Source organism: Bradyrhizobium sp. 87 (genome assembly GCF_023073015.1).
GTDB classification, from domain to species: Bacteria; Pseudomonadota; Alphaproteobacteria; order Rhizobiales; family Xanthobacteraceae; genus Bradyrhizobium; species Bradyrhizobium canariense_D.
On sequence record NZ_JADPIQ010000075.1, the window covers coordinates 166544 to 222802 of the forward strand.

Annotated in this window: 53 protein-coding genes and 2 pseudogenes (2 of these 55 only partly in view); 31 read left to right on the forward strand and 24 right to left on the reverse strand. The window is 64.7% G+C overall.

Annotation, left to right across the window (positions count from 1 at the left end; all coding sequences use genetic code 11):
- Positions 1–430: the 5' portion of an adenylate kinase gene (locus IVB50_RS17420; protein ID WP_018457939.1), read on the reverse strand. 86 nt of this gene lie to the left of the window's left edge; 430 of the gene's 516 nt are visible here — the first part of the coding sequence; its start codon is at positions 428–430; its stop codon lies beyond the left edge, outside the window.
- A 178-nt stretch (positions 431–608) separates the two neighbouring features.
- Here IVB50_RS17420 and IVB50_RS17425 point away from each other — a divergent pair, with 178 nt between their 5' ends.
- The 3 genes and pseudogenes from IVB50_RS17425 (at position 609) to panE (ending at position 2929) form a co-directional block, all read left to right on the forward strand.
- A complete protein-coding gene (locus IVB50_RS17425) occupies positions 609–998 on the forward strand; it encodes a nuclear transport factor 2 family protein (protein WP_247296670.1) in 390 nt (129 codons plus the stop codon).
- Positions 999–1103: 105 nt separating this feature from the next.
- Positions 1104–1933, forward strand: a pseudogene (locus IVB50_RS17430) (helix-turn-helix transcriptional regulator).
- Between the two features lie 66 nt (positions 1934–1999).
- A complete protein-coding gene (gene panE, locus IVB50_RS17435; RefSeq protein WP_018457936.1) occupies positions 2000–2929 on the forward strand; it encodes a 2-dehydropantoate 2-reductase in 930 nt (309 codons plus the stop codon).
- Here panE and recG read toward each other — a convergent pair.
- Positions 2926–5034 (reverse strand): ATP-dependent DNA helicase RecG, encoded by a 2109-nt coding sequence (gene recG, locus IVB50_RS17440; RefSeq protein ID WP_247296674.1) that lies wholly within the window; start codon positions 5032–5034, stop codon positions 2926–2928. The genes panE and recG overlap by 4 nt on opposite strands.
- A 183-nt stretch (positions 5035–5217) precedes the next feature.
- On the opposite strand from recG, the gene IVB50_RS17445 reads away from it, so the two are divergent.
- The 3 genes from IVB50_RS17445 (at position 5218) to IVB50_RS17455 (ending at position 9470) form a co-directional block, all read left to right on the forward strand.
- Positions 5218–5508: a succinate dehydrogenase assembly factor 2 gene (locus tag IVB50_RS17445; RefSeq protein WP_018457934.1), complete on the forward strand. Its 291-nt coding sequence runs from the start codon at positions 5218–5220 to the stop codon at positions 5506–5508.
- Positions 5505–9023: a transcription-repair coupling factor gene (gene mfd / locus IVB50_RS17450; protein WP_247296677.1), complete on the forward strand. Its 3519-nt coding sequence runs from the start codon at positions 5505–5507 to the stop codon at positions 9021–9023. The genes IVB50_RS17445 and mfd overlap by 4 nt, the downstream gene beginning before the upstream one ends.
- Before the next feature lie 237 nt (positions 9024–9260).
- A complete protein-coding gene (locus tag IVB50_RS17455; protein WP_018457932.1) occupies positions 9261–9470 on the forward strand; it encodes a cold-shock protein in 210 nt (69 codons plus the stop codon).
- Between the two features lie 200 nt (positions 9471–9670).
- On the opposite strand, the gene IVB50_RS17460 is transcribed toward IVB50_RS17455, so the two are convergent.
- The 3 genes from IVB50_RS17460 to IVB50_RS17470 form a co-directional block, all read right to left on the reverse strand.
- Positions 9671–10897, reverse strand: coding sequence for a GGDEF domain-containing protein (locus IVB50_RS17460; protein WP_247296679.1), 1227 nt, complete (start codon positions 10895–10897; stop codon positions 9671–9673).
- A gap of 85 nt (positions 10898–10982) precedes the next feature.
- Positions 10983–12485 (reverse strand): AMP-binding protein, encoded by a 1503-nt coding sequence (locus IVB50_RS17465; protein ID WP_247296681.1) that lies wholly within the window; start codon positions 12483–12485, stop codon positions 10983–10985.
- Positions 12486–12489: 4 nt separating this feature from the next.
- A complete protein-coding gene (locus IVB50_RS17470; protein WP_247296683.1) occupies positions 12490–14358 on the reverse strand; it encodes an extracellular solute-binding protein in 1869 nt (622 codons plus the stop codon).
- A 260-nt stretch (positions 14359–14618) separates the two neighbouring features.
- On the opposite strand from IVB50_RS17470, the gene IVB50_RS17475 reads away from it, so the two are divergent.
- Positions 14619–15443 carry an invasion associated locus B family protein gene (locus IVB50_RS17475; RefSeq protein ID WP_018457928.1) on the forward strand — a complete coding sequence of 275 codons (825 nt, stop codon included), beginning with the start codon at positions 14619–14621 and terminating at the stop codon, positions 15441–15443.
- 77 nt (positions 15444–15520) lie between these two features.
- Here IVB50_RS17475 and hspQ read toward each other — a convergent pair whose 3' ends face one another.
- Complete coding sequence (hspQ, locus tag IVB50_RS17480) at positions 15521–15850, reverse strand: heat shock protein HspQ (protein WP_018457927.1); 330 nt, start codon at positions 15848–15850, stop codon at positions 15521–15523.
- Between the two features lie 106 nt (positions 15851–15956).
- Between hspQ and IVB50_RS17485 the strand changes: the two genes are divergently transcribed.
- Positions 15957–16910, forward strand: coding sequence for an AEC family transporter (locus IVB50_RS17485; RefSeq protein ID WP_204511255.1), 954 nt, complete (start codon positions 15957–15959; stop codon positions 16908–16910).
- A 7-nt stretch (positions 16911–16917) separates the two neighbouring features.
- Here the strand turns inward: IVB50_RS17485 and IVB50_RS17490 are convergent, their stop codons facing one another.
- Positions 16918–18102 carry a UbiH/UbiF family hydroxylase gene (locus IVB50_RS17490; RefSeq protein ID WP_018457925.1) on the reverse strand — a complete coding sequence of 395 codons (1185 nt, stop codon included), beginning with the start codon at positions 18100–18102 and terminating at the stop codon, positions 16918–16920.
- 87 nt (positions 18103–18189) lie between these two features.
- Between IVB50_RS17490 and pcsA the strand changes: the two genes are divergently transcribed.
- From pcsA to IVB50_RS17505, 3 genes are all read left to right on the forward strand, one after another.
- Complete coding sequence (pcsA, locus tag IVB50_RS17495; protein WP_085353096.1) at positions 18190–18957, forward strand: phosphatidylcholine synthase; 768 nt, start codon at positions 18190–18192, stop codon at positions 18955–18957.
- Positions 18954–19688, forward strand: coding sequence for a TerC family protein (locus IVB50_RS17500; protein WP_018457923.1), 735 nt, complete (start codon positions 18954–18956; stop codon positions 19686–19688). The genes pcsA and IVB50_RS17500 overlap by 4 nt, the downstream gene beginning before the upstream one ends.
- A 75-nt stretch (positions 19689–19763) precedes the next feature.
- Positions 19764–20738, forward strand: a complete 975-nt coding sequence (locus IVB50_RS17505) for a quinone oxidoreductase (RefSeq protein WP_018457922.1) — start codon at positions 19764–19766, stop codon at positions 20736–20738.
- Positions 20739–20860: 122 nt separating this feature from the next.
- On the opposite strand, the gene IVB50_RS17510 is transcribed toward IVB50_RS17505, so the two are convergent.
- Positions 20861–22057 carry an acetylornithine transaminase gene (locus IVB50_RS17510; protein ID WP_085384082.1) on the reverse strand — a complete coding sequence of 399 codons (1197 nt, stop codon included), beginning with the start codon at positions 22055–22057 and terminating at the stop codon, positions 20861–20863.
- Positions 22058–22460: 403 nt separating this feature from the next.
- Here IVB50_RS17510 and IVB50_RS17515 point away from each other — a divergent pair, with 403 nt between their 5' ends.
- The 3 genes from IVB50_RS17515 to IVB50_RS17525 all read left to right on the forward strand — a co-directional run bounded on the left by IVB50_RS17515 (position 22461) and on the right by IVB50_RS17525 (position 24317).
- On the forward strand, positions 22461–23408 hold the full coding sequence (locus IVB50_RS17515; protein WP_247296685.1) for a hypothetical protein: 948 nt from the start codon (positions 22461–22463) through the stop codon (positions 23406–23408).
- Positions 23409–23533: 125 nt separating this feature from the next.
- Positions 23534–23965, forward strand: a complete 432-nt coding sequence (locus IVB50_RS17520) for a MerR family transcriptional regulator (protein ID WP_018457919.1) — start codon at positions 23534–23536, stop codon at positions 23963–23965.
- Positions 23898–24317 (forward strand): carboxymuconolactone decarboxylase family protein, encoded by a 420-nt coding sequence (locus IVB50_RS17525; RefSeq protein ID WP_026233462.1) that lies wholly within the window; start codon positions 23898–23900, stop codon positions 24315–24317. Before IVB50_RS17520 ends, IVB50_RS17525 begins: the two co-directional genes overlap by 68 nt.
- A 90-nt stretch (positions 24318–24407) precedes the next feature.
- Here IVB50_RS17525 and rimO read toward each other — a convergent pair whose 3' ends face one another.
- Positions 24408–25733: a 30S ribosomal protein S12 methylthiotransferase RimO gene (gene rimO / locus IVB50_RS17530; RefSeq protein WP_018457917.1), complete on the reverse strand. Its 1326-nt coding sequence runs from the start codon at positions 25731–25733 to the stop codon at positions 24408–24410.
- Between the two features lie 111 nt (positions 25734–25844).
- Here rimO and IVB50_RS17535 point away from each other — a divergent pair, with 111 nt between their 5' ends.
- The 5 genes from IVB50_RS17535 (at position 25845) to IVB50_RS17555 (ending at position 31665) form a co-directional block, all read left to right on the forward strand.
- Entirely contained in the window at positions 25845–26435 is a 591-nt protein-coding gene (locus IVB50_RS17535; RefSeq protein ID WP_007590901.1) for an ANTAR domain-containing protein, read from the forward strand.
- Positions 26432–27595 carry a CmpA/NrtA family ABC transporter substrate-binding protein gene (locus IVB50_RS17540; RefSeq protein ID WP_018457916.1) on the forward strand — a complete coding sequence of 388 codons (1164 nt, stop codon included), beginning with the start codon at positions 26432–26434 and terminating at the stop codon, positions 27593–27595. Before IVB50_RS17535 ends, IVB50_RS17540 begins: the two co-directional genes overlap by 4 nt.
- Before the next feature lie 331 nt (positions 27596–27926).
- Positions 27927–29708, forward strand: a complete 1782-nt coding sequence (locus tag IVB50_RS17545) for a NirA family protein (RefSeq protein WP_018457915.1) — start codon at positions 27927–27929, stop codon at positions 29706–29708.
- Complete coding sequence (locus IVB50_RS17550; protein ID WP_247296687.1) at positions 29705–31312, forward strand: sulfite reductase subunit alpha; 1608 nt, start codon at positions 29705–29707, stop codon at positions 31310–31312. The genes IVB50_RS17545 and IVB50_RS17550 overlap by 4 nt, the downstream gene beginning before the upstream one ends.
- 200 nt (positions 31313–31512) lie before the next feature.
- The gene (locus IVB50_RS17555) at positions 31513–31665 is read left to right on the forward strand and encodes a hypothetical protein (protein ID WP_247296689.1); all 153 of its coding nucleotides are present in this window, start codon (positions 31513–31515) and stop codon (positions 31663–31665) included.
- Here the strand turns inward: IVB50_RS17555 and IVB50_RS17560 are convergent, their stop codons facing one another.
- From IVB50_RS17560 to pxpB, 3 genes are read right to left on the reverse strand one after another with little or no spacing between them, the layout of a single operon-like run.
- Complete coding sequence (locus IVB50_RS17560) at positions 31666–32436, reverse strand: 5-oxoprolinase subunit PxpA (protein WP_018457913.1); 771 nt, start codon at positions 32434–32436, stop codon at positions 31666–31668.
- A 32-nt stretch (positions 32437–32468) separates the two neighbouring features.
- The gene (locus IVB50_RS17565) at positions 32469–33506 is read right to left on the reverse strand and encodes a biotin-dependent carboxyltransferase family protein (protein WP_018457912.1); all 1038 of its coding nucleotides are present in this window, start codon (positions 33504–33506) and stop codon (positions 32469–32471) included.
- Positions 33503–34234, reverse strand: a complete 732-nt coding sequence (gene pxpB, locus IVB50_RS17570) for a 5-oxoprolinase subunit PxpB (RefSeq protein WP_085353084.1) — start codon at positions 34232–34234, stop codon at positions 33503–33505. Before pxpB ends, IVB50_RS17565 begins: the two co-directional genes overlap by 4 nt.
- Positions 34235–34478: 244 nt before the next feature.
- Between pxpB and IVB50_RS17575 the strand changes: the two genes are divergently transcribed.
- Positions 34479–35177 carry a ribonuclease activity regulator RraA gene (locus tag IVB50_RS17575; protein WP_018457910.1) on the forward strand — a complete coding sequence of 233 codons (699 nt, stop codon included), beginning with the start codon at positions 34479–34481 and terminating at the stop codon, positions 35175–35177.
- Between the two features lie 25 nt (positions 35178–35202).
- A complete protein-coding gene (locus IVB50_RS17580; RefSeq protein ID WP_018457909.1) occupies positions 35203–35607 on the forward strand; it encodes a cupin domain-containing protein in 405 nt (134 codons plus the stop codon).
- Positions 35608–35750: 143 nt separating this feature from the next.
- Here IVB50_RS17580 and IVB50_RS17585 read toward each other — a convergent pair whose 3' ends face one another.
- The 3 genes from IVB50_RS17585 to IVB50_RS17595 form a co-directional block, all read right to left on the reverse strand.
- Complete coding sequence (locus tag IVB50_RS17585; RefSeq protein WP_007590916.1) at positions 35751–36101, reverse strand: hypothetical protein; 351 nt, start codon at positions 36099–36101, stop codon at positions 35751–35753.
- A gap of 177 nt (positions 36102–36278) precedes the next feature.
- On the reverse strand, positions 36279–37142 hold the full coding sequence (locus IVB50_RS17590) for a DUF2147 domain-containing protein (protein WP_204511250.1): 864 nt from the start codon (positions 37140–37142) through the stop codon (positions 36279–36281).
- 172 nt (positions 37143–37314) lie between these two features.
- Entirely contained in the window at positions 37315–38097 is a 783-nt protein-coding gene (locus IVB50_RS17595; protein ID WP_018457907.1) for a transporter substrate-binding domain-containing protein, read from the reverse strand.
- 138 nt (positions 38098–38235) lie between these two features.
- Between IVB50_RS17595 and IVB50_RS17600 the strand changes: the two genes are divergently transcribed.
- Positions 38236–38733 carry a DUF1993 domain-containing protein gene (locus IVB50_RS17600; RefSeq protein WP_018457906.1) on the forward strand — a complete coding sequence of 166 codons (498 nt, stop codon included), beginning with the start codon at positions 38236–38238 and terminating at the stop codon, positions 38731–38733.
- A 33-nt stretch (positions 38734–38766) separates the two neighbouring features.
- On the opposite strand, the gene IVB50_RS17605 is transcribed toward IVB50_RS17600, so the two are convergent.
- The 6 genes from IVB50_RS17605 to IVB50_RS17630 form a co-directional block, all read right to left on the reverse strand.
- Positions 38767–39264 carry a hypothetical protein gene (locus tag IVB50_RS17605; protein WP_085385225.1) on the reverse strand — a complete coding sequence of 166 codons (498 nt, stop codon included), beginning with the start codon at positions 39262–39264 and terminating at the stop codon, positions 38767–38769.
- Between the two features lie 187 nt (positions 39265–39451).
- Complete coding sequence (locus tag IVB50_RS17610) at positions 39452–40441, reverse strand: hydroxyacid dehydrogenase (protein WP_085353081.1); 990 nt, start codon at positions 40439–40441, stop codon at positions 39452–39454.
- Between the two features lie 33 nt (positions 40442–40474).
- Entirely contained in the window at positions 40475–41575 is a 1101-nt protein-coding gene (ugpC, locus tag IVB50_RS17615) for a sn-glycerol-3-phosphate ABC transporter ATP-binding protein UgpC (protein ID WP_018457903.1), read from the reverse strand.
- 6 nt (positions 41576–41581) lie between these two features.
- Complete coding sequence (locus IVB50_RS17620; protein WP_018457902.1) at positions 41582–42493, reverse strand: carbohydrate ABC transporter permease; 912 nt, start codon at positions 42491–42493, stop codon at positions 41582–41584.
- Positions 42493–43431, reverse strand: a complete 939-nt coding sequence (locus IVB50_RS17625) for a sugar ABC transporter permease (RefSeq protein WP_007590928.1) — start codon at positions 43429–43431, stop codon at positions 42493–42495. The genes IVB50_RS17620 and IVB50_RS17625 overlap by 1 nt, the downstream gene beginning before the upstream one ends.
- Positions 43432–43578: 147 nt before the next feature.
- Positions 43579–44919: an extracellular solute-binding protein gene (locus tag IVB50_RS17630; protein ID WP_247296691.1), complete on the reverse strand. Its 1341-nt coding sequence runs from the start codon at positions 44917–44919 to the stop codon at positions 43579–43581.
- Positions 44920–45402: 483 nt separating this feature from the next.
- On the opposite strand from IVB50_RS17630, the gene IVB50_RS17635 reads away from it, so the two are divergent.
- Both IVB50_RS17635 and IVB50_RS17640 read left to right on the forward strand, forming a co-directional pair.
- On the forward strand, positions 45403–46194 hold the full coding sequence (locus tag IVB50_RS17635) for a Spy/CpxP family protein refolding chaperone (RefSeq protein ID WP_018457899.1): 792 nt from the start codon (positions 45403–45405) through the stop codon (positions 46192–46194).
- Positions 46195–46305: 111 nt separating this feature from the next.
- Positions 46306–46683, forward strand: coding sequence for a response regulator (locus IVB50_RS17640; RefSeq protein ID WP_026233459.1), 378 nt, complete (start codon positions 46306–46308; stop codon positions 46681–46683).
- A gap of 62 nt (positions 46684–46745) precedes the next feature.
- Here IVB50_RS17640 and IVB50_RS17645 read toward each other — a convergent pair whose 3' ends face one another.
- The 3 genes from IVB50_RS17645 to glk all read right to left on the reverse strand — a co-directional run bounded on the left by IVB50_RS17645 (position 46746) and on the right by glk (position 48371).
- Positions 46746–46910 carry a hypothetical protein gene (locus IVB50_RS17645; RefSeq protein WP_162847220.1) on the reverse strand — a complete coding sequence of 55 codons (165 nt, stop codon included), beginning with the start codon at positions 46908–46910 and terminating at the stop codon, positions 46746–46748.
- A gap of 142 nt (positions 46911–47052) precedes the next feature.
- Positions 47053–47256, reverse strand: coding sequence for a hypothetical protein (locus IVB50_RS17650; RefSeq protein ID WP_018457896.1), 204 nt, complete (start codon positions 47254–47256; stop codon positions 47053–47055).
- A 143-nt stretch (positions 47257–47399) separates the two neighbouring features.
- Positions 47400–48371 carry a glucokinase gene (gene glk, locus IVB50_RS17655; protein ID WP_247296693.1) on the reverse strand — a complete coding sequence of 324 codons (972 nt, stop codon included), beginning with the start codon at positions 48369–48371 and terminating at the stop codon, positions 47400–47402.
- 254 nt (positions 48372–48625) lie between these two features.
- On the opposite strand from glk, the gene pncA reads away from it, so the two are divergent.
- The 7 genes and pseudogenes from pncA to ilvD all read left to right on the forward strand — a co-directional run.
- Positions 48626–49264 carry a bifunctional nicotinamidase/pyrazinamidase gene (pncA, locus tag IVB50_RS17660; protein WP_247296696.1) on the forward strand — a complete coding sequence of 213 codons (639 nt, stop codon included), beginning with the start codon at positions 48626–48628 and terminating at the stop codon, positions 49262–49264.
- 16 nt (positions 49265–49280) lie between these two features.
- Positions 49281–50396, forward strand: coding sequence for an alpha/beta fold hydrolase (locus IVB50_RS17665; protein WP_018457893.1), 1116 nt, complete (start codon positions 49281–49283; stop codon positions 50394–50396).
- A gap of 146 nt (positions 50397–50542) precedes the next feature.
- Positions 50543–52576 (forward strand): NAD(+) synthase, encoded by a 2034-nt coding sequence (locus IVB50_RS17670; RefSeq protein ID WP_247296698.1) that lies wholly within the window; start codon positions 50543–50545, stop codon positions 52574–52576.
- A 14-nt stretch (positions 52577–52590) separates the two neighbouring features.
- Positions 52591–52977 (forward strand): GrlR family regulatory protein, encoded by a 387-nt coding sequence (locus IVB50_RS17675; RefSeq protein WP_018457891.1) that lies wholly within the window; start codon positions 52591–52593, stop codon positions 52975–52977.
- A 92-nt stretch (positions 52978–53069) separates the two neighbouring features.
- Entirely contained in the window at positions 53070–54323 is a 1254-nt protein-coding gene (locus tag IVB50_RS17680) for a DUF1236 domain-containing protein (protein ID WP_247296700.1), read from the forward strand.
- Between the two features lie 362 nt (positions 54324–54685).
- Positions 54686–54772, forward strand: a pseudogene (locus IVB50_RS17685) (ABC transporter permease); the annotation flags it as partial.
- 245 nt (positions 54773–55017) lie between these two features.
- Positions 55018–56259, forward strand: the 5' portion of a protein-coding gene (ilvD, locus tag IVB50_RS17690; protein WP_247296702.1) for a dihydroxy-acid dehydratase. Its footprint extends 609 nt past the window's final position; 1242 of the gene's 1851 nt are visible here — the first part of the coding sequence; it begins with the start codon at positions 55018–55020; its stop codon lies off the right edge, out of view.

Here is a 56259-nt window from a genome sequence, read left to right on the forward strand (position 1 = left end):
TACGCTCGGCCTCGATGACAGGCGCGCGCTCGGTGTCGTAGCGCCACGCCTCGCGCATCAATTTCCAGTCGAACTGCTCGGGGCACCCCTCCGGGAGATCAGGCCGGGCCTTGTCGCGATCGAAGGCGGATCGCAGGAGAATGCGCCACTGGCAGAGCCAGCGCGGGCGGTCGATGACGACCAGCGTATCGGCGCGCGCGAGCGTGAGATCGAAGGCAAGTCCCGAGAAGCTGCCGTCGACAACCCATGCGTCGCCCGCGATCGCCTCAGTAACCCGTGCTCGGAAGTTCGGTTTGTCGGATGGCTTCCATCCCGGCCGCCAGTAGAGCACGTCGAGATGCACCACCGGCAGCGCGAGCTTTTGCCCGAGATTTCGGGAGAGGCTCGTCTTTCCGCTACCCTGACAGCCTACAACGATGATCCGGCGCATCGTCGTAGGGTTCCATAAAGTCGGGCGAAGGGAAAGAGGAGGCCTCCGAACGCGCCTTATTACCTGGCATGTAATTGAGCCCATCTGCAGCCTGGCTACTGTCCCGGTTCATTCACCCGACAGGAAGCATTCCATCAAGCCTCCTGTCGCGTGTGTGTCGGTGCATGAGGAGAGAGCTATGCAAGTCGTGTTTACGAAGAAGGAGCCGCCGCAATGGCTGCTCGACATGTGGCGGGAGATCGACAACAAGACCTTCGGACCAGGCTTCGACTGTTTTACGGAAGATGCCGTTTGCAACCTCGGCGTCGCCGATTGGAAGGGGCGCGAGGCGATCCGCGGCAATCTGAAGGCCTTCATCGACACCGGATTCACCGCGCTCCATCACGTCACCGAATATTGGGACGCGGGCTCGCTGAAGGTGTTTCGGGGTGTCGTGGACATGACACCCGATGATCCCTCAATGAAGACGGTTCATCCCACCATGACGCACTTCTTCTACATGGACGAGAGGAACGACACCAAGGTACGGCATTGGGTCGGTGCCGTGGGGCCGGTCGCCTTCGGTTGATCGCCAGAACCTGCTACCATCGGCGGTGGTGCCTCGGACAAGCCGACGTACCGCCGCCGATGCGCGTTGACGATGCCGCACATCGACAGGAAGGATCAGTCGGCCATGAAAGCGACGGCCAGTGCCCTCAAGACGCGCGCCAGTTCCGCGGGCGCGCTGCTGCGTCAATGGCGGGACATTCGCGGCAAGACGCAGCTCGACCTGTCCTTCGACGCCGGCGTCTCGCAGAAGCACATCAGCTTCGTCGAGAGCGGCCGCAGCGTTCCGAGCCGCCAGATGCTGCTCGACCTTGCGCAAGCCCTCGACGTGCCCTTGCGCGAACGCAACGAGCTGCTGCTGGCCGCCGGCTATGCGCCGTCCTATTCCGAGCCCGCGCTCGAGGCGCCCGGCATGACGAGCATCAACCGTGCCCTGCAACGCATGCTGCGTCAGCACGAGCCGTTTCCCGCCATCGTCATGGACCGGTACTGGAACGTGCTGATGACCAATGAGGCCGCGCCGCTTCTGTTCAATTGCTTCATCGACATGTCCGCACGGCCGGCGCCACGAAACCTGCTGCATCTTATGTTCGATCCGGAGGGCGTGCGCCCTTTTATCGCGAACTGCCGCAGACCGCACGCGGGCTGCTGGCGCGGGTGTATCGCGAGGCAGTCGGACACGTGGTTGACATCAGGACGAAGGCGTTGCTGGAGGAGCTGTCGCAATACCCCGGGGTGAAGCCGGAATGGCGTGCGCCGTCGGCATCCGATGCGATTCCGATGATCCCGTTGTCCTTCGTCAAGGACGGTGTGACGCTGGACTACTTCTCCCTGATCACGACGGTTGGAACGCCGCAGACGGTGACGGCGGAGGAGCTGCGGCTCGAGTGCATGTTCCCCGCCAACGAGGGGACCGAAGCCGAGCACGGCAGGTTCTTGCGCGCGCACGCCGGTTGAGGAGACGTCGCGAGGCTCATCTGTTATTGTTTCTGCGAAAGCGGTCACTCCGCAATGGGAGTTCGAATGAGAGTGCTTGTGATCGGCGCGGGAGCGCTCGGAGGCTACTACGGAGCGCGCCTGGTCCGAGCCGGCGGCGACGTGAACTTTCTGGTGCGGGCCGGGCGTGCGGAGCAATTGCGGCGGAATGGATTGCAGGTCGTGAGCCCGCAGGGCGATTTCGCCGTGCAGCCGAAGATCATCCTGGCCAACGACCTCAAGGAAACGTTCGACGTCGTGCTCGTCGGGGTGAAATCCTACTCGCTCGACGATGCGATGGCCCAGTTTGCCCCGGCCGTTGGCGCCCACACGATGATTTTGCCGATCCTCAACGGGCTGAAACATGTCGACGCCCTGACGGCGCGGTTCGGCGCCGCTCAGGTTCTCGGCGGGCTCGCGAACGTCAGTGCCGGGCTCGATGCGGATGGCCGCGTCGTTCAGTTCATGGCCAATCAGACCATCGTCTTCGGCGAAATCGGGGGGTCGTTGAGCGAGCGTGTGCTCGCCCTGGAGACGCTGCTGCACGTGCCCGGTATCGACGTGCGCGCCAGCGAAGCGATCATGCAGGACATGTGGGAGAAATTCGTCCAGCTCTCGACGCTCGCCGGCATCACCTGCCTGATGCGTGCAAGCATCGGAGACATTCTGGCCGTTCCGAACGGCGAGCAATCCATCTTCCGCCTGTTTGCCGAATGCTGCGCCGTCGCCACGGCCTCGGGTTTTGAGCCGCGAGCGCCTTTCATCGAGTTTGACCGGAAGCTGTTCACGACCCCGGATTCCCCGCTCAAGGCCTCGATGCTGCGTGATATCGAGCGCGGCTCGGTCACCGAGGCGGAGCATATCCTCGGCGATATGGCCAACCGGGCCCGTGCACTCGGCATCGACACGCCCCTGCTGGATCTCGCCCGGGCGCATGTGGCGGCTTATGAGATCGGGCGGCAACGAGCGGCCAGCTAACCCGCTCCGATCAGCGGGATCGCTTCATCCCGCTCATACAGATACAGCAGGCAGCGCAGTGCCTCGCCGCGCTCGCCCTTGAGTTTTGGATCGTCCTTCAGGATGCGCAGCGCCTCGTCGCGGGCCTGCGTGATGAGCTGGCCGTGCACCTCCGAGCGGGCGATGCGGTAGCCGGGCAGGCCGCTCTGGCGCACGCCGAGCACATCGCCTTCGCCGCGCAGCTTCAGATCTTCCTCGGCGATCCGAAAGCCGTCGGTGGTCTCGCGGATCACCTTCAGCCGTGCTTTCGACATCTCGCCGAGCGGCTCGGAGTAGAGCAGCAGACAGGTCGAGGCCTCCGAGCCGCGCCCGATGCGGCCGCGCAATTGATGAAGCTGGGCGAGGCCAAAGCGTTCGGCGTTCTCGATCACCATGATGGTTGCCGCCGGCACGTCGACACCGACCTCGACCACGGTGGTCGCGACCAGCAGACCGATCTCGTGGGCGGCGAACTGGCCCATGACGCGGTCCTTCTCGGTGCCCTTCATCTGGCCGTGGACGAGGCCGACACGGTCGCCGAAACGTTTTTGCAGGGTTTCGAAGCGCCTGGTCGCATTGGTCAGGTGCTCGGTACCCTCGGCCTCGGATTCCTCGACCAGCGGGCAGATCCAGTAGACCAGCTTGCCGGATTCGAGCGCGCGGCCGATGCTGTCGGTGACCTCGCCGAGGCGGCTCATCGATATGGTGCGAGTTTCGATCGGCTGGCGGCCGGCCGGCTTCTCCCTGAGCTCGCTGATGTCCATGTCGCCGAAAAAGGTCAGCACCAGCGTGCGCGGAATCGGCGTGGCGCTCAGCACCAGCACGTCGACGGCCTCGCCCTTTGACGTCAGCGCCAGCCGCTCGCGCACGCCAAAACGATGCTGCTCGTCGACGACGGCGAGGGCGAGATCGCTAAAGATCACGTCGTCCTGGATCAGCGCATGGGTGCCGACGAGCAGGTCGATCTCGCCGGCTTCGAGTTGTGCCAGCAGGTCACGCCGCTCCTTGCCCTTTTCGCGGCCGGTGAGGATCGCGACCCGCATGCCCGCGCGCTCGGCGAGCGGCGCGATGGTCTTGATATGCTGACGAGCCAGAATTTCGGTCGGCGCCATCAAGGCGGCCTGCTTGCCGACCTCAGTGACGGCAGCGGCGGCCAGCAGCGCGACCACGGTCTTGCCGGAGCCGACGTCGCCCTGGAGCAGGCGCAACATGCGCACCGGCTGTTGTAGATCATTGGCGATGGCGGCTGCTGCGTCGCGCTGGGAGGTTGTCAGCGCATAGGGCAGGGCATCGATGATTTTGTTGCGGAGGTGCCCGTCACCGGCGTTGCGCGCACCGGCCGGGCGTCGCAATTGGGCGCGGATCAGGGCAAGCGCAAGTTGCCCGGCCAGGAGTTCGTCGAAGGCGAGGCGCGACCAGAACGGCTGGTCGGGCAGAATGTCGGTGAGCTCGACCGGCTGGTGCACGCGGGTGAGCGCCTCGGCGATCGGTGGGAAGCCGCAGCGGCGCAGCACCTCCGGGCTGATCCATTCCGGCAGCGCCGGTAGCTTCTGCAGCGCCTGCGCGACCGCGCGGCGCAGCGAGCCGAGCGCAAGGCCTTCGGTCAAGGGATAGACGGGATCGATGCCGGAGAGTTTGGAAATCGCCTCCTCGTCCAGCACCCGGTCGGGATGCACGATCTGCGGGATGGCGTCGTACATCTGGAGCGTGCCGGAGACGAAGCGCTTCTCGCCGATCGGCAGCAGCTTCTCGACATAGCCGGGCTTTGCGCGGAAGAACGTCAGCACGACGTCGCCGGTGTCGTCGCTGGCGTAGACGAGGTAGGGCGCGCGCGCATTGCGCGGCGGGGGCGGGCGGTGGCGGTCGACCGTGACCTCCAGCGTCACCATGGTTCCCTGCACGGCGTCGCGGATCTTCGGCCGGGCGCGACGGTCGATCACCTGGCTGGGCAAATGCAGCAACAGATCGACCAGCCGCGGCGTCTCATTGCGGCTGAGCAGATATTGCAGCAGCTTGTCCTGCTTCGGACCGACGCCGGAGAGGCTGGTCACGGGGGCAAACAGCGGGTTGAGCAGGCTGGGGCGCATCAGGCGAATCTAGGACCGTTTTCGCTCGTCATGCCCGGCTTTATGCCCGGCATCCACGTGTTTTTTCGTGCCCCTGCGGGGCAGCGGGCCATGACAAATCGAGGGCTGACAGGGCCCGCCCGAGTGGCTATATCACCCCGGCCCGGCACGTCCGGGCTTTTGGCGTTTGACTGGAATTGAGACATGACGGGAACGACACGATCGAGCAACGGGCTGGACGACCGCCGCAAGCGGCTTCTGTTCCGCTGCTGGCACCGCGGCACGCGCGAGATGGACCTGATCCTCGGCCGGTTCGCGGATGCCGAGATCGGCAATCTGTCCGATGACGAGCTGACGCAGCTCGAGACCCTGCTCGAAGAGGCCGATCCCGACCTCTATGCCGCCATCACCGGCGACAAGGTGCTTGCCGCCGACGTCATTGGCCCGCTGTTTGCGCGCATCAAGGGGTTTCCGATCGCGGACCGCGACGTATGAAGCAGGGGATGAAATCGCCGGCCGAGCTGCTCACGCCCGGCCGCGCGCTCACGCTTGCCAATGTTGCCGAGGGTGCCGAGGGCCTCGTCATCTCTGATCTCGCGCGCGCCATCGCGGCGCGGCCGAAGAAGCCGGCTGTCAGCCTCACGGTGATCTGTCGCGACGGGCCGCGGATGCAGCAGCTCGAACGTGCTCTGCAATTCTTCGCGCCCGATTTGCCCGTGCTGACCTTCCCGGCCTGGGACTGCCAGCCCTATGACCGCGTCTCGCCGCATGGTGGCGTCCTCGCGCAGCGCCTGACGACGCTGGCGCGGCTGGCGTCACTGACCGGTAGCGACAAGCCGCTGATCGTGCTGACCACGGTGAACGCCGTGGTACAGCGCGTGCCGGCGCGCGAGCTCGTCGCGGCGCAGGCGCTGTCGGTCGCGCCCGGCAACGTCGTGCCGATGGATACCATCATCGCCTGGCTCGAGCACAACGGCTACAACCGCTCCTCGACCGTGCGCGAGCCCGGCGAATACGCGGTGCGCGGCGGCATTCTGGACCTGTTTCCGGCCGGCCTGGACCAGCCCGTCCGTTTCGATTTCTTCGGCGACAGCCTGGAATCGATCCGCACCTTCGATGCCGAGACCCAGCGCACGCTGCTCGACATGCGCGCGCTCGATCTCGTGCCGATCTCCGAATTCCAGCTCGTCACCGAGACCATCCGCCGCTTTCGCATGGGCTACGTCGCTGAGTTCGGCGCGCCCGAGCGCGACGATGCGCTCTACGAGGCCGTCAGCGAGGGCCGCCGCCATCCCGGCATGGAGCATTGGCTGCCGCTGTTCCAGGACCGGATGGACACGCTGTTCGACTATCTGCAAGGAGCTTGCGTCGCGATCGAGCCGCAGGCCGAGGACGCCATCCGCGAGCGTTTCAAGCAGATCCTCGATTATTACCAGGCCCGCCGCGATGCGATGGAGCATCCGGGCGGCGGCGCCATCTATAAGCCGCTGCCGCCTGACAGGCTCTATTTGACCGAGGAGGAATGGGGCAAGCGCGAGAGCGGGATGCCGTTGGTGCGGCTGACGCAGTTTTCGGTGCCTGCTGATGGTACCAGCGTGGTCGATGCCGGCGCACGCAAGGGACGAGACTTCGCCCCGGAGCGCAACGATAACAAGGTCAATGTCTTCGAAGCCGTCGTCGCACATGTGCATGGGCTACTGACAAACCGCAAGAAGGTGGTCATCGCGCTCTGGACGGAGGGCTCGCGCGACCGCATGACCTCGATGCTGCGCGATCACAAGCTCACCCCCGTGACCAGCGTCAACAGCTGGCGCACGGTGCAGGCGACCCCGCGCAACGAGACCATGCTGGCCGTGCTCGGCCTCGAAAGCGGATTCGAGACCGACGAGATCGCTGTCATCAGCGAGCAGGATATCCTTGGCGATCGCCTGGTCCGACCGCGCAAGGCGAGCCGCAAGCTCGACAATTTCATCTCGGAGGTGACGAGCCTCGCCGCCGGCGATATCGTGGTCCATGTCGATCACGGCATCGGCCGCTTCATCGGCCTGCAGACGCTGGACGTCGCCGGCGCGCCCCATGACTGCCTCGAGCTGCATTATGCCGCCGAGACCAAGCTGTTCCTGCCGGTCGAGAACATCGAGCTGCTGTCGCGCTATGGCTCCGACCAGACCACGGTCGAACTTGATCGTCTCGGCGGTTCGGGCTGGCAGACGCGCAAGGCCAAGCTCAAGAACCGCATCCGTGAGATCGCGGGCGAGCTGATCAAGATCGCCGCCGAGCGCCACCTCCATGAGGCGCCGAAGCTGCCGGTGCAGCCGGGCCTCTACGACGAGTTCTGCGCGCGCTTCCCCTATGACGAGACCGAGGATCAGCTTGGTGCGATCGAGTCCACGCTGAAGGACCTCGAGCTCGGCCGTCCCATGGACCGGCTGATCTGCGGCGACGTCGGCTTCGGCAAGACCGAGGTGGCGCTGCGCGCCGCCTTCGCGGTGGCGCTCGAAGGCAAGCAGGTCGCGGTCGTGGTGCCGACCACGCTGCTCGCCCGTCAGCATCACAAGACGTTCACCGACCGTTTCAAGGGTTTCCCGGTCCAGGTCGCCCAGGCCTCCCGGCTGGTGCCCGCCAAGCAGCTCAATCTGGTCAAGAAGGGCCTCGCCGACGGCTCGGTCGACATCGTCGTCGGCACCCATGCGCTGCTCAGCAAGTCGATCAAGTTCCGGGATCTCGGCCTGCTGATCGTCGACGAGGAGCAGCATTTCGGCGTGACCCACAAGGAGCGGCTGAAGCAGCTCCGCGCCGAGGTGCACGTGCTGACGCTGTCGGCCACGCCGATTCCACGCACACTTCAATTGGCGCTCACCGGCGTGCGCGAGCTCTCGATCATTGCCTCGCCCCCGGTCGACCGCCTCGCGGTCCGCACCTTCGTCGCCCCGCACGACCCCTTGATGATCCGCGAGGCGCTGCTGCGCGAGCGCTATCGCGGCGGCCAGGCGTTCTACGTGGTGCCGCGCATCGACGACCTCGCCGAGGTCAGGGATTTCCTCGACAAGAACGTGCCGGAGATGAAGGTTGCGGTTGCGCACGGGCAGATGCCGCCCGCCGTGATCGAGGATATCATGACGGCGTTCTACGACGGCAAGTTCGATATCCTGCTGTCGACCACGATCGTGGAATCCGGCCTCGACATCCCCAACGCCAACACGCTGATCGTGCATCGCGCCGACATGTTCGGCCTTGCCCAACTGTATCAGCTCCGCGGCCGCGTCGGCCGGTCCAAGCTGCGGGCCTATGCGCTGTTCACGCTGCCGGCGCAGCAGAAGATCACGGCGCAGGCCGAGCGCCGGCTCACCGTGCTGCAATCGCTGGAGACGCTGGGCGCGGGCTTCCAGCTCGCCTCGCACGATCTCGACATCCGCGGCGCGGGCAATATCCTGGGCGAGCAGCAGTCCGGCCATATCAAGGAGGTCGGCTTCGAGCTCTATCAATCGATGCTGGAGGAGGCGATCGTCAACCTCAAGGCTGGCGTGTCCGAGCCCGCGGCCGACCGCTGGTCGCCGACGATCACCATCGGCATGCCCGTGCTGATTCCGGAGGATTATGTCGGCGATCTCTCGGTGCGGCTGTCACTCTACCGCCGGCTCGCCGACCTCGACAGCGAGGAGGAGATCGAGAACTTCGGCGCCGAGATGCGCGACCGGTTCGGCGTGTTGCCGGACGAGGTGCGCTATTTGTTCAAGGTCGCCGCGATCAAGGCGTTCTGCCGCCAAGCCAATGTCGGCAAGATCGACGCCGGTCCGAAGGGCGCCGTCATCGCCTTCCGCGACAATTCCTTCGCCCATCCCGACCGGCTGGTGAGCTTCATCCGCAGCCACGGCCAGGCCGCGAAGGTGCGGCCCGACATGAAGGTGGTGTTCCTGCAGGACTGGGAGACGCCGGAAGAGCGTCTTGCCGGCACCACCGAGATCATGCGCCAGCTGGCGCAGCTCGCGCAGAGCAAGAAGGCGGCGTAGAGGTTTCCGGAGGCGGCGCGAAACGACGCGCCGCACTCGGATCCCCGAACAGCGACATATGATCACTTGCGCAATGATCGAACAGTTGCTAGGTTCAGTCTATCGAGTTTCGGCCGAACGACTTGGCCTCGCCGCTGAAAAGCGCGCCTGACTGACGACCCTCCCTCCAGATCTCGACGACACCCACCGCGCTTCTGAGCGCGGCTAAACGTTTATCTATCTTAAAGGACGATCCCCATGACGACGGGAACTGTGAAGTGGTTTAACAGCCAAAAGGGCTTCGGATTCATTCAGCCGGACGAGGGCAGCCAGGATGTCTTCGTTCACATCAGCGCCGTTGAACGCGCCGGCATGAATACCCTCAACGAAGGGCAGAAGGTTTCTTTTGAAATCGTTGCAGATCGCAAGACCGGCAAGTCTGCTGCTGAAGATCTGCGCGCCGCATAGGCTGCCGCAATCCCAATGACGTTGCTTTGACCACGGATGTACTGGCAGAGCTTCGGATTTTGACCCGCGACCGTTTACCGGCCGCGGGTTTTTTGCGCCAGCGGCCGGCCCTCGCGAATGAGAATGCGAACGGTGCGTTTCGCGTAAAGCTTCCACATGTGAGCAGTCGAGCTCCGACGGCAGCGAGCGCTCGCGGATGATTACGACGCCGCCCGCGATGCCTCGGCCGACAGCCGCCCAAGCAGCGACCTTGCCGTATCCGAGGGCGACAGCGAATCCACCGAAACGACGGGATCGCTGCGCATCTCGTGCTTGCCGTTCGACGTGTGCCGCATCACCGCGGAGAGGCGGCGGGCGATCATGTGGGCGGTGCGGAAGTCGGTCTCCGCGAACACGACGACGACCGAGCCGTCCTTCTGCGCCACGCCAAAATCCATCTGCCGCATCAGCCGGCTGAGAATGCGCGCGGCATCGAGCTGGGCTCGGGAATTGCCGGGATCGAAGGCGAAGCGTGCGACCGAGAGGCCGCCGCCGCGGGCCAGCGTCTGCTCGACCGCCTTGGCAAAATCACGCGCAAAAGCTTCCGCCGTGAGCAGGCCGCTGCGCGGGTCGAGCCAGCCGCCGGCATCGATCGAGCGCAGCGTACGGCTCAGCTGGGCTTCCATGGCGTGCTGGCGGATCAGGGGCAGCGCGTTGGCGGCGACCTTCGCCGACTCACCGGGGATCAGTTCAAGATTGGGTAGGTCGTAAGTCTGCGTCAACTGATGCGCAGTGACGACCACGGGCAGGCTGCGGAAGCGGGTGTCCTCGGCGAGCACCGTGAGAAAGGCATCGGTCACGCGGGGGGTAAAACCTTCAGCGAGCACGACGCCGTCGAGGTCGCGGGTGTTGAGATGCTTGGCCGCTGCCTCGATCGAGAGCGCCCCGATGACGCCGACGCGCTCGCCGAGCGCGACGGAAAGCGCGGGGTAAGCCGTGCCGCGGCCGATCAGAAGCACCGTGGCATCGCGAACGGGATCAGCCTCCGGCAGCGCGACTTTGACCTCGGGCAGCCGGCGCAGCACCGTGGCGTGAAGGGTACGAATCCGTAGAGCGGCGCGAAGCCGCGCGATCAGGCGTTCGGAATGGCCGGCGCGCGAGGAAGAGAAGGGCAGGACGTTGTGCGGGAGCGCGCCCGCCGCATCCAATGCCACGAAGGGAAGGTAAGGGGATTGCTCTGCGATCTTGCTGGCGAGCGGCGCCAGATGCGGCTCGTGCCCGGCATGCATCGCGGCGAGAACCGCGGCCGGCTGTACCTCTTCGACCGCGCGCGCAGCGCCGGCCCAGCCGGTGTCGATCACGGGAAAGAATCGCGCCTCGTCCAGCGCCGCAAGGAAGGTCGGCCGCTCGCCATTGGACACAAACAGGATCGGGCCGGCCTGGGACATCGAGAAACTCTGGTCACGCAACAGGTGCTGCGCAATCTAGTCCGGCCGCCTTAATGCAGCGTCAATGGAACGGTCGAAACTCCGCTTAGACCGGCCCGGAACGGTCGCGAAAAGCTTCGACCATCAGGGGGTTAAGCCCGAGTTCGCTGAGCGCCTCGCGGGCGCGGGCATTGTCCTGAGCCCGGCCCGCGAGCCGGTGACCGGAGAGCCGGTCAGGCAGCGCGGTCAGCAGGGCGCCCTGGCCGAGCCGGCGCGCCCATTCCTGCAGGTCGTTGGAGAGGAAGCGGTAGCCGCCGACGGCCATGATCCCGGAGGGCGGCGCGGTGATACAGATCGCGCCGCTGGGACGGTCGAGCCGCGCGGCGTAGCCGGTATCGACATAGTCGCGTGGCGGTTGCGCGATCAGGGTGTCGCCGACCGGCGGCGGCGGGGCGTAGGCCGCGATCGGCACCATCGGGCCGCGCAGCCCGAGCGTGCCCTTCGGCGTCAGCAGAATCTCGCCGGCGATCGACGAACCCGACTGCTCGCGCGGCGCGCCGTGCGGTCCCGGCATCACCGGCACCGGCATGCCGTCCTCGCCACGCCGGGCGCCGAACAATCCGGCCTCGCCGAACAGATAGACGTCCGTGAAAGGCGCATGCGGCGCAATCCATGCCTCGCTCGCCGACACCTGCTCGGGGGCGCGCCACAGGCCGATGACGTTGCGCAAGCTCGGCATCCGCGCCGCCAGCTCGGAATCGCCGAGCCGCTGGGCGAACTGTGCCGGTGCGATCAGCACGTCGCATTCGTGCGCATTGATCTGCTGCTCCAGCACGTCGTTCTCGAAGGGGTGATGCAGCGCCAGCGTGCCGCCGCACAGCAGCCACACCGCGAGCGAGGAGGCGAGCCCTGCGAACGACATCGGCGTGAACGCCGCCATCACGGTTGCGCCTTGCCTGATGTCGGCTTCCAGCGACATCGCGAGCCCCCCGGCGATCAGGCTGAAATGCGGCCGCGGCACCGGACGAAAGCCTTCCGCGGTGACGTCGAAGGAGATCATCGCCGCCTTGCGGCCATCCTGAATCACGGCGCGCGCTGTGCCGGGCGGACGGGCCTGCACGTCGTCGAGCGAGGCCATGCCTTCGGGCAGGTTGGTGCCGAAGCCGCAGACATGGCGAATCGAGAAGGCTTCCGCGGCCGCGTGCATGGCGAGATCGGCATAGCTGACGCCGTCGACCGTGCTCATGGTGACGATGGCGCGCGCCGCGGTACGATTGAGAGCGGCGGTCAGTTCGGCATGGCGCCAGAGCAGCGGCAGCACGGCGACGACAAGACCGGCGCGATGGGCGGCGAGAACGGTGAGCACGAACTCGACCGTATTCGGCAGTTGGATGGCGATGACGGAATTGGCCGGCAGGCCTGATTCGACGAAATAGGCGGACAGCGCCTCGATGGCGGTGTCAGCCTCGGCATAGCTCATCCGCCGCGGCTCGTGCCCGGTCACGCGGAACTTGTTCAGGGGGTCGAGCAGAGCGGTCGCGTGCGGCTGCCGCATCAGCGTGCGCTGAAACAGTGTGTCGAGCGTCGGCGATACGGCTGGCTGGTTCACGGCGTCACTTTGCTTGATGAGCTTGCGGCTGCCCCTTCGACCACCAGGTCTCCGGCAAATAGCCGGACAGCGAGGTGGCCTCTGGCCGTTCTATCCGATTCCAGCGCGCGATCCATTGCTCGGATACGTTAAACAGGGGGATTGTATAGAAACCGGAGATCAAAGCGCGGTCGAGCGCCCGCACCGCGGATACGAAATCCGTGTGTTCACGGGCTTCCAGCAGTGCGGCGATCATCGCATCGACCGCGGGATCCCGGGCCCCCATGTAGTTGCGGGTGCCCGGACTGTCGGCGGCAGCGCTCCCCCAGTAGAAATATTGCTCGTTGCCGGGCGACAGGGACTGGTCCCAGCGGTTCTGGATCATGTCGAATTCGTAGGCGAGCCGGCGCTGGTCGAACTGCACGGGATCGACCGATCGCACGCTGGGCTCGATGCCGGCGCGCCTGAGGTCGCGCTGAAAGGCAAGCGCGACGCGTTCCTGGTCGCGGGTCGTGACCAGGATCTCGAAGGTGAAGGGCGCCTTGGTCGCACGGTTGCGCAGCACGGTGCCGTCGAGATCGTAGCCGGCCTCCGACAACAGCTTCAGCGCCGCGCGCAGCGTGGTCCGGTCGCGGCCCGAACCGTCGGTCACCGGCAGGCGGTAGCTGCCGTCCATGATGTCAGGCGGGATCTGCGCGGCGAACGGCTTGAGCAACTCGCGCTCGCGCGCATCCGCAGGCTTGCCATACGCTGAGAGGTCCGAGCCGGCAAAATAGCCGGCGACGCGCGAGTAGAGGTTGAAGAAGTAGTTGCGGTTCACCAGCTCGAAATCGAACAGCAGCGTCAAGGCCTGGCGCACGCGGATGTCGGCGAATATGGGACGCCTCGTGTTGAACACCAGAAATTCGGAAGGTTGCGGCACGCCCGGCTTGAAGGTGTCGCGGATCACGTCGCCATTCTTCGCCGCGGGAAAGTCGTAGCCGTCGTGCCAGCGCAGCGGCTCGTGCTCGATGCGGAAATCATAGAGGCCGCGCTTGAAAGCTTCGAACTGGCCGTTGGCTTCGCGAAAATAGTCGAGCCTGATCTCCTCGAAATTGTAGAGCCCGCGATTGATGGCGAGGTCACGGCCCCAATAGTCGGGATTGCGGGTGAGCGTCACGCTGGCACCGGGCCTCACGGCGGTGACGCGATAGGGGCCGGAGCCGACCGGGCCCGACAGCGTCGTCTCCTCGAAAGCCGCGACGTCGACCGCATGTTTCGGCAGGATCGGCATCAGGCCGAGGATCAGCGGCAGTTCGCGGTCATTGGCTCCCGCAAGGTCGAAGCGGACGGTGAGGGGATCCGGCGCCTCGGCCCTTGCCACCTTGCCGTAATATTGCCGGTGGTTGGGGCGGCCGTGGTCGCGCAGCAACTGCCAGGAGAACAGCACGTCCTCGGCGCGGACCGGCTTGCCGTCGGAGAAGCGCGCGCGGGGATCGATGTGGAACGTGACAAAGCTGCGCTCGTCATCGGTCTCGACCGATCTGGCGAGCAGTCCGTAAAGCGTGAACGGCTCGTCATTGCCGCGCGCGAGCAGGCTCTCGACCACGTAGTTCCGGACCGGCTGCACGGCCAATCCCTTGACGATGAAGGGATTGAGGCTGTCGAAGGTGCCGAGAACGCCCCAGGTCAGCCGGCCGCCCTTGGGGGCGTCAGGGTTGACGTAAGGCATGTGGGTGAAACCGGCAGGCATCGCCGGCTTGCCGTGCATGGCGATGGCGTGGGCTTCCTCGGCCTCTGCGCCGCTGGCCGGAAGCCCCAAGGAAAACGGGAGCCCCAAGGCGAAAGCCAGGACACAGAGGCGGACGCAAAGACCTTCAGGACGGCCCTCGAGAAGGCACTGGAACATGAACATGTGGACACGTTGATTCGAGGACCGCAGGCCTGAATCCTATCACAGGGATTTTCCCGGGGGCGCACGCCGACGCGCGGTCAAAGGCGCTTGTCGGCATTGATCTTTTCGTCGGCCACGTTAAGAAGGCACGCAATCGCGCAAGAGCGCCGAGCCCGTCACTTATCTGCCTCATTTGACGGGGAGAGAGCCGCGCCCAACGCGGCCAGGCTCGGTGCGTCGAAGCGGTTCGGGCACTTCCCGTTCAGAAAGGGTTTTCCGCAATGAATTTCCGTTACTTGGCCGCGTCCGTCCGGCCGCGCGGGCGACTTCTCGCCTTGTTGACGGCGACGGCGTTGGCCGTCCCGTTTGCCGCCGAGGCCCAGGCTCCCGCGCCAGCTCCGGGCACGCCCGCGCCCAAGGCGACCCCGAAGGCCGCTCCGAAGGCTGCCCCCAAGGCTCCGGCGCCGGCCGCTCAGGCACCGGCCCAGCCGGCACCCGCCCAGGGCGCTCCGGCGCAGGGCGCTCCAGCGCAGCAGGGCGCGGCCCAGCCGGCCGATCAGCAAATCCAGCTGATCTACGCCCCCTGGACCAAGTTCTGCCTCAAGGGCCAGGACGCCAATGCCAAGCAGGTCTGCTTCACCGGCAAGGACGGCCGTATCGAGTCGGGCCAGCCGGTCATCGCGGCCGTCATCATCGAGCCAGAAGGCGAGCCGAAAAAGATCCTGCGCGTGACGCTGCCGCTCGGCATGCAGTTGGTGCACGGCACCCGCATCATCGTGGACAACAATCCGCCGTTGCAGAGCCCGTATGTGATCTGCTTCCAGAACGGCTGCATGTCCGACTACGAAGCCACGCCCGAGTTCATCAACAACATGAAGAAGGGCCAGAACCTCGTTGTTCAGGCGATCAATGCCAACGGCGCACCGCTGACGCTGCCGCTGCCGCTCGCCGGCGAATTCCAGAAGGCCTATGACGGCCCGCCGACCGATCCGAAGGTGTTCGAGGAAACCCAGAGGAAGCTGCAGGAAGAGCTCCAGAAGAAGGCTGAAGAGCTGCAGAAGAAGCAGCAGCAAGCGCCTGGCGCCGCTCCGGCCGGACAGAAGTAATCAGGGATCAATCCCGCACATGAAAAAGGCGCTCGGTTCGAGCGCCTTTTTTGCTGGCCAGTTGATGGCTTCGAAACTCAGTTCAGCGAAGGATTGCGCGGGCGATAGCCGGTCTTGTCCTTGACGAAGATCTCGGCGACCTGGGAATGCCGGACCGGCTCGCCGGAATCGTCCGGCACGAGATTCTGCTCGGAGACATAGGCGACGTATTCCGACTCCGAGTTCTCCGCGAGCAGGTGATAGAACGGCTGGTCCTTGTGGGGCCGCACCTCCTCGGGGATCGACAGCCACCACTCTTCGGTGTTGTTGAATTCCGGATCGATGTCGAAGATCACGCCCCGGAACGAGAAGATCCGGTGGCGCACGACCTGTCCGATCTGGAATTTGGCGGTCCGCGCTTTAATCATTCCCCGTCGATAGACCAGGATTGTGGCCGATGCTAGTGCCCTGATCTGGAATTAACCCGCGGTTGCGGGGCAGATAGGCCCCCAATCTTCAGAAAACACTTCATCAATGGTCGATATCCTCAATCTGGCTCTACCATATTTCGGCTTGATCTTCGTTGGATTCGCCTGTGGCAAGGTCAAATCCCTGCCGGAATCGGGCCTCGCCTGGATGAACTTCTTCCTGCTCTATGTGTCGCTGCCGGCGCTGCTGTTTGCGATCATGTCGAAGACGCCGTTTTCGGAATTGAACAACCCGCCGTTCCTGGTCGCGACCACCCTGTCGACCGTTGCGGCGTTCACACTCGCGCTGGTCGTCGGCAAGGTTTTGGGCGGGCTGACGCTGCGCGAGGCGACGCTCGCCGGGCTCTCCGGCGGCTACGGCAATATCGGCTACATGGGACCGGGGCTGGCGCTCGCCGTGCTCGGGCCGAAGGCCTCCGCGCCGACTGCGCTGATCTTCTGCTGCGACAGCATCTTCCTGTTCACGATCGTGCCGTTGCTGATCGAGCTCTCCGACCGCGATCATCCCTCGATCGTGCATGCCTTCGGCGTCGTGCTGAAGCAGATCGTGCTCAACCCGCTGATCATGTCGGCCTGCTTTGGCGCGGCCTTCGCATCGCTGCATATCGAGATGCCCGTCGCACTCGATCGCACCATCACCTTCCTCCAGAACGCAGCCGCTCCGACCGCGCTGTTCGTGCTCGGCGTGACCGTGGCGCTCCGCCCGTTCGATCGGGTCCCGTGGGAAGTGCCGGGCGTGATCGCGATCAAGCTCCTGATCCATCCGCTTGCAGCTTTCGGCCTGATGCTGGCGCTCGGCCCGTTTGCGCAGCCCTGGGCCGCGACCGCCGTGCTGATGGCCTCGCTGCCGCCGGCGCTAAACGTGTTCGTCATCGCCCGGCAGAACGACGCCTGGATCGAGTCTGCCTCCGTCGCGGTGCTGCTCGGGACGTTTGCGTCCGTGGTCACGCTGACCAGCGTGATGTGGGCGATCCAGACTGGCCGGCTGGCGTTTCCTTGAGCGGCGGTTACTTCCGCCAAGTCGGCGTGAGCCCCTCGCGCATCGCAAAACGCCGGAGCGGGCCGATCGCGCCGAGCAGGTGCATGCCGACCGCGCGGACGGGCTGGAGTGGCAGGAAATCGTTGAGCAGCGAGCGGTTGGCGATGTCGATCGCAAAGGTCCGGCTCAGGATGTCCGGACGCCGCGCCCGGTCATAACGCTTGAGCACGTCTGCTGCGCCGGGATCTTGGCCTGATGCGATGGCCTCGCCTGCAAGCCTCGCAATGTCGGCGGCATCGCGGAGGCCGAGATTGAGACCCTGGGCGCCGATCGGGGGAACCACATGGGCGGCTTCGCCGACCAGCGCAATGCGGTCGCCGCCGAAGGATTTGGGACGTTCGATCGCCAGCGGGAACAGATGGCGGCCCGGCTCCACCGTCATGCGCCCGAGGATCGAATGCGACTGCTTCTCGATCGCGGCGGACAATTCCTCATCGCTCAGGCCGCGAAGCCGCTCGGCGTCCGCAGGCGCCGAGACCCAGACGACGCTGGAACGATCGCCGGGCAGGGGCACGAACACGCAAGGACCATGCGGGGTGTGGAACTCGGTCGAGACGTTGCGGTGGGGCCGCGCGTGCCCGACGTTGAAAGTCAGTGCCGTCTGGGTCAGCTCGCGCCGCGTCACCGCGATGCCGGAGGCTTCGCGGCACAGCGAATGCCGGCCGTCGGCCCCGACCACGAGGCGGGCCGAGAGAAATTGCGCAGCGGCCGTGCGGATCGCGACGTCATCGGCTTCGATGACGACAGTTTCGGCCTCGTCGTCGAAACGGACGACATCGGGCAGTTCGGCCGCGCGCGCTTCCAGCGCCAGCATCAGCGAGCGGTTGTCGATGTTGTAGCCGAAGGCATCGAGGCCGATTTCGTGGCAGGAGAACCGGACCTCCGGCGCACGAAACAGCCGGCCGGTGTCGTCGACGAGCCGCATGATTTCGAGCGCGGCCGCCTTGTCCTTGCAGCGCGGCCAGACGTCGAGGCTCTCCAGCAGATCGACGGAGGCACCGAGTAGCGCCGTGGTTCGATTGTCGGCATAAGGCATGCGACGCGCCACCAGCGCGGTCCGTGCGCCCGCCTGCGCCAATGCGATGGCGGCGCTCAGTCCCGCCGGTCCGCCGCCGATCACGGCCGCGTCAAAGAGTGTCGATGCATCTGTCATGGAACGACATTGGACATGCCCCGCGGCAAATTCAAGCCCACTCATATTTCCCTGATTTTATGACGAATTGTGCGACCAGGCGCCGCAATGGCTTATGTGCAAACCGGTGTCATTCTGATAGCAGAAGTCATGGACAGCCAAGAGGATTCCCTGAAGCCCAGGCCCGCGATCCGCGCCGCTGCCTTCTCGGTGCACATCTTCACCGCGTTCGGTGCGGCGATCGCGCTGCTGGCGATGCTTGAGGCCGTGCGTGAGCACTGGGCGGCGATGTTTCAATGGCTGGGCGTCGCCCTCATCATCGACGCGATCGACGGGCCGATCGCGCGCCGGCTCAACGTCAAGGACGTGCAGCCGAACTGGTCGGGCGACGTGCTCGACCTCGTGGTCGATTTCGTCACTTACGTCTTCGTGCCGGCCTATGCGATCGTGGCCAGCGGCTTGCTGCTGCCGGTCGCAGCTCCCCTGCTCGGCGTCGCCATCATCGTCACCAGCGCATTATATTTCGCCGATCTGCGCATGAAAGCGGACGACAATCATTTCCGCGGTTTTCCGGCGCTGTGGAATGCGGCGGCGTTCTATCTGTTTCTGCTGCACTGGCCGCCTCTGCTCTCGACGCTGCTAGTAGCGGCCCTGGTGGTGCTGACCTTCGTGCCGTTCCACGTGCTGCATCCGGTGCGCGTCGTGCGGCTGCGCTGGCTGACGATGTCGCTGATCGCCATCTGGGCTCTGCTCTCCTTCTACACGCTGCAGATGGACTTTCGCGTCGGCACCGGTGTGACTGTCGCGCTCTGCGCGATCGCGCTCTGGATCAGCTTCAGCGACGCATTGATACGGCTGACAAGATCCTTCGCATGATGCACCTGTTGACCAGCCCCGAAGCCTGGGCCGCGCTCCTCACCTTGACCGCGCTCGAGATCGTGCTCGGCATCGACAACGTCATCTTCCTGTCGGTGATCGTCTCGCGCATTCCCGAAAAGCAGGCGCACCGCGCCCGCCAGATCGGGCTCGCGCTGGCGCTGATCTTCCGCATCATCCTGCTCAGCCTCCTGGTCTGGCTGATCGGCCTGACCGCGCCGGTGTTTTCGTTTTCCGGTTACGGCTTCTCCTGGCGCGACCTCATCCTGATCGGCGGCGGTCTGTTCCTGATTGCGAAGGCGACGCACGAGATTCATGGCGAGGTCGAAGCCGATGACGGCGAGGGCGGCGAGAAGTCACCTCGTAACGCTTTCTTCTGGGTCATCGTCCAGATCGTGATCATCGACATCGTGTTCTCGCTGGACTCGATCATCACGGCGATCGGCATGGCGCAGGACCTCGAAATCATGATCGCGGCCGTCGTGATCGCCTGTCTCATCATGTACATTTCGGCCGGACCGGTGTCGCGGTTCGTCGCGGAGCATCCGACCACGAAAATGCTGGCTCTGGCCTTCCTGGTGCTGATCGGCGTCGCGCTGGTTGCGGACGGATTCCAATTCCACATCCCGCGCGGCTACATCTATTTCGCGATTGCGTTCTCGGCAGCGGTCGAGTTTTTCAACGTGCTAGCGAAACGCAACCGCAGGAAGACCGGCAAGCCGTCGGTCTAGGCGTTCCAGCCCGCGTCGAGTTGACAAGGCGGGCGCGATGTCTTTCGCTGGCCCGCGAGAAAAGGAGGTCAGGTGATGACCAAAGCCGTCCGTGTGCACAAGGTCGGAGGCCCCGAAGCCCTGGTCTATGAGAGCGTCGATGTTCCGGCGCCCGGGCCCGGCGAGGTGCGCATCGTCCAGCATGCCGTCGGCCTGAACTTCATCGACGTCTATTACCGCACCGGCCTCTACAAGGCGCCGGGGCTGCCCTTCATCGCCGGCAACGAAGCCTCGGGCGAGGTCGTCGCGGTCGGGCCGGGCGTGACGAATTTCCATCCCGGCGACCGCGTCGCCTACTACCACAATCTCGGCGCCTATACCGGGGAGCGCAACATCCCCTGGGAGCGGCTGGTCAAGCTGCCCGACCACATCACCCACGAGCAGGGCGCCGTGCTGATGCTGAAGGGGCTGACGGTGTGGTATCTCCTGCACAAGACCTTCAAGGTCGAGCCGCATCATCGCGTGCTGATCCATGCCGCGGCCGGCGGCATCGGCCTGCTTGCCTGCCAATGGGCGAGGGCCATGGGTGCCCACGTCATCGGCACCGTCGGCTCGCGCGAGAAGGCTGCGCTTGCCGAGGCCAATGGCTGCGACCATGTGATCCTCTACAACGAGGAAGACTTCGTTGCGCGCGTCAAACAGATCAGCCGCAACGAGGGCTGCGACGTGGTTTATGACGGTGTCGGCAAGGCGACGTTCCCGGGCTCGCTGTCCTGCCTGAAGCCGCGCGGGATGTTCGTCTCCTTCGGCAATGCCTCAGGCCCGGTGCCGCCGTTCTCGATCGCCGAGCTCAACACCCACGGCTCGCTGTTTGCGACCCGGCCCAAGCTCAACGACTATATCGGAACGCGCAAGGAGTTGCTGGAAGGCGCTGACACGCTGTTCGCCGCCGTCATCAACGGCAAGCTGCACGTGCCGATCAACCATGCCTACGCGCTCAAAGACGCCGCCAAGGCGCATATCGATCTCGAAAGCCGCAAGACCACGGGTGCGTCGATCTTGAAGCCGTAAAGAACGTCTTGCCGAAGTCGTCATGCCCGGGCGTGTCCCGGGCATCCACGCTCTTCGTGCCGCGCCTCAAGGCGTAGATGGCCGGGACAAGCCCGGCCATGACGGAGAAGAGAGCGGGCCGTCTACGCCACCCGCCGTGCCGCGCCGGCTCTGGTCAAGATCCCGTCGAGACAATCGATCATCTCGGCGATCTCGGCCCGCGTGACGTTCAGCGCCGGCATGAAGCGCAACGTGTCCACCTGCGGCGCGTTGAGGAGGACGCCGGCCTCGAACGCCTGCGCGACGATGCCGGGCGCGATCGGCAGCTTGAGGTCGAGCGCGAGCAGGAGCCCGCGACCTCGCACTTCCCCGAGCCCATGCCGCGCCGAGACCTTCTGCAGCTCGCTTTCGAGCAGCAGCCCGGTTTCGGTCGCCGTCTTCAGGAACTCCGGCTTGCTGACCTCGTCGAGCACCGCAAGCCCCGCCGCGCACATGATCGGGTTGCCGTTGAACGTGCCGCCCTGGTCGCCGTGCTCGAAGCAGGCCGCGCGTTCGGTCGCGAGCAGCGCCGCGAGCGGCACGCCGCCGCCGATGCCCTTGCCGAGCGTCATGATGTCGGGCGCGATGCCGGTGTGCTCGTAGTGGAAGAGCTTGCCGGTCCGGCCCATCCCGGTCTGGATCTCGTCGAAGATCAGGAGGAGGCCGTGCGCGTCGGTGAGGGCGCGCAACTCCTGCAAGAACTGATCGGTCGCCGGCCATACGCCTGATTCCCCCTGGATCGGCTCGATCATCACAGCGACGGAGTTGTCGTTGATCAGCTTTTCGACCGAGGCGATGTCGTTGAGCTTCGCCTTCTTGAAGCCGGCGACCTTTGGCTCGAACAGCGGCTCAAAGGCCTTCTTGCCCGAGGCCGACATCGTCGCCAAGGTGCGGCCGTGAAAGCCGCCTTCGAAGCTGATGATCTCGTACGCGCCACCTCGATGCAGGCTGCCATATTTGCGCGCGAGCTTGATCGCGCCCTCGTTGGCTTCCGCGCCGGAATTGGCAAAGAACACCTGGTCGAACGCGCTGTCTGCAACCAGCGCCTGCGCGAGCTTCAGGCTTGGCTCGTTGTAGAAGGCGGGGCTTGGCGTCAGCAGCCGCTTGGCCTGCACGGCAAGCGCGTTGGCGATCGCGGGCGGGGAGTGGCCGAGGCAGTTGACCGCCCAGCCCTGTACGAAATCGAGATAGCGCTTGCGGCTGTCGTCCCAGAGGTAGGAGCCGGCGCCGCGAACGAACACGGCCTTGGGCCGAGCGGTGATGTCCATCAACGCGTCATACGGATGGGTGGCGGTGGTCATGTCGAACTCCTCTGGAGGCGGGTGGAAAAGGGGGCGCGAAAAGCAAGAAGGCCGCACCTTGCGGGTGCGGCCTTCTCGAAAACCTACGCTGAATTCAGTGCTTCAGCGGCGTCGTCGGACATGGCGCACCCTCTCATCGTCGCGGAAGCGACGGCGGAGCATTTCGGTGCGCTGATGGGTCCGAGCGTTGATCATGGGGCGCGGCAATACATGCGAATGGCCGTGCTTGTCAAGCGCCGCCTTGCAGACCACACGCCCAGCGTGCATGGGGCAGGAGAGAGATGCGCGCCGGGAAACCATTACGTCTCTAGCGCGTTTGTGATCAGCGAACGCGAATTGGCTCGAACCGAACGCCTGACGGTTCGGACCAAGAGGGGCGGGACCAACCAGATAGTTTTAAGCCTTGTCCGACACGCCTTATTCGATCGACCTCGACAGCATTCGCGGCGCGTTTCCGCCGGGCATCGAGGCGCCGCCGCTGTTGCTGGACTTTGCCGGCTGGCTGAAGGGACGGCCCTGGGGCAGCGTCGGCTGCTTCTCGCTGCAGGGCCAGTTTTCCGATCAGGCGCCTATTGTTGACGGCAGTCCCTTGCGCGACCGGTTTTCGCTGTTCATGCGGCTGTCGGATGGCTCGGCTGTTGGCGGCTGGTATGGCGCGGGTCTCGACCGCGACAATCCGCCGATCGTGGGGCTTGGGTCCGAGGGCGATCACGAGCTGCTGGCGCCGAGCCTCGATGGTCTGCTGGCAAAACTGACATCACAGCAATTCGACAACGCTTGGAGCGATCTGAAGCCACATGACGAGGTCGAATGCCAGACGGTCGAACTCGCGCAGTGGCTGACAGGACGGCCGACCGGGGAGACGGCGGCGGCCGATAACCATCCCTCGGAGCTGCCCGACTTTCGCGGCTTCATGGAAAGATGGAGCCGGGAGCGCGAAGACTATTGGGCCAATCATCGCCTGATGGCCGAGCTCGGCTGGCGCCTGGCCGCGCATCTCCCCAAGGGCAAGAACGCCTGGGACAAGACGCATTTCGAGGTCGCGATCGTCGGCAAGCAGTACGAGGCGCGCGTCCTGTCGCGCGGGCCGCAGCCGTTCGAGGAAGCCGCCTCGATCGAATCCCTGCTGCGCGATCTGCGTGAGGAGATGCGCCGCGCACAGCCCGAGCTCGGGCTGTGGTACGCCATGAAATTCGGTCTCTATGCCGACGGCCGCGTCATGCCGAACTTCGAATATGATGTGCGCCCGACCATCGAGGGCGAGCCCGCGAAGCTGTCGGAGGCGCAAGCCGATCTTGCCCGCGCCCCGCGCCCGGAGCGCTGGGTGCCGAAATGGCTGGCGGAATCTTGAAGCTCGGAGTGCCGCGACGCTGCCGCCCAGCCGGCGCGCCGAAATCTTTGCACCTTCGATCCCCCTTGACTTAGAGCGCGCTCGAAGGGGTATCTGTACGTGCGTCAGTACGAGAACGGGCACACATGAAGATCGGCGACCTCGCAAAACGGACCGGCCTGTCGACGCACACGCTGCGCTATTATGAGCGCATCGGGCTGCTTCCATACGCCGACCGGGATCGCTCCGGCCAGCGCGACTTTGACGCATCGATCCTCACATGGATCGCATTCCTTGGGCGGCTCAAGACCACGGGAATGCCGATCCGGGACATGTTGCGTTACGCGGCGCTTCGGGATGAAGGCGACGCTACCGGCACAAGCCGGCGGCAGATTCTGGAAGTCCACCGGGAACAGGTACGCACGCAGATTGCCGAACTCCAGGAATGCCTGCTCGTCCTTGATACCAAGATCGCCGGCTATGCCAGCGACGAACAGAGGACGAAGGAAAATGACGCACGCCCAAACACAAGACGAAAGCCGCTTCGATCGCGGTCAGCGGGCCCTGTCACGTATTGACGGCAGTGCCGGCGAAAAGGTCGTCGCCTCACTCGCCGACATAGCTCCGGATTTCGCACGATACGTGATCGAGTTTCCGTTCGGCGACATTTACTGCCGCCCGGACCTCGGCCTGCGCGATCGAGAGATCGCCACGATCGCCGCGCTGACGGCGCTCGGAAATGCCGCGCCTCAGCTCAAAGTGCATCTCGAGGCGGGTCTGAACGTCGGCCTGTCTCGCGACGAGATCGTGGAGATCATGATGCAGATGGCCGTCTATGCGGGCTTCCCGGCGGCGCTGAACGGGCTGTTCGCAGCCAAGGAAGTGTTCGCCGCACGCGACGAACAGCAGGCGTCGGGAGAAGCGACATGACCTCGTAGTTCGGGCACGCCCAGCCTGAACGCCGGCTGGTGGAAAATGCCTAAGGCGCGCCGGTCTTGCCGGCGTGCCGCGACCGGAATCTCAGAATCCCGCGACGCTGCCGTGGAGGTCGTACTGGTCCGCGCGCTCGATCTTGGCGGTGACGATCTCGCCGACGCGCAAGGGGCGGCGGCTCGACAGGTAGACGGCGCCGTCGATCTCGGGCGCATCAGCCTTGGAGCGGCCCCTTGCGACGGTCGGGCCGACCTCGTCGATGATGATCTGCTGGCGCGTGCCGACCTTGCGCTTCAGCCTGCGCGCAGAGATTTTCTGCTGGCGCGCCATCAGTGCATTGTAGCGCTCCTGCTTGATCTCTTCCGGCACGGGGTTCTCGATCGCATTCGCCGTGGCGCCGGCGACCGGCTCGTACTTGAAGCAGCCGAGCCGATCGATCTCGGCTTCGTCCAGCCAGTCGAGGAGATAGGCAAAGTCCGCATCGGTCTCGCCGGGGAAGCCGACGATGAAGGTCGAGCGCAAAGCGAGATCAGGACATTGCTCGCGCCAGCGCTTGATGCGCGCCAGCGTCTTGTCCTGCGCCGCCGGGCGCTTCATGGCCTTCAGTACTTCGGGGCTCGCATGCTGGAACGGGATGTCGAGATAGGGCAGCACCTTGCCCTCGTTCATCAGCGCGATGACCTCGTCGACATGCGGGTAGGGGTAGACATATTGCAGCCGGACCCAGGCGCCGAGCTCGCCGAGCTCGCGCGCGAGGTCGATGAATTTGGCGCGGACCTGGCGATCCTTCCACGGGCTCTCGGCGTATTTCAGATCGACGCCATAGGCCGAAGTGTCCTGCGAGATCACCAGCAGCTCTTTCACGCCGGCGTCGACCAGGCGCTCGGCCTCGCGCAGCACGTCGTTGGCCGGTCGCGAGACCAGGTCGCCGCGCAGCTTCGGGATGATGCAGAAGGTGCAGCGGTTGTTGCAGCCCTCGGAGATTTTCAGATAGGCGTAGTGCCGCGGCGTCAGCTTGATGCCTTGCGGCGGCACCAGATCGAGATGCGGATTGTGGGCGGGCGGCAGCGCGCGATGCACGGCGTCCAGCACGCTCTCATATTGCTGCGGGCCGGTGATGGAGAGCACGCCGGGATAGGCCTGCTCGATCTGCTCGGGTTCCGCCCCCATGCAACCGGTCACGATCACCTTGCCGTTCTCGGCCATGGCCTCGCCGATCGCCGAGAGCGATTCCTGCTTGGCGCTGTCGAGGAAGCCGCAGGTGTTGACGATGACGATGTCGGCCCCGTCATGCTTGCGGGCGAGCTCGTAGCCCTCGGCGCGCAGACGCGTGATGATGCGCTCGGAATCCACCAAAGCCTTGGGGCACCCGAGCGACACGAAGCTGACCTTCGGCGCAGCCGTCTGATCCATATCCAAATCTGCCTGATTGACAGGGTTGAGCTAGTCCCAATTGCCCATAATTACAACCCTTTGCATGGCTCGCGGGCATGCTATGGATGAATCACTGGTGGTGAGTGAGCAATGAGCGCCGAACAGTCGCCCAAAATCGTGATCGTCGACGAAAGCCCGATCCGGGCTGCGATCCTCGAAGAAGGGTTGCGGGAGGCCGGATTTACGCAGATCGTCCATATCCGCGAGATGCAGAGCCTGCTCGCCCGGATTTATGCGGTCGATCCCGACATCATCCTGATCGATCTGGAAAACCCCAGCCGCGACGTGCTGGAAGCGATGTTCCAGGTCAGCCGCGCCGTGAAGCGGCCGATCGCGATGTTCGTCGACCAGAGCGATTCATCCTCGATCCAGGCCTCGGTCGAGGCGGGGGTCTCCGCCTATATCGTCGACGGGCTGAGGAAGGAGCGCATCAAGCCGATCCTCGACCTCTGCGTGTCGCGCTTCAATGCCTTCGCAAAACTCCAGGAGGAACTGGAGCGTACCAAGTCGCAGCTCGAGGATCGCAAGGTCATCGAGAAGGCCAAGGGCATCCTGATGAAGGTGAAAGGCCTCACCGAGGACGAGGCCTATGTGCTGCTGCGCTCCACTGCGATGCGCGAGAAGAAGAAAATCGGCGAGATCGCCCAGTCGATCATCACCGCGTCGGAGATGCTGAAATGACCGCTCCCCTCCGCATCGGGTTCATTCCGCTGGTCGATGCCGCAGCGCTGATCGTTGCCGTCGACAAGGGATTTGCCGCGGCTGAAGGGCTCGAGGTCGAACTGGTCCGCGAGGTCTCCTGGTCCAACGTCCGCGACAAGCTCAATATCGGCTTGTTCGACGCCGCGCATCTGCTCGCTCCCGTCGCGATTGCGTCCTCGCTCGGGCTCGGCCACGTCAAGGTGCCGATCGCGGCGCCCTTCAATCTCGGCATCAACGGCAACGCGATCACGGTCTCGCCGGCGCTTCATACCGCGCTGATGGAGGAGATCGACGGCGACCGCTTCGATCCGCTCGCCACGGCAAAAGCGTTGGCGCGCGTGGTCACCAAGCGGCGCAAGGCTGGGGCCGATCCGTTGACCTTCGGCATGACCTTCCCGTTCTCGACCCACAATTATCAATTGCGGTTCTGGATGGCGGCGGCCGGCGTCGATCCCGACGAGGACGTGCGGCTGGTCGTGCTGCCGCCGCCCTATATGGTCGACAGTCTTGCCAATGGGCATGTCGATGCGTTCTGCGTCGGTGCGCCCTGGAATTCGATCGCGGTCGATCTCGGGATCGGCCACATCCTGCATTTCGTCTCCGACATCCTGGCCCATGCGGCGGAGAAGGTGCTGGCGCTCCGCCAGGTCTGGGCCGACAAGAATCCCGACGTGGTAGCCAGCCTGGTGCGCGCGGCGGTGAAAGCCGCCGAGTTCATCGAGCATCCCGAAAACCGGACCGAAGCGGCGCAGATCCTGGCGCAGCCGGAGCGGATCGGCGTCGATGCCGAAGTCATCCAGCGCACCCTCACGGGGCGCCTCAAGATTTCGCCGGACGGCACCTTTCGCGAGAGCGGCAGCTACCTCCTGGTGGGACGCGAGGAAGCAGGGCGCCCCGATCCGGTCCAGGCCGCCTGGCTCTATGCGCAGATGGTGCGCTGGGGGCAGACGACGCTGACGCCCGACGGCGTCAAGACGGCGATGGCCGTGTTCAGGCCCGATCTCTACGACGGCGCCCTCGGGCGCCGGCCGCCCGCCCAAGCCCCCGCGGCATTCGGCGCATTCGCCGGCCCCGCCTTCGATCCCGCCAATATTCGGGGGCATCTCGAGGCCTTCGAGGTGGGCCGCTGGAAGGTGTGATTCGGGTCTGCATCGTTTTTGAGCGCTGGAGATCCGAGTCTAAATTTTAGGCCGACTGCTCGAATTTCATAAGAGTTCCGGAGCCCAGAGTTCCCCGGCGCGCTCTTAATTACCTGATACCTCACACATTTTCATTTCATCGAAGCTGGCACGCAACTTGAATGTTGCAGTGCGGCCAGCCTGTCACAGATGCCTGCTGCGCCAGTCCCCAGCAACGAAGCTGTTCGGACCGCTGGGTGCGCAGCCGGCTCTCGAGCCAGCCGAGCTCCTCGCGGGTCGTGCACTTTCCGTCGATACCACCCAGGTGGCCGCAGGAGCTTCGTTACTGACCATGAAACTCGACACCGTCTCAGTCGACTTTACCGACGACCAGAAACGCTACCTTGAAGGCTTCACGACCGGTCTGCAGATCAGTCGCGTCGGTCGCGGTCTCGGCGGCGGCGCCGGCAAGGCGAACGCCGAGCCGACCGGTCCCGATGCCGTGCACATCAAGGCGCAGGACAAGGTGATCGCCGCGGGCAAGAAGCTCGCCGACCAGGAGAAGGTCAAGCGCGACGAGCATCCCTTCGATGCCTATCCGCGTCTCCGCCAGCAGGCGCTCGATAATACGCCGCCAAGCCCGGCGGACAATTTCCGCTGGCGCTATTACGGCATCTTCTACGTCGCGCCGACGCAGGACTCCTACATGTGCCGTCTGCGCATTCCGAACGGCATCATGAAGCACTGGCAACTGTCCGGCCTTGCCGACCTCGCCGATGAAACCTGCGGGCCCTACAGCCACGTCACGACGCGTGCCAATCTCCAGCTTCGCGAGATCCCGCCGAAGAACGCCGTGAAGCTGATCGAGGGCATACAGGATCTCGGCCTGTGCTCGCGCGGCTCCGGCGCCGACAACATCCGCAACGTGACGGGAACGCCGACGGCGGGCATCGATCCGCAGGAGCTGATCGACACGCGGCCTTATGCGCGCGAGTGGCACTACCACATCCTGAACGATCGCTCGTTGTATGGCTTGCCGCGCAAGTTCAACGTCGCCTTCGACGGCGCCGGCAAGATCGCGGTGCTCGAGGAGACCAACGACATCGCCTTCACGGCGTATGAGGTGAAGGATGGGTTCGGCGTCGAACCCGGGATCTGGTTCCGCCTCGGCCTCGGCGGCATCACCGGCCACAAGGACTTTGCGAAATATTCCGGCATCGTCGTCAAGCCTGAAGACGCTACCGCCGTTGCCGACGCCATCGTGCGCGTCTTCATCGAGCACGGCGACCGCACCAACCGCAACAAGGCGCGGTTGAAATACGTGCTCGACGCCATGGGCCATGACGGCTTTCTCAAGCTGGTCGAAGAGCGGCTGAAGACGCCGTTCACGCGCGTGACGGAAGAGGCGTTTGCGCCGCGGCCGGCCGCGGACCGCATGGCGCATATCGGCGTGCACAAGCAGAAGCAGGACGGCTTGAACTGGATCGGCGTGTCGCTGACGCTCGGCAAGATCAGCTGCGATCAGATGCGGGGTCTCGCCAAGGTGGCGCTGGACCTCGGTGACGGCGAGATCCGTCTGACCGTCTGGCAGAACCTGCTGATATCAGGGGTGCGTGACGAGAATGTCGAGCTTGCCGTTGCGGCGATCAAGCAGATCGGGCTCGCGGCCGAGGCCTCGCACATCCGCGCCGGCCTGATCGCCTGCACCGGCAATGCCGGTTGCCGCTTTGCCGCCTCCAACACCAAGCGTCACGCCGCCGAGATCGGCGAATGGTGCGAGCCGCGCGTCGAGATGGACAAGCCGGTCAACATCCACGTCACCGGCTGCCACCATTCCTGTGCCCAGCACTACATCAGCGACATCGGTCTGATCGGGGCGCGCGTGCCTGTCAACGAGGAGGACACGGTGGAGGGCTATCATCTCTTCACCGGCGGCGGGTTCGGTCCTGACGCCGACGTCGGTCAGGAGGTCTATCACGACCTCAAGGCCGAGGACGCGCCGAAGACGGTCGAAGGGCTGCTCAAGGCCTATATCGCCCATCGCTCGTCTCCTGACGAAACCTTCCTGTCCTTTGCGCGCCGCCACGACGGCGAGACGCTGCGCAAGCTTGCCGATGCCGAGGTGTCCTCATGAACCAGATCAGCCCTCCACCCAAACTCGACATTATTCCCACGAGCGCCCCGTTCTCCGACGCGCAACGCTCCTGGCTGAACGGCTTCTTTGCCGGGCTGCTGTCGCCTGAGGCGGCCACGCCGCTGTCGGCGGAGCAGGGCGCCGCGGTCATGCAGGCTGCTGACGGTGACGACGGTGAAGCGCCGTGGCACGACCAGACCATGCCGATCGCCGATCGGATGAAGCTCGCCGAAGGCCGTCCCGTGCGGCGCAAGATGATGGCGGCGATGGCGCAGCAGGATTGCGGGCAGTGCGGCTACAATTGCCACGACTATTCGGAGGCGATCGCGAGCCGCAGTGAAGCGCGCCTCAACCTCTGCGTCCCCGGTGGCAAGGAAACCGCACGGATGCTGAAGTCGTTGCACGAAGAGCTGGACAAGGCGCCGGCGGCAAAGCCGGCTGACAAGCAAGACGCGGTGGCGGCCCCCGCCGTGACCGTGACGATCGCCGAGCCCGGCCGCTCGCGGGACAACCCCGTTGCGGCGACCTTCCTGTCGCGCCGTCTTCTCAACAAGGGAAAGTCCGAGAAGGAAACCTATCACGTCGAGTTCGATCTCTCCGAGAGCAAACTCGACTACGTCGTCGGTGACAGTTTTGGCGTGTTCGCGCGGAACGAGCTCGGCCTCGTCGACCAGGTCATCGCGTTGCTCGGTGCCTCCCACACCACGAAGGTCAACGGCAAGACGCTGCGCGAGGTGCTGATCGACGACGTCTCGTTGTCGCCGGCGCCCGACACGCTATTCGAACTGCTCTCCTTCATCACCGGCGGCGCGCAGCGCGAGAAGGCGCGGGCGCTGGCACAGGGCGAGGATCCCGATGGCGATGCCGCAACGCTCGACGTCATGGCGGCGCTGCAGAAGTTCTCGGGCACGCGGCCGCATCCCGAAGCCTTCGTGGAGGCGCTCGAGCCGCTGCAGCCGCGGCTCTATTCGATCTCGTCCTCGCACAATGCGACGCCTGGAAAGCTGTCGCTGACGGTCGATTCCGTGCGCTACGTGATCGGCAAACGCAAGCGCATCGGCGTTGCCTCGACCTTCCTCGGCGAGCGCATCGCTGAGGGCGAGAAGCTCAAGGTCTATGTGCAGAAGGCGCACAATTTCGGCCTGCCGCAGGATCCGAAGACGCCGATCATCATGATCGGGCCCGGCACCGGCATTGCGCCGTTCCGCGCCTTCCTGTTCGACCGCAAGGCGACCGGTGCGCCTGGCAAGAACTGGCTGTTCTTCGGCCATCAGCGCAGCGATTGCGACTTCTTCTACCAGGAGGAGCTCAACGCGATGAAGACCTCGGGCCTGCTCACGCGTATGTCGCTGGCCTGGTCGCGCGACGGCGAGAAGAAGTTCTATGTGCAGGACCGCATGCGCGAGGTCGGCCGCGAGGTGTGGACGTGGCTCGCCGAGGGGGCGCATTTCTACATCTGCGGCGATGCCAAACGCATGGCCAAGGACGTCGAGCGTGCACTGGTCGATATCGTCGCCCAATTCGGGGCGCGTTCGACCGACGAAGCCGTCAGTTTTGTCGCAGAACTCAAGAAGACGGGCCGCTTCCAGGCTGACGTCTACTAGATGTCATCCTACGGTCATCCGAGCCGGTTCCAACTGGCTCGGATTTGAGCGAATAAGATTCTCGGAAGTGGCGGGCGAGGAGAATTTGCTCCTGCGATGCGGGGTTTTCAGAGAACCCGCATCGCTATTTCCGCCGGTCTCTTGCCCGCCACCCCGGTTGATCCTTCATAATGGTCCGAATGGGGCGTTGGAGATCGACCATGCGCGAACTATCGGCGGAAGCCAGGCTGCACTTCTACGCGCGCTCGCTCTCGCGGCGGACCGGTGCGAGCGTGCATCATGCCGCAATGTACAGCGCCTTCGCCGTCATCGCCGTGATCGTGTTCGGCACGCTGTCGGTACACCCGTTCTGATCACGCTCCGCGCTTGAACGGCGCGACCTCGATCCCTGCATCCTTCAAAGCCTGCCGCAGACCGCGCGCGATGTCGACGGCGCCCGGCGTATCGCCGTGGATGCAGACCGTGTCGGTGCGCATCTTGATGACCTTGCCGGTGACCGAGACCACCGCGCCGTCCTGCACCATGCGCACCACGCGGTCGGCGATGGCCTTGGCGTCATGCAGCACTGCACCGGGCTTCTTGCGCGAGACGAGATTGCCGTCGTCCTCATAGGCGCGGTCGGCGAACACCTCGTGCACCATCGGCAGATTGGCGGCTTCGCCGGCCTTCACCAGCTTGGAATTGGCGAGCACGACGAAAATCAGGCTCGGGTCGACCGCCTTGATGCCGGCGGCGATCGCCTTCGCCGTCATGTCGTCCTCGCAGGCGACGTTGGAGAGCGCGCCATGCGCCTTCACATGCGTTACCTTGTGGCCGGCCGCGGTCGCGATCGCCTGCAGCGCGCCGATCTGGTAGGCGACGAGGTTCTCGATCTCGGAGGCCTTCAGGCCCGCGATCGGATGGCGGCCGAAGCCGTGCAGGTCGCGATAGCCAGGATGCGCGCCGACCGAGACGCCGCGCGCCTTCGCCAGCTCGACCGTTCGGCGCATGATGTCGGGGTCGCCCGCGTGGAAGCCGCAGGCGACGTTGACCGAGCTCGCCAGCTCGATCATGGCGGCATCATTGCCCATCTCCCAAGCGCCAAAACCTTCGCCGAGATCGCAATTGAGATCGATCGTCTTCATGGGTTGCTCTCCGTCTCTGGTCGTCTTGTCGTTTACGGCTCGGCCGCGACCTGCCAGGTCCCGGCGTCGACGGCACTGACAGCATAGCCCGCGACGTTGGCATCGCTGAGCGCTTCGATGTTGAGCGCCACGGTGTCGGCAGAACGCAGGCGATCGGGCAGGTTGCGGATCAGCTGCGCAAATTTCTTCGCCTCGTCCTGCGCCTCGGCCATGCTGACCGCCTTGAAGCGGAACGCCGTTCCCGCTGAGGTCTGCGCGAGACGGCCGACATCGGCCGTGATCACGGTCGCGATCTTCGGGTAGCCGCCGGAGGTGCCGCGATCCATCATCAGCGCGATCGGCGCGCCGTTGCCGGGCACCTGGATGCTGCCGTTGACCGTGCCGTCGGAGACGATGTTGTGGCCGTGCAGATGCTTGATCGCGGGACCTTCCAGCCGGTAGCCCATGCGATCGGAGGTCGCCGAGATCTTCCACTCGCTGTCGAGGAACAGCGCCTTGTTGGCGTCGTCGAACTCGTCGTCCTGCGGACCCAGCAGGACGCGGATCGGACCGCTCGACGGCTTCGGCAGTTCGATGCGCTGTTCCGGTGCACCGCTTGCGGCATCGACGCTGAATTCGTCGTCGGCCTGCAGCGGGCGCGGGTAGGGGCTGCCGAGACCGGCACGGGCGTTGACTGCGAGACTGCCGAACACCGGCTCGCCCTTGATCCCGCCTTCGATCGCCAGATAGGTGAACGCACCGCCGCGAGCAAAACCCAGCGTCAGCGTCTCGCCGTCTTTCAGCGTCACCGATGTGTCCGTGGCGACCGGACTGCCGGCGATGTCCGCATTGCGCGGCGCGCCTGAGATCGCGACGCGCACGGCACCGTCGCGCGCGGTGAACGCGGCGCCGAACGGGCCGACCTCGACAGCGGCTGCGAACGGTTCGTTGCCGACAAGCGTGTTCGCCGCCGCGAGCGACAGGCGGTCCATCGCTCCGCTGACCGTCAGGCCATAGCGTTGCGCGCCATGGCGTCCGCCGTCCTGGACCGAGCTTGCCGGCCCGATGCTGGCGATCACGAGCCGGCTCATGCCACCACCTGCTCGGCAATGATCTCGCCGGCCTCGGCAGCGCGGTCCTGTTCCTCGAATGTCTTGTGGTCGATCGCGAAAAACGTCACGCGATCGCCGGGTTCGGTGAGGAAGGTCGGATTGCGGTGGAGCTGATAGGTCCGCACCGGCGTGCGGCCGAGCAGGTGCCAGCCGCTCGGGGCCGCCAGGCACTGGATTCCGGCCTGGATGCCGCCGATCGAGATCGTGCCGGCAGGCGTCAGCAGCCGTGGATTCTGCCGCCGCGACATCTGCAGGGATTTGTCGAGGCCGCTGAGATAGGACCAGCCCGGCGTGAAGCCGATCATGGCAACCTTGTAGTCGCCGGCGACGTGGCGCGCGACGATGTCGTCGGGTGTGGTGTTCAGCGCCTTCGCGACGTCCTCGAGGTCGATGCCGTGCTCGCCGCCATAGGCGACGGGAATTCGCCATCGGCGGGCCTTGGTGGCCGGCGGCAGCGGCTGGCTGGCGAGCGCGAGCAGCTTTTCGCCAAGTTCATCAAAGCCGATCTTGCCGGGATCGTAATGCACCAGCAGCGAGCGATAGGTCGGCACGGACTCGGTGATGCCATCGATCGGACTCGCTGCGAGCGCCTTGTCGAGCGCCAGCACGCGCTGGTTGGCGTCGTCGTCGATGGTACGGCTGAACTCGACCGTGACGGCGCTGTCGCCACTGGGCAGCAGGCGGGGCGGGGGAAGCGTCGCGGACATGGGCTGTCGAAATCGGGCTTCTGGAGATACGCGGGCTCGGCCTTGAGCTCCGCTTGTCCCTGCTTCGCGTAAATGCGCCCGCAAGTCCAATAAATTAATGCAGGGGAGGCGATAAACCCTTGTTATCGCGACGCATAACTGCGCTGCGGCCCTGCATGATTGGTATCCTATTGGCCCTTGACGCAAGGCCCGCACCCCGCAAGATGCGCGTTCTTTCCCGCCCATCCGGAGCTCGTCTGTTTCCATGTCGCTGTCCCCCGAAGCCCGCAAGACCCTCGCCGGCATCACCACTGCCACCATCACCACGGTCCTGCTGAAGAAGGGCCTGCGCAACATCTGGATGCGCGGCGCGCGTCCGCTGCGTCCGGGTCTGCCGCGCCTGGTGGGACCGGCCTTCACGCTGCGCTTCGTGCCGGCGCGGGAGGATCTGGCGACGCCGGAGTCATGGTCGTCGCCGATCTCGACCCGCACCGCGATCGAGGCAATGCCGGAGGGCTGCATCGCCGTGGTCGACGCCATGGGCATCACCGACGCCGGCATCTTTGGCGACATCCTATGCGCGCGCATGATGAAGCGCGGCGTCACCGCACTCGTCACCGACGGTGTCGTGCGTGACGTCGAGGGCGTGCTCGGCACCAACCTGCCGGTCTGGTGCGACGGCTATGCCGCGCCGCCGTCAGTCGCCGGTCTGACCTTCGTCGGCTGGGGCGAGCCGATCGGCTGCGGCGGCGTTGCGGTGTTCCCGAACGACATCGTTGTTGCCGACCAGGACGGCTGCGTGCTGATCCCGCAGGCGATGCTCGAACAAGTGCTCAACGAGGGTGTCGAGCAGGAGCGGATGGAAGCCTGGATCGTCAACGAGGTGAACAATGGCGCGGTGCTCCCGGGCCTCTATCCCATGAACGCCGAGACCAAGGCGCGCTACGCAGCAAGCAAGAAGTAATCGGGAAAGAAGCGAGGTAATCCCAATGGAGATCACTGTTGCAGGCACGCGGCTGACCCGCCGCGCGCCCAAGGAAAATTTCACCGGCACCGTCTGGCAGGACCCGGTGATCATGGCGCCCGCGCCGGCACGGCTGAACTGCTCGCGTGTCTCGTTCGAGCCTGGCGCACGCACCAACTGGCATCATCATCCGCTCGGGCAGACCCTCTACGTCATCTCCGGTGTCGGCCGCGTTCAGACCAAAGGCGGGCCCGTCAGGGAGATCCGTCCCGGCGACACCGTCTGGATTCCGCCGGGTGAGGTGCACTGGCACGGCGGATCGCCGACCAACGGCATGTGCCATATCGCCATGCAAGAAGCGCTCGACGGCGTCTATTCGACGTGGCTGGAGCCGGTGAGCGACGCGGAGTATGGGGCCGCGTTGGGCTAGCTCTCGTGCCCCGGACAAGACGCATCGCCCCGCGGCGATGCGTCGCCGATCCGGGGCCCAAAACTTTTGACGGCATCAGGACTGCTGAGTCCCGGCTCTGCGCAGCAACGCTTCTCGTCGCTGCTTGTCCGGGGCACGACACCTTACATCCGCTCGGCGGTCCACGTTCCCGTGCACATGCTGCCGCGCCACGTGCCGGAGCCGGAGGTGCCGCTGAGGCGGCCGAAGCCGACGGCGCGCTTGATGCCGGTGCTCAAGGTGACATTGATGCTGCCGGCATCCGCGACGCGGCCCGACGCCGTCACCATTGCGCTGCTCGAGGCGATCTGACCGTTGTTGATGCCGATGGCGACGGTCGAGCCGTTGCCGCAGGTCTCGCTCGATGACGAGATGCGGACATTCCATGCGCCGTCGAATGTGCTGGCGCTGGCCTGCGCGGCCGGCAACGCGATGACTATGATTGTGGCGAAGAGAGCCTTGCGAAATCCGTTCATGACACGCCCCTAGGGTTGATTATGCGGGGATCGTGTCACGGACGCGGAACCGGCGATGTGAGGGCTGTCACGCGCGCGACGGGCTCTGTGATGTCGCGCACATCCCGGAAAGCGAGGGGTAAAAGCAAAAGGGCCCGCATTGCGGGCCCTTTGTCTCGGTCAGAGTGTCGCGGGAAGTCAGTTCACCCGCGTCCAGGTCTGGCCGCCGCAGAACATGCCGCCGAAGGCGCAGCCCTGCACGCGCAGGCGATCGGTGCCCTTCAGCGCGATGGTTGAATCGTAGGTCGAGCCGGAGTTCGGATCGAGGATCCGGCCGGACCATTTTGGGTCCTTGTTCTGGTCCTTGCCGGGCTTCATGTTGATCAGAACCTGCTCGCCATTCTGGTTCGATTTCGAATCGACCGAGTAGCCGCAGAGATTGCTGCCGCATTGCTCGATGCGGACCTTGCCTTCCTTCTCCTCGGTGAGCCAGACGCCGAGCGGTGAATTGAGGTCGCGCGTGGCCGCGGTTGCGGGAGCCGGCGGCGCGACGGCGGCCGACTGAACGGGAGCAGGCGCCGGGACAGGAGGCGGAGATGGCGCCGGCGGCGCGACTGCCACCGTCGGGGCAGCACTTGGGGTCGGCTGAGGCGGCGGCACAAGCGCCTCTTCGGCCGGAGCCTTGTTAGCCGTGGTGGCCGGAGGCGCTGGCGGGGCAGGAGGCGCCACGGCCACGGGGGCTTGGACGGGAGCTTGGACAGGGGCCTGCTCGGCCGCCGGCGGCGCCGTGACAGGTGTTGGGGCCGGCGCCGGATCGGCAGGCGGCTGCGGATCAGCCTTGGCCTGTTGCGGTGCCTGCGGGTCCGCTTTGGGAGCCCCCTTGGCATCGTTCTTGGCTTTCTTCGCCTTGCCCTGGCCGGTGTTGTCGTAGACGCCGGGGATTTGCACCGTGCCGCGGTCGGGATCAATGCGGATGGTGCGCCCGCCATAGTCGAAGGTGTACTGCGCCTGCGCAGCGGTGCTCGCCAAAAGGAATGCGGCCGTGGCCAACAGCTTCCTCATTTCGCATCTCCTGAAACAGGTGGTCCCCGCACCGACGCTTACGCCCCGGTTCGATCGCAAAAAGTGATCTAGATCACTGTCACCGTATGAGTCGTGGCTTCTGCGTTTCGGGTTCAATAACACCGGAGCCGGTCCAAAGTTTGGCCGGCACAAGCGACAGGAGGACGCGGCCCTAATCGAACCAGGCGGCGTAGATCTTCTTGTAGCTGCCGTCCTGCATCGAAATATGCAGCCATTGATCGACGAAGGCCTTCAGCGCCATGTCGCGCTGGAGCCAATAGGCCTTCTCGGAAAAATCGAACGGCTTGTCGGGATGCACCGCGCAGAGCACGCCTTGATGCTGCTTCTGCTGGTAGCGCGTCTCCGAGGCGTCGGTCATCATCAGGTCGGCATTGCCCTTGGCGATCTCGTCGAAGATCACGGTATTGTCCGGGAAGACGGTGATGTCGGCGTCCTTGATGTTGGCACGCGCGAAGCGCTCGTTGGTGCCGCCGGGATTGACGATCACGCGGGTGCCCTTCTTGTCGATGTCGGTGATGCTCTGGTATTTGCCGACATCGGCACAGCGCGCGATCGGCGTCTTGCCCTCGCGCATGATCGGCGTGGAGAAGAAGCCCTTCTTCTGCCGGTCGAGCGTGACCGAGACGCCGCCCATGGCGATGTCGAACTGATCGGCCTCGAAATCCTTCATCAGCTTCGGCCAGGCCGTCGGCACGAATTCGACCTTGACGCCGAGCGCCTTGCCGAGTGCCTCCGCCATGTCGACATCGAAGCCACTGAATTGCTGCGTCGTCTTGTCGAGATAGGTGAAGGGCTTGTAGTCGCCGGTCATGCCGACGCGCAAAGTGCCGCGCTTGACTATCTCGTCGAGGCGGGACGGCGCCGTCTGCTGTGCGTGGGCCGAAAGGTTTGCCAGCAGGACCACGGCCAAAGTCGCCAGAATTCGAATGGTCATTCGAACGATCATCTCTTTTCCACCCATGTCCAAGCTGTCATTGTGCAGCTCTCGAGGCCTGTCTTGAGGCCTGGATTTAGACCAGATGCCCGTCTCTGGCGAGGCGGAATTGAAGGGAATTTTGAAGTGACGATCTCAATGTATGACGCCTCGGTCGGACTCTTCGTGCCGTATCTGCGCAACCTCTCCGCACTGCTCGACAAGGGCGTTGCCTATGCCGAGGCCCGGAAGTTCAACCCGGCCGTCCTGCTCGGCATGCGCATGGCGCCCGACATGTACGATCTGGCGCAACAGATCGGCGAGGCCTGTCGCCACGCCACGGTCGCCGCGGCCTTGCTCGCCGACCGCGAGCCGGTGGCGCTGCCGGTGCTGGAGCACGACATGGCCGGGCTCCAGGCCCGCATCGCGACGTCAATCGAGTTCATCGAAAGCCTGCCGCGCGCAGAGATCAATGCTGCGGCGGAGCGGAATGTCTTCTTCAGGCTGAAGAACGGGACCGAGTTGCCCTTCACCGGGCGGACGCTGCTGCTGACCTTCAGCGTTCCGCAGTTCTTCTTTCACGTCACGACCGCCTACGACCTGTTGCGGCACGCAGGCGTCGAGCTCGTGAAGAAGGATTATCTCGGACGACGATAAGCCGAACCGGCATCCACTTCGCGCGAGAGCGCGCTAGGCTTCGCCCTTGCGCTCGTAATCGGCGAGCGAGCTGCGGCCGGCGATCTCGCTGCGCAGCTCTTCGAAGCGCCGATGCGCCTCGTCCTCATGCGCGTCGACGAAATGCACCGCGGCTTCGCCGGTCATCGGGCCGCTGACCACGGGCACGGACTGCTCGCCGATGGTCTCGTGGACGTAGAACTGGCCGTCATCGCCGCGATGGACCGTCCATTTCAGACGGATCGCCACCATCGGCCCGGGGCCGACCTTGCTGTAGCCGTCGGCGTCGGCGTGCTCCGGCACCAGCGGCTGCTCCTCGACCACCGGATGCTCGTCGACCATCGGGTGCTCGTCCGCGACCCCATGCTCACCAGCAACCACCATTTCAGTCACGGTGACAGTCTCGGTCTCGCGCACAGTCTCGGTCTCGCGCACGACGAGGACGGGTTCAGGATGCTCCAGGATGCTGGCGATGGTCGCCAACGCGTGGTCGGTCGGGTCGATCTCTGACAAGGGTCCATCCTCCAGCTCGACGCGGCCGGCAAGTCTGTCCCACTGCCGCCGCGGCCGGACCTATTACGCGGGTTTGATTAAGGCTGAGTGAGGGCTCGATCTGCACCAAAATGGGACTCATTCTGGCGTTCCGAAGGCGGCGGGTTGATCGCCCCGCCCAAGAGAACCGCCTAGCCCGGAGATGCGCTCAGCCCAGGACATCCTGATTGATGATGTTCTGCCGGATAGGATCGCCGTCCAGCACACTCAGGATGTTGCGCGCGGTCTGCTCGCTCATCCGGCTCACCGCCTCGACCGTCACGCCGGCGACGTGCGGCGCCATGATGACGTTGGGCAGCGCGAACAGCGCGTTGCTGACCGGTGGCGGCTCCGCCTCGAACACGTCGATGCCGGCACCGGCGAGCTTGCCCGAGACCAGCGCGTCGTACAGCGCCGCCTCCTTCACGATGCCGCCGCGTGCGGTGTTGATGAGGTAGGATTTCGGCTTCATCCGGCCGATCCGCGCCGCGTCGAACAGACCGACGGTCTCCGGCGTCTTCGGGCAGTGGATGGTGACGAAATCGGCGTGAGGCAGCGCGGCATCGAGGTCGGCGACCGGCTCGCAGCCTGCTGCCTTGATCTCTGCGGCTGCCTTGTAGGGATCATAGACCTGCACATTCATGTCCATCGCCAGGCAGCGCTTGGCGGTGCGGGTGCCGATGCGGCCGAAGCCGATGATGAGGACGGTCTTGCCGTAGAGATCGAACGGCAGCATGCCGAGACGGTCCGCCCATTTGCCGTCTTTCACGCAGGCGTGCATCTCCTGCGCGCGTTTTGCCAGTGTCAGCATCATGAACAGCGCCTGTTCGGCGACCGAGGGCGAGTTCGCGCTGCCGGCGACCATCAGCGGCACCTTGCGGCGGGAGAGGGCGGGGACGTCGACGGCGTCGTAACCGACGCCGATCCGGGTCACCACCTTCATGTCCTTCGAGGCTTCGAGCTCGGTCTCGCCGAAAGCGGTGGCGCCGAGCGCCACGCCATGGACCGGCGCGTGGCTCTTCAGCAAGGCCTCGAAATCCCTGGCGGAGATCAGGTTCGGAAACTCGATGAGCTCGATATCATCTCGCTGGGTGAGGAGGGCGCGCGCCCCTTGCGACAAAGTTTGCGTGACAAAGATTTTCTTCTTGTTGGTCGACATCGTCCCTACCTGCGCGAGTTTCTTGGCCGGCCGTCACAAGACGGCGCCGGTCGCCTCGTTTAGCAGGTGCATATTGTTGAGGTCCATCGCCAAACGTATGGGTGCTCCGTCCTTGGCGCCCGCATTGGGATCGACACGGCCGCAGACGGGCGTGCCTTCCAGTCCGAAATAGACCAGCGTCTCCATTCCCATCGGCTCGGTGACATCAAGCACGGTGTCGAAGGTCTCGACACCCGGCTCGAGATGCGCATGCGATTCCGTGAGATGTTCGGGACGGATGCCGAGCAACAGGTTTTCAGATCGGGGCAGCGCGCTGTAACGGGCGGCGCGGGCCGGCGGCAACGGGAATGAGATGCGATCCGTCAGGCGGACGTTGAGCTTGCCGCCAACGTCCTCGAGACGGCACGGAATGAAGTTCATCGCCGGCGAGCCAATGAAGCCCGCGACGAAGCGCGTCGCCGGCTTGTGGTAGAGCTCGTTCGGGGTGCCGATCTGCTCGATCCGACCCTTGTTCATCACCACGACGCGATCAGCCAGCGTCATCGCCTCGACCTGGTCGTGGGTGACGTAGACCGTCGTGGTGCGCACTTTCTGGTGCACCTTCTTGATCTCGATCCGCATCTGCACGCGCAGCTTGGCGTCGAGATTGGACAGCGGTTCGTCGAACAGGAAGACCTTTGGGTTGCGCACGATGGCCCGCCCCATGGCGACGCGCTGGCGCTGGCCGCCGGAGAGCTGCTTCGGCTTGCGGTCGATCAGGTCGGTGATGTCGAGGAGGCGGGCGGCTTCCGTCACCCGCGCCTTGATCTCGGCCTTGGGATAGTGCTTGAGCCGCAGCCCGAACGACATGTTCTCCGCGACCGTCATATGCGGGTAGAGCGCGTAGTTCTGGAACACCATCGCGATGTCGCGATCCTTCGGCGGCACGTCGTTGACGACGTCCCCGCCGATCATGATGTCGCCGTCGGTGATGTCCTCGAGTCCCGCGATCATCCGCAAGGTCGTCGACTTGCCGCAGCCGGAGGGGCCGACGAGCACGATGAACTCATGGTCTGAGATGTCGAGATCGATGCCGCGCACCGCCTCGACGTCGTCGTAACGCTTGACCACCTTCCGCAACGCAACCTCAGCCATAAGACATCAACCCTTTGTCGCGCCGGCGGTCAGGCCGGCAATGTAATAGTCCATCAGGAAGGCGTAGATGACCAGCGGCGGGGCAGCGCCAAGCAGCGCGCCGGTCATGATCTGCCCCCAGTTGAAGACGTCGCCCTTGATCAGCGTGGTGGTGATGCCGACCGGCAGCACGAGCTGGTCGATGGATGTCGTGAACACCAGCGGATAGAGGAACTGCGCCCAGGACACGGTGAAGGCGAAGATGGTCGCTGCGATCAGGCCAGGAAGGGCAACGGGAATGAAAATCCGCGTCAGGGTCTGGAGCCAGGAGGCGCCGTCGATGAGAGCCGCCTCGTCCAGCTCCTTCGGGATCGAGGCGAAATAACCGATCATGATCCAGGTGCAGAACGGCACGGTCAGCGTCGGATAGATGAACACCAGCACGTACCAGCGGTTGAGAAGGGTGATGCCGGTGACGTCCTGGACCACCGCGAGCATCTTGAACAAGGGAATGAACAGGAGGCTGTCCGGGATCAGATAGGTGAGAAAGACGCCGGTCGCGAGCGTCGCCGAGCCCCAGAACTTCATCCGCGCCAATGCAAACGCCGCCGGAATGCTGATCAGCATCGTCACGATCACGACCACGATCGAGATCATTGACGAATTCCAGAAGAATCGCAGGAACTGGTTCGAGGTCAATAGCTCCACATAGTTCGACAGCGTCGGATGAAATACCCACCACGGATTGGTGGCGGCCGAGATCTCCGCGCTGCTTTTGAGCGAAGTGATCAGCATGTAGATCGGCGGGATCAGGAAGAAGATCGCAAATAGCACCAGGAAAAAGTAGGACCAGCGCAGCGCCCAGGTGCGGTCGCGGCTCATGCTTCGAAGCTTGACCTTGCGTGTCGGTCCCGCCTTGTCGATTGCGAGCGTGCTCATCAGGCTTCGTTCCCACGTTTGTTGACATCGCGCAGGATGAAGACCGCTGCGACGGCGAGGATCGGCACCATGAACAGCGAGACGCAGGCGCCGAGCGGAATGTCGCTGCTCTGGATGCCGACCTGGAACGCCCAGGTGGCGAACAAATGCGTCCGGTCCAGCGGACCGCCGGAGGTGAGGATGCGCACGATGTCGAAATTGGCGAAAGTGACGATCAGCGAGAACAGCGTGGTGATGGCGATGATGTTGCGCATCATCGGCAAGGTGATGTGCCAGATCTTCTGCCACCAATTGGCGCCGTCGATCGCTGCGGCTTCGTAGAGCTGGTCGGGTACGGATTTCAGCGCGGCCAGGTACATGATCAGGAAGAACGGCGCGCCATACCAGACGTTGACCAGGATGACGGAGAAGCGCGCCCAGAAGGTGTCACCGAGCCACGGGATCGGACCGATGCCGAAGAACGACAGCGTATAGTTGAAGGCGCTGTAGGAGGGATCGAACAGCCACAGCCATGCCAGCGTGCTCATCGCCGGTGGGATCACCCAGGGCACCAGCAGCATGCCGCGCCATTTACGTTGCTTCTTGCCGGGAATGTTGTGGACGAAATGCGCGACGATGAAGCCGATCAGCGCCTTGAAGACCACGGCGGTAATCGCAAAAATGCAGGACTGTCTCACCACCATCCAGAACGTTTCGCGCTTGAACAGGAAGGTGAAGTTGCTGAGGCCGACGAACTTCGTCATCGCCTTGTTCAGCGTCGCCAGGTAGACCGAATAGAAGGCGGGATAGAGCACGAGCAGGGCGATCAGGAGGATCAGCGGCAGCGTCAGGAAGAACGCGACGGTCGATTTCCGTCCCATTGCATTGCGCAGGCTCGCCCGTTTGCGCGGGCTCGCAGCTCGAGCGGGACGGCCTTGCTCAACGACGACATCGGCCATGACGTTAGCCTCTTTTGCAGGACACGTAGCAGGACATGTAGGACGGCGAAGCCGGCGCAGCCGTCGGCTTCATTCGGCAAGCGGATCGAGCGAGTGTGCCTCGGCGGCTCACGCGCGAAGCGTGAACCGCCATGGCACAAGCCCGGCTCAGGTTCGCATGAAGCCTTCGCACTCGCCTTCGGCCCAGGCGAGCGCGGTTTCCAACTTCTCTCCTTGCGCAAAGCGCAGCGCCATCTTGGTCAGCGTCGCCTGGAAGTAGATCTGCTGGGCGATCTTCGGCGGCGCCGGAGACGCGGCGATCGACATCGTCTGCTGCTTGTAGGGATCCGGATAGTGGAAGAGCGTGCCCTTCGGCGGCCCTTCCTCGGCCCAGGTCTTGAACTTCGTCATGTTCGCGTAGGCCGGCAGATCGTACCCGCCGCTCGCCGCGACGAACTTCTCGATCGCCGCCGGCGAGGACAGGTGAACGAGCAAGCTCTTGGCCGCTTCCTTGTTCTTGCCAAAGGCCCAGACGCCCCAGAAGTACGGCAGGAAGGGCGCAAAACGTCCCTTCGGACCGGACGGGAAGCCGTGCGTCCAGCACTGTTCGGCGACTTGCGGTGCGTCGCGCTTGGCGACCGCCCAGGCACTCGGCGGATTCAGGATCATCGCCCCGCGGCCCGAGATCAGCCATTTGTTGTTGGAGGCATCGTCCCAGGACGGCGCGTCGGTGGGCAGGACGGCGATCAGCTTCTTGTAGAATTCGAGCGCCTGCCGCACTGCATCGGTCTTGACGGTGATATCGCCCTTGGCGTTGACGAGCTCGGCGCCGAACGACTGGAAGATCGCGCCGGCGGTGTCGACGCTGTCGGTGGTCTCGCCGAGACCGATGCCGAAGGGGAAGCCGGCCTTGTGGCAGGCCTCGGCCGCCTTCAGGAACGTCTCCATGGTCCAGTTGTCTGCTTTTGGCGGAGCGCCGACTGGATACATCTCCTGCACGTCGATGCCGGCGTGTTTCTTCATGAGATCTATGCGGGAGCAGGGGCCCTTGATCTGGCTTCCCGGCGTCGCGGGCACTGCGAGCCATTTGCCGCCCGACCGCCCGAGATATTTGACGGTGTCGTTCACCTCGCCGTTCTGCTTGATGAGCGGCTCCATGACGTCGTTGAGCGGTTCGAGATTCTCGGAATAGGCGTGCGGCCACCAGCTCGGCATCTGGAGAATGTCGTGACCGGACTTGGCCTGGGCTTCGGCCGCTGCCGTCAGCTCGATCTTCTTGTTGTTGCTGGTGATGTAGTCGATCGAGACTTCGACCTTCTCCTTCTCGCCCCATTCCTTGACGAGCGCGGTGGAGGCATCGTTGGCGCCGGGCACCCAGTGGTCCCAGAAGCCGATCGAGAGCTTGCCGGCGACGTAAGCGCCTCGGACATAGGGCGCCGTGATCAGCGCCGCGGAGGACATTGCAGTGGCAGCCACAAATTGACGTCGCGTCAGTGTCTTGCGTGACATCTCGTTTCCTCGCTTGGGTGTTTTATTGTTCTGGCGTTCCTCTGAACTCTTCCGAGTTCTGCTTTTGATTTTCTTTTCGAAAGTTTCTTGTTCGACGTTTCTTGTTGATGCCGTCGGCTTCGAAGGCAAATTGGTAGCGCGATCAGATCATGATTGATTGCGTCTGTCGAGAAAACCGAACGGCTTGCGCCTAGAACTAACGTTGTGTCCGGGAACGCGGCAGCGCCCTCGACCTCATGCGCGGACCATGAACCACGGCCGGTTGTTTTGCGACGCACACTTGGCGCTGGCGCACCCGACCGACATGTGCGCAATTACGCCGCAGTTTCCAAGGAGCCTGCATAAGCACCTCGCGGCAAACACTTTTCGGGCGTGGATAGCATTTGTCGGCGCCTAGACCTCGAAGCGGTGAAAACGATAGAGTTGCAGCTGGCGGGTGGTTCTCATCCCCAAGAGCCTAATCAGATCGAGATGGAGACCAGAATGATCAACCCGGCGCCGCCCGCGCGGCTTTACCTGCGACGATGGTTCGCGCTGGGGTCCGTTTTCGTGTTGCTGCTCGGCGCAGCCGCGGTGGCGAACGCTCAAGGCCTGGTCAAAGGGGTTCAGGAAGGAGCGGCGGCCGGGAACAAGGCGGCGGGTCCGGTCGGCGGTGTGCTCGGCGGCGCGATCGGCGGTGTGGTCGGTGTGTTCACCGGCGTGCTCGGCGTTGGCAATAATGGCAATCAGGCGCCTGCCGCCAGAGATCCGAGCAAGGATGCAAGCAAGGATGCGGCCAAGGACGCCAAGCAGGGCGCCGGCAAGGACAAAGATGCCAAGAGCGCCAAGGCGGGCAAGGGCGCCAAGGCGAGCAAGGAGGCGAAGAACGCGCCGCAGGACAAGGATGTCACGGTCCTCACCCAGACCGGCGCGCCGCAATTGACCGCCGACCAGATCGTCACCAACAGCGACTCCTATATCGAGCGGATCAAGACCGAGCTGAACCTCACGCCCGAGCAGGAGAAGCACTGGTACGGTTTCTCGAGCGCCATGCACTACCTCGGGCATAACGGTGCCGAGCGGCTCAACCTGCGGGTTGCGCGCGCCAAGCGGGATCCTCCCGACGACATCGTCGAGCAGATGCGCAACGAGGCCCAATTCCTGATCGACCGCGCTGCCGACCAGCGCAATGTCGCCGACGCCGCCGAGCCCCTCTATTCGAGCCTCGATGACAAACAAAAGCAGGTGTTCGTGCAGGAGATGGTGCGGCTCAGCCACGAACGAGGATTGGATTGATCAAGTGGAATCGGATCGGGCGCGTCGAATTAACGGACCCCGCCACGAATTCGTGAATGCTCTTCGCAATTCGGTTATGATTAGCTTGGGAAGCTGATGGGCGGGGTTGATATGGCGGACGGACTCTCCGTTTTCCTGGTCGAAGACGAGACGTTGATCCGGATGATGATGACGGACATGGTGGAGGAACTCGGCCACCACGTCATCGCGGAAGCGGATAATGTTCGGGACGCCAGCGCTTTCGCCATGACCGCGCAGTACGATCTTGCGATCCTCGACATCAATCTCAAGGGCCTCTACGTCGATCCGGTCGCCGATCTGATCGAGCGTCGCGGGAAGCCGTTTTTGTTCGCCACGGGCTACGGTCCGGAGCTGCTGCCGTCCTTGCTCAGGCGCCGGCCGATCCTGCGCAAGCCGATTTCGATCGATCAGCTCAAGGCGATGATCGATTCGATGTTTCCGGAAGCGGCAGCGAAGACGCCGAACTGAGACCAAAATGAAAATGGCCGCCCATCAGGGGCGGCCATTTCGCGACGGAATTCGTCGCGGCTTCACATCAGGCCGGCGCCGAGATCGATGCCGCGCGCCATCAGGCCGAACGAGGCGACCAGGCCCGTGCAGCAAAACAGCAAGATGGTCTTGAACGAAGAAAACGAAGAATCGGCCAAACGCGTTTCGCTGGTGGCCGGCATCGCGGCGATCGAAATCATGCTCATGTTCATTCCCCCCTTTGTTGCCCCTGAATTGGATCAGGTGGGGAACTCCTAGAGCAAAAAGTTTGACGCGAGCTTTCGAGGGATCGTTAACGAAATCGCAATCGATACCGCATTTTCGGGCACTGGAGTGCGATCACGCGTTTCAGTGGCGCCCGTTCTTCAGCACCGTGGCGATGGTGTGGGCCGTCATGGCGGCGCGGTCCGAAGCGCGCTGGGCTGCGAGGCGGTCACGCGCCTTTTCCTCGATCAAGAGCTCGATCAGGGCCAGCCGCTTGCCCTCGTCGTCCGCCTCGAGCAGCAGGCGGTGATAGCGGTGATAGTCGAAACCCAGATCCTGCTTACGCATGTCACGCCCCCGCAACTACGCCACGCACAAGCTAGGATTGTTTCTCATCCGGGACGTGCGCGCAAGCACGATCCCGCGTCGCGCGCGCGTGCCGCGCAATCAGCTGTGCATGACTGGAACCCGCGGACGGAGGCGCGCGCCGTTTAAGGCTGGTTGTGCTCCGCGAACATCGTCAGGCCGAGGAAACTCGCATCAGGTTTCGTGACCAGTCTGGTCGGGATGTCGCGCAGATAGTCCTGGAAGCGTCCCTTGGCTTCGAAGCGCGCCCGGAATGCGGAGGCTGCGAGGAAGTCAGGAAAGCGCGGCACGATTCCGCCGGCGATATAAACGCCGCCGCGTGCGCCGAAGGTCACCGCGAGATTGCCCGCGACCGAGCCGAGGATGGCGCAAAACATCTCCAGCGTCTTGCGGCTGAGCTCGCAACTGCCTTCCAGGGCGGCCTTCGTGATGGCGGCAGCATCGCGATGCGGCACCTGAGCGCCTTCCACCTCGGCCAGCGCCTCGTACAGGCTTTGCAGGCCCGAACCGGACAACGCGCCACGCTCGATGGAGACATGGCCGAGGCGTCGGCGCATGCACGCGATCACGCGTTCCTCGCGCTCGTCCTCCGCCGGCAGGGTCGCGTGGCCTGCCTCGGTGACGACGGCCAGCCGTGAGCCGTGGCGCTCGACCAGGCAGGACACGCCAAAGCCGGTTCCAGGGCCAACCACCAGCAACGGCTCTTCGGGAAGGCCATCCTGTCCGCCGAGCGGGATCAGGTCGGCGGGCTGCAGGGCGGGCAGGGACCAGGCCACCACCTCGAAATCGTTAAGAACATGGACGCTGTCGAAGCCGAGGGCCGGCTGAAGCTCGTTGCCGTCGATGACCCATGGGCTGTTGGTCATGACGCAGCGGTTGTTGGTCACCGGTCCTGCGACGGCCAGCACGGCCCTTGGGGGCGGTTGGCCGTGGCAGCGACGCGCGAGAACATCGGCAATGGCTTCCCGGACGGTCGGGAAGTCTGCCACTTTGACGTAGTCGATCGGTCCGGTCTGATCGCCCTGACTGAGCGCGAAGCGCGCATTGGTGCCGCCGATATCGGCGAGAAGAATCTGTCCTGTCTTGCCGATGGTCATGTGCGTATGGCTGCCGCAGCCTTTCCGGCTGCGGGAACCGCTTCCTCCGCTCTATCCGATCGCAAGACGCGAACGGCTGTCAGAATCCGTCCCCGGGTGGATCTAGTCAACACGCATCAGCCCAAACCGTTGCATCCCGGGACCGACGGGGCGCATTCGCGCAGATCGCCGCACCTTCTCGTTGGTTGCGAAGCAGCCCGGGAAGATCGACACTGCAGACGTGCCTTCGGCGCCGCTCGCGCGGATGGCCTGGAATGGACCTTGCGATGAAGATTTCCGACCGCGACGTGCTGCTGGTCATCGACGTGCAGAACGATTTTTGCACGGGCGGGGCGCTCGCCGTGCCCGGCGGCGAGAAGGTCGTCCCCGCCATCAATCGGATCGCCCAAAAATTCGCCAATGTGGTGCTGACCCAGGACTGGCATCCCCGCGATCATGTCTCCTTTGCGCCGAACCATGCGGGCAAACAGCCGTTCCAGACCATCGTGCTCGACTACGGCGTCCAGGTGCTGTGGCCGAGCCATTGCGTGCAGGGCACCGCATGCGCCGAATTTCATCGCGATCTCGACGTCACCCGCGCAAATCTGGTGGTGCGGAAGGGATTTCGGCGCGGCATCGATTCCTATTCGGCGCTGTTCGAGAACGACAGGACAACGCCGACCGGCCTGCTCGGATATTTGCGCGAACGCGAGTTGAACACCGTCTTCGTCGCCGGCCTCGCGTTCGACTTCTGCGTTCGCTTCTCGGCGGACGATGCCCGCAAGGCCGGGTTCGAGGTCGCCGTCATCGAGGACGCCTGCCGCGGCATCGATCTCGACGGCTCGGTGGCCGCGACCCATCAGAGTTTTCGCGAGCGCGGTATTTCGCTCGTCAGCTTCGAGGCCTTCCTGTGAGGACCGTGGGATAGCCATGGCGGAGAAGACCGGCAAACAGCTGCGCGCACCGGAGCCGGTCCCGGATGACCCGCTGCTGTGGCCGTTCGCTGCGGCGCGGATTGCCATGGACGCCTGCTTTGGATGGCTCGAGCGCGGCCCGTCGGAGCTGGCCGACAGCAGCCTGCCTTGGACCACGCCCAACTCCGTCGCGCTGGAGCTTGCGACCATGCGCCTGCGTAATTGCGCGCGGACGGGGGCCGGCCAGCCGGCACTGGTCTGCGCGCCCTATGCGCTGCACCGGGCCCTGATCGCCGACTTCGCGCCCGGCCACAGCGTTGTGCAGTCCCTGCAAAATGGCGGCATCGACCGGGTCTATCTCACCGACTGGCGCTCGGCCGCACCCGACATGCGCTATCTCTCGATCGACAGCTATCTCGGTGATCTCAACGTCGCCATCGACGAAATCGGCGCGCCGGTCGATCTCGTCGGCCTGTGCCAGGGTGGCTGGCTCTCGCTGCTCTATGCGGCGCGCTTTCCCGCCAAGGTGCGGCGGCTGGTACTGGCTGGCGCGCCCGTCGACCTCTCCATTGACTCCAGGCTGTCGCAGCTCGCCCGCAACGCGCCGGAGATGGTCTACGACCAGCTCGTCGCCCGCGGCGGCGGCAATGTCAGCGGCGAAGAGATGCTGCGGCTCTGGTCGAAGGCACCGAGCCGCGACGACATCGCGACGGCGCTGCAGAGCGACCTCTCCGGCGAGGACGGTGCGGCGCTGCTGGCACGCTTCGAGCGCTGGAATGCCGAGCCCCTCAATCTGCCCGGCACCTACTATCTCGAGATCGTCAACTGGATTTTCCGGGAGAACCGGATCGCGCGCGGCCAGTTCACGGCACTCGGCCGCGGGATTGATCTGAAGGACGTCAAGGCGCCGGTCTTCCTTTTGGCCGGACTCGATGACGACGTCGTGCCGGCTGCGCAGGCGCTCGCCACCGCCGGCTTGCTCGGCACACCGCCGGCGTTCATTGCGGCGGCCTCCCAGCCCAGCAACCATCTTGGCCTGTTCATGGGCGCGCGGACCCACGCCCATGCCTGGCCCCGGATCGCCGAGTGGCTGCGCGACGATCTGCCCGGCATGCTGGCGCGCAGAGCCTGAGACTGCCTCAAGGGCACGGCCGGGCAGCGAAGCTGCAAATCCGTTATGCATGCCGTTGAATGGCCTGCACGGGGCCATGTCGATGGGTTAAATGGAGTCCAGAGCCGGCGGAGGCCGGTCGCGACGAGACAAAGGGACTGTGCTCGATGAGTTTCCACTCGATCTATGCCCACGGATTTGCGCGCGTGGCGGCCTGCGTCACCACCTCTCATGTGGCTGATCCCACGGCCAACGCAGCTGCGGTTCTGGCGGCGGCGAAGGACTGCCACGCGCAGTCGGTGGCGGTTGCCGTGTTCCCCGAGCTCTGCCTGTCCGGCTATGCAATCGAAGATCTCGTGAAGCAGGATCCGCTGCTCGATGCGGTCGAGCGCGGGCTTGTGGCCATCGTCGAGGCATCCTCGTCCCTGATGACCGTCCTGATCGTTGGCGCGCCGCTGCGCTTTGGCAATCGGATCTACAATTGCGCGGTCGTCATCCATCGCGGCAAGATCCTCGGCGTGGTGCCCAAGAGCTACCTGCCGACCTATCGCGAATTCTACGAGGGGCGGCATTTCGCCTCCGGCGCCGGCATCGTCGGAGAGATGGTCGCCTTTGGCGGGCTGCATGCCCCGTTCGGCGTCGACCTCCTGTTCGCAGCCGAGGACGTTCCGGGCCTGACCATCGGCGTCGAGATCTGCGAGGACATGTGGATCCCGGTAACGCCGGCCTCCGAGCTCGCGCTTGCGGGCGCGAGCGTGCTGATCAATCTCTCGGGCAGCCCGATCACGATCGGCCGCGCCCGCTCGCGCGCGCTCTTGTGCCAATCGACGTCGGCCCGCTGCCTCGCGGCTTACGTCTATTCCGCGGCCGGGGCAGGAGAATCGACCACGGATTTGGCCTGGGACGGCCAGACCTCGATCTACGAGAACGGCGTGCTGCTGGCCGAGGGCGAGCGGTTCCGCCAGGGCGGCCAGATCACGCTGGCCGACGTCGATCTCGACCTGCTCAGGCAGGAACGCGCGCTGATGGGTACGTTCGACGACAATCGCCGGCAGCGCGAAGCCTTCTTCCGAAAAGTCGGCTTCGCCCTGAAGGCGCCGGCCGCCGATATCGGCTTCCTGCGCAAGGTCGAGCGCTTTCCGTTCGTGCCGAGCGACGAGAGCCTGCTCGAGCAGGACTGCTATGAGGCCTACAACATTCAGGTCGCGGGCCTCGTCCAGCGCATGCGTGCGACCGGTACCAAGCGCGTCGTTATCGGCGTCTCGGGCGGACTCGATTCCACCCATGCTTTGATCGTCGCCGCTAAGGCCGTCGACCTTCTTGGCCTGCCGCGAGAGAACATTCTCGCCTACACCATGCCGGGCTTTGCCACCGGCAGCGACAGCAAGACCAATGGGCTGGCGCTGATGAAGGCGTTGCAGACGAGTTGGCAGGAGCTCGACATTCGCACCACGGCGACGCAGATGTTGAAGGACATCGGCCATCCCTTCGGCAAGGGCGAGAAGGTCTATGACGTCACATTCGAGAATGTGCAGGCGGGTCTGCGCACGAACTATCTGTTCCGGCTCGCCAACCATCATGGCGGCCTCGTGATTGGCACCGGCGATCTCTCCGAACTCGCGCTGGGCTGGTGCACCTATGGCGTCGGCGATCAGATGGCGCACTATAACGTCAACGCCGGGGTGCCGAAGACGCTGATCCAGCATCTGATCCGCTGGGTGATTGCCTCCAAGCAGTTCACCGACGACGTCAACCAAACGCTTGGATCGATCCTGTCGGCCGAAATCTCGCCGGAGCTGGTTCCGGCTGAGCCCGGCGAGAAGCCGCAGAGCACGGAAGCTTCGGTCGGCCCCTACGAGCTCCAGGATTTCAACCTGTTCTACACGCTGCGGTTCGGCATGCGGCCGTCCAAGATCGCCTTTATGGCGCTGCAGGCCTGGAAAGACGTTGCCCAGGGCGAGTGGCCGCCGGCATTTCCGACCGACAAGCGCAAGGCCTACGATCTCAAGGAAATACGCCGCTGGCTGGAGGTGTTCTTGCGCCGCTTCTTCGCTTTCAGCCAGTTCAAGCGCTCGGCGATGCCGAACGGACCCAAGGTTTCGGCCGGCGGCTCGTTGTCGCCGCGCGGCGACTGGCGTGCGCCGTCGGATTCGAGCGCTGCGGCGTGGCTTGAAGATCTCGAGCGGAATGTGCCGGTTTGAACGGGAGATGAGCGATGTCGGCCGGCGATGGGCTCGAGCAGGGCGGCAACCCACAGAAGGTCCTCAACGGCCTCTACATCTTTGAGATCGAGATGCGCGACGGCAAGCGCGGCCAGGCCAAAGGCGTCGTCGTGCTCTGCGATGGCCGCATCATGGGCGGCGACAGCTATTTCTACTACACCGGCAGCTACACCTTCCGGAACGGGAAATGGCGTGGCGACATGACCGTCAATCAGCACACCGAGGCCGTCGGCAAGCCGCTCGCGTTCGGCGGCAGGGAAGTGACCTGCGGCTTTTCCGGCGACTATTCCGCCGACGGCGCCGAAGTCGAAGGCATGGCGCTGGTTGGCAAGACCAGCGTGACATTCACGGCGCGGCTCACGCTGAAGGACCCGATGTGAGACCCGCGTGATCAGCCCTCGTTCCTGATCAGGAACCTTCGCACCCACAGAACGTTCGCGTCTGTTGTTGCGAATTTTCCAGGAGAGGGACCATGCGCAAGCACTTGATGTTATCGACCGCGGCTATCGGACTGATGCTTGCTTCCGGCTTCGCCTACGCCCAGGCGCCCGGTGAGCGAAGGGACGAGCCGAGACGGACCGAGGAGCCGGCGAAAGGTGCCGGGCCGCAACGCGGCGGCGCCCAAGAACGGGTTCAAGAGCGCGCGCAGGGCGCCCAGGAGCGATTGCAGGGTGCGGGCCGCGAGGAGAAGGGCGGCGCTGCCAAGCAGGACGCGAGTGACGACAAGCGCCAGCCGGCCAGTTCTGCCGAGCGCAACCAGCCGAAGTCGAAGGATCAGGCCCAGGAATCTCGTGAGCCTTCGCGCGATCGCAACCGTGAGGCGGAGAGCCCGAAACCGGGACGCGACGGCAAGAACAGCGCCGAGACGAAGCAGGACAAGTCCGCGCCGCAGAAATCAACGGCCGAGTCCGAGAAGTCCAAGTCCGGCACGTCTGGCCAGCAGAACGAGCGCACGGGAGCTGCGGCCAACCAGAACGAGCGCAACCAGACCCAGCCGCCGCGCAACGCGGCCGAGCAGCAGCAGCCGGCGCAACAGAACAACCGACCGGCCACAGCGACCGACACGAACCGGACGGCCCCGACCAACAATGCGCAGACCGCGCCTGCCACTTCAGGCACGCAGACCAATCAAGCCAATCAGACGCCCCAGACCAACACGCAGGCCAATCAGCAGACTCAGGTGCCGTCCGAGAAGCAGGTGCGGATCTCCGAAACGGTGAGCCGCGCACGCCTGGCGGAGCCGGAGCGTAATCTGAACATCTCGATCCGGGTCGGTGAAACCATTCCCTCGCGCGTGCGCCTCCACAGGCTTCCGCCCGAGATCGTCGCGATCGAGCCCGAGTATCGGGACTACGAATATTTTTCGACGGGCGACGACGTCGTCATTGTGGAGCCGCGGACGCATCGCATCGTCAGCCAGGTGCCCCGCGACCCCTCACGAGCCCGCGCCCAGATGAGCGGCGGCACCTCATCGAGCATGGCGGCCGCCGGGGGCAGCAATGTGAACTGCCAGATCATGCGGCGTGACGCCTCGGGTAATGTGGCCCAGGCAGAACCCTCGACCGTGGGCTCGACCGCGCGAACGGACTCCCTGAGCGTGACTGTCCAGATGCCCGGCGGCGGCTCATCCGCGCCGATCGCCCTCGGCGCTCCCGTGGGCAACATCGTGGTCGCGACGCAAGGGCAGGGCGACTGCACGGTGACGATCGAGCCGCAGACACGCTAGCGCCGTGTCGGCATAACGACGCCAAAACGACTTCGCGCCGCACGGCTGATCAAGCCGGCGGCGCGAAATCACGTTCAAAATAGAAAGTCCCGAGGTCCGGAGTGCCTAGGAGTCCGGACCTCGTAACCTTGCCCCAGCCTTTGATCCCCCCGCCCCATGTGGTCCCCCAACCCCGTGGTGCGCGATCAGAGGGTGATGCCCTTGGAAGGCCGCCGATCGATGTCCCGCGATGTACGCGACATCGGAATAGGATTCCATTCCGGATCACTACGGATTTCATCGCGCTTGAATTTTCGCGGTGCATGCGCCTGCACGCGCGGTTGCCTGAAACCAATGCAAGCGCGCGAGCGCATGTGGCCCTGATCATGCCGGCACCGGCGACCACCATCGTCGTGACCACGCTGCCGGTCTCCGTGATCGGCGACTGGCTCGATCCCGAACTGCAATAATTCCGTCATGGCCGGGCTTGTCCCGGCCATCCACGACCTTTCCGCATCAAGAACGTGTATGCCCGGGACAAGCCCGGGCATGACGGCTGAGACCGCCGGTGCCCACGCGCCGGGAGCAGGGGAGCCCTGTCCGGCCCAAGTTCCCGTTGCGCGCGTTCCCCCCGTGCGCTATCCGGCCGGAAAGGCCTGAGGCGGCTTCGAAAATTTGCCCCGCCCTGCCAGCCAAACCGAGGACGGAAACCGCCATGCCAGCCTATCGCTCCCGCACCACCACCCACGGCCGCAACATGGCGGGCGCCCGCGGCCTCTGGCGCGCGACGGGCATGAAGGACGGCGATTTCGGCAAGCCGATCATCGCGGTCGTCAACTCCTTCACCCAGTTCGTGCCCGGCCACGTCCATCTCAAGGACCTCGGCCAGCTCGTCGCCCGCGAGATCGAGCAGGCCGGCGGCGTGGCGAAAGAGTTCAACACCATCGCGGTCGACGACGGCATCGCCATGGGCCATGACGGCATGCTCTACAGCCTGCCGTCGCGCGAGCTGATCGCCGACAGCGTCGAGTACATGGTCAATGCCCATTGCGCCGACGGCATGGTCTGCATCTCCAACTGCGACAAGATCACCCCCGGCATGCTGATGGCGGCGCTGCGGCTCAACATCCCTGCCGTGTTCGTCTCGGGCGGACCGATGGAGGCAGGCAAGGTCACCCTGCAGGGCAAGACCAAGGCGGTCGACCTGATCGATGCCATGGTCGCAGCCGCCGATTCCAAGGTCAGCGACGAGGACGTCAAGGTGATCGAGCGCTCGGCGTGCCCGACCTGCGGCTCGTGCTCGGGCATGTTCACGGCCAATTCGATGAACTGCCTCACGGAAGCCCTTGGCCTTGCGCTCCCCGGCAACGGCACGGTGGTCGCAACCCACGCCGATCGCAAACGCCTGTTCGTCGAGGCCGGCCACACCATCGTCGATATCGTGCGCCGCCACTACGAGCAGGACGACGCTAGCGTGCTGCCGCGCAATGTCGCGAACTTCAAGGCGTTCGAGAACGCGATGACGCTGGACATCGCGATGGGCGGCTCGACCAACACGGTGCTGCATCTGCTCGCGGCCGCCCACGAAGGCGAGGTCGAGTTCACCATGCGCGACATCGACCGGCTATCGCGCCGCGTGCCTGTCCTTTGCAAGGTCGCGCCGTCGGTCGCCGACGTGCATGTCGAGGACGTGCATCGCGCCGGCGGCATCATGGGCATCCTGGGCGAGCTCGACCGCGCCGGCCTGATCGACACGTCGGTCTCGACCGTGCACGCGCCGAACATGGGCGACGCGCTGGAGCGCTGGGACATCAAGCGCTCCAGGAGCGAGTCTGTCCGCACCTTCTTCCGGGCGTCGCCCGGCGGCATCCCGACCCAGGTCGCCTTCAGCCAGGAGCGCCGCTACGACGAGCTCGATACCGACCGCGAGAAGGGCGTGGTCCGCAACCTCGAGCAC

Coding starts and splice junctions, on each gene's coding strand:
- IVB50_RS17620 (WP_018457902.1), bottom strand. CDS start 42,493: ATGAGCACGCTCGCAATCGACAAGGCGGGACCGACACGCAAGGTCAAG.
- IVB50_RS17500 (WP_018457923.1), top strand. CDS start 18,954: ATGATGCACCTGTTGACCAGCCCCGAAGCCTGGGCCGCGCTCCTCACC.
- IVB50_RS17485 (WP_204511255.1), top strand. CDS start 15,957: ATGGTCGATATCCTCAATCTGGCTCTACCATATTTCGGCTTGATCTTC.
- rimO (WP_018457917.1), bottom strand. CDS start 25,733: ATGGATCAGACGGCTGCGCCGAAGGTCAGCTTCGTGTCGCTCGGGTGC.
- IVB50_RS17455 (WP_018457932.1), top strand. CDS start 9,261: ATGACGACGGGAACTGTGAAGTGGTTTAACAGCCAAAAGGGCTTCGGA.
- IVB50_RS17540 (WP_018457916.1), top strand. CDS start 26,432: ATGACCGCTCCCCTCCGCATCGGGTTCATTCCGCTGGTCGATGCCGCA.
- IVB50_RS17585 (WP_007590916.1), bottom strand. CDS start 36,101: ATGAACGGATTTCGCAAGGCTCTCTTCGCCACAATCATAGTCATCGCG.
- IVB50_RS17560 (WP_018457913.1), bottom strand. CDS start 32,436: ATGAAGACGATCGATCTCAATTGCGATCTCGGCGAAGGTTTTGGCGCT.
- IVB50_RS17550 (WP_247296687.1), top strand. CDS start 29,705: ATGAACCAGATCAGCCCTCCACCCAAACTCGACATTATTCCCACGAGC.
- IVB50_RS17470 (WP_247296683.1), bottom strand. CDS start 14,358: ATGTTCATGTTCCAGTGCCTTCTCGAGGGCCGTCCTGAAGGTCTTTGC.
- glk (WP_247296693.1), bottom strand. CDS start 48,371: ATGACCATCGGCAAGACAGGACAGATTCTTCTCGCCGATATCGGCGGC.
- IVB50_RS17630 (WP_247296691.1), bottom strand. CDS start 44,919: ATGTCACGCAAGACACTGACGCGACGTCAATTTGTGGCTGCCACTGCA.
- IVB50_RS17445 (WP_018457934.1), top strand. CDS start 5,218: ATGACGGGAACGACACGATCGAGCAACGGGCTGGACGACCGCCGCAAG.
- IVB50_RS17680 (WP_247296700.1), top strand. CDS start 53,070: ATGCGCAAGCACTTGATGTTATCGACCGCGGCTATCGGACTGATGCTT.
- pcsA (WP_085353096.1), top strand. CDS start 18,190: ATGGCTTATGTGCAAACCGGTGTCATTCTGATAGCAGAAGTCATGGAC.
- IVB50_RS17640 (WP_026233459.1), top strand. CDS start 46,306: ATGGCGGACGGACTCTCCGTTTTCCTGGTCGAAGACGAGACGTTGATC.
- ugpC (WP_018457903.1), bottom strand. CDS start 41,575: ATGGCTGAGGTTGCGTTGCGGAAGGTGGTCAAGCGTTACGACGACGTC.
- IVB50_RS17535 (WP_007590901.1), top strand. CDS start 25,845: ATGAGCGCCGAACAGTCGCCCAAAATCGTGATCGTCGACGAAAGCCCG.
- recG (WP_247296674.1), bottom strand. CDS start 5,034: ATGCGCCCCAGCCTGCTCAACCCGCTGTTTGCCCCCGTGACCAGCCTC.
- IVB50_RS17675 (WP_018457891.1), top strand. CDS start 52,591: ATGTCGGCCGGCGATGGGCTCGAGCAGGGCGGCAACCCACAGAAGGTC.
- IVB50_RS17575 (WP_018457910.1), top strand. CDS start 34,479: ATGTCGCTGTCCCCCGAAGCCCGCAAGACCCTCGCCGGCATCACCACT.
- panE (WP_018457936.1), top strand. CDS start 2,000: ATGAGAGTGCTTGTGATCGGCGCGGGAGCGCTCGGAGGCTACTACGGA.
- IVB50_RS17555 (WP_247296689.1), top strand. CDS start 31,513: ATGCGCGAACTATCGGCGGAAGCCAGGCTGCACTTCTACGCGCGCTCG.
- IVB50_RS17520 (WP_018457919.1), top strand. CDS start 23,534: ATGAAGATCGGCGACCTCGCAAAACGGACCGGCCTGTCGACGCACACG.
- IVB50_RS17670 (WP_247296698.1), top strand. CDS start 50,543: ATGAGTTTCCACTCGATCTATGCCCACGGATTTGCGCGCGTGGCGGCC.
- IVB50_RS17610 (WP_085353081.1), bottom strand. CDS start 40,441: ATGTCGACCAACAAGAAGAAAATCTTTGTCACGCAAACTTTGTCGCAA.
- IVB50_RS17460 (WP_247296679.1), bottom strand. CDS start 10,897: ATGTCCCAGGCCGGCCCGATCCTGTTTGTGTCCAATGGCGAGCGGCCG.
- IVB50_RS17505 (WP_018457922.1), top strand. CDS start 19,764: ATGACCAAAGCCGTCCGTGTGCACAAGGTCGGAGGCCCCGAAGCCCTG.
- hspQ (WP_018457927.1), bottom strand. CDS start 15,850: ATGATTAAAGCGCGGACCGCCAAATTCCAGATCGGACAGGTCGTGCGC.
- pxpB (WP_085353084.1), bottom strand. CDS start 34,234: ATGTCCGCGACGCTTCCCCCGCCCCGCCTGCTGCCCAGTGGCGACAGC.
- IVB50_RS17425 (WP_247296670.1), top strand. CDS start 609: ATGCAAGTCGTGTTTACGAAGAAGGAGCCGCCGCAATGGCTGCTCGAC.
- mfd (WP_247296677.1), top strand. CDS start 5,505: ATGAAGCAGGGGATGAAATCGCCGGCCGAGCTGCTCACGCCCGGCCGC.
- IVB50_RS17595 (WP_018457907.1), bottom strand. CDS start 38,097: ATGACCATTCGAATTCTGGCGACTTTGGCCGTGGTCCTGCTGGCAAAC.
- IVB50_RS17665 (WP_018457893.1), top strand. CDS start 49,281: ATGGCGGAGAAGACCGGCAAACAGCTGCGCGCACCGGAGCCGGTCCCG.
- IVB50_RS17490 (WP_018457925.1), bottom strand. CDS start 18,102: ATGACAGATGCATCGACACTCTTTGACGCGGCCGTGATCGGCGGCGGA.
- IVB50_RS17590 (WP_204511250.1), bottom strand. CDS start 37,142: ATGAGGAAGCTGTTGGCCACGGCCGCATTCCTTTTGGCGAGCACCGCT.
- IVB50_RS17510 (WP_085384082.1), bottom strand. CDS start 22,057: ATGACCACCGCCACCCATCCGTATGACGCGTTGATGGACATCACCGCT.
- IVB50_RS17625 (WP_007590928.1), bottom strand. CDS start 43,431: ATGGCCGATGTCGTCGTTGAGCAAGGCCGTCCCGCTCGAGCTGCGAGC.
- pncA (WP_247296696.1), top strand. CDS start 48,626: ATGGACCTTGCGATGAAGATTTCCGACCGCGACGTGCTGCTGGTCATC.
- IVB50_RS17565 (WP_018457912.1), bottom strand. CDS start 33,506: ATGAGCCGGCTCGTGATCGCCAGCATCGGGCCGGCAAGCTCGGTCCAG.
- IVB50_RS17475 (WP_018457928.1), top strand. CDS start 14,619: ATGAATTTCCGTTACTTGGCCGCGTCCGTCCGGCCGCGCGGGCGACTT.
- IVB50_RS17645 (WP_162847220.1), bottom strand. CDS start 46,910: ATGAGCATGATTTCGATCGCCGCGATGCCGGCCACCAGCGAAACGCGT.
- IVB50_RS17650 (WP_018457896.1), bottom strand. CDS start 47,256: ATGCGTAAGCAGGATCTGGGTTTCGACTATCACCGCTATCACCGCCTG.
- IVB50_RS17600 (WP_018457906.1), top strand. CDS start 38,236: ATGTATGACGCCTCGGTCGGACTCTTCGTGCCGTATCTGCGCAACCTC.
- IVB50_RS17545 (WP_018457915.1), top strand. CDS start 27,927: ATGAAACTCGACACCGTCTCAGTCGACTTTACCGACGACCAGAAACGC.
- IVB50_RS17580 (WP_018457909.1), top strand. CDS start 35,203: ATGGAGATCACTGTTGCAGGCACGCGGCTGACCCGCCGCGCGCCCAAG.
- IVB50_RS17525 (WP_026233462.1), top strand. CDS start 23,898: ATGACGCACGCCCAAACACAAGACGAAAGCCGCTTCGATCGCGGTCAG.
- IVB50_RS17635 (WP_018457899.1), top strand. CDS start 45,403: ATGATCAACCCGGCGCCGCCCGCGCGGCTTTACCTGCGACGATGGTTC.